The following is a 41,146-nucleotide window of genomic DNA, read 5'->3' as shown; positions in this document are numbered from 1 at the left end:
TCGTCCTTCGCCTCCGAAGTGACGCGCGTCGCGAAGGAAGTGGGGACGGAAGGAAAGCTCGGTGGTCAGGCCATCGTGCGCGGCGTCGGTGGAACGTGGAAGGACCTCACGGACAACGTGAACTCCATGGCCTCCAACCTGACGTCCCAGGTGCGAAACATCGCCGAGGTGACGATGGCGGTGGCGCGCGGTGACCTCTCCAAGAAGATCACCGTGGACGTGCGCGGCGAGATTCTGGAGCTGAAGAACACCATCAACACGATGGTGGACCAGTTGTCGTCCTTCGCCTCGGAAGTGACGCGCGTGGCGCGCGAAGTGGGGACGGAAGGAAAGCTCGGTGGTCAGGCCATCGTGCGCGGTGTCGGCGGAACGTGGAAGGACCTCACCGACAACGTGAACAGCATGGCGTCCAACCTGACGTCGCAGGTGCGAAACATCGCGGAAGTCACCACGGCCGTGGCCAACGGTGACCTCTCCAAGAAGATCACCGTGGACGTGCGCGGCGAAATCCTGGAGCTGAAGAACACCATCAACACGATGGTGGACCAGCTCAACTCGTTCGCGTCGGAAGTGACGCGTGTGGCGCGCGAGGTGGGGACGGAGGGCAAGCTGGGCGGCCAGGCCGTGGTGAAGGGTGTGGCCGGTACGTGGAAGGACCTCACCGACAACGTGAACTCCATGGCGTCGAACCTGACGTCTCAGGTGCGCAACATCGCCGAGGTGACGACGGCCGTCGCCAAGGGCGACCTGTCCAAGAAAATCACCGTCGACGTGCAGGGCGAAATCCTGGAGCTGAAGAACACCATCAACACGATGGTGGACCAGCTCAACTCGTTCGCGTCGGAAGTGACGCGCGTGGCGCGCGAGGTGGGCACGGAGGGCAAGCTGGGCGGACAGGCCGAGGTGAAGGGCGTGGCCGGCACGTGGAAGGACCTCACGGACAACGTGAACTCCATGGCCTCCAACCTCACCACGCAGGTGCGCGGCATCGCCAAGGTCGTGACGTCGGTGGCCAACGGCGACCTGAAGCGCAAGCTGGTGGTGGACGCGAAGGGCGAAATCGCGGAGCTGGCGGACACCATCAACGGCATGATTGACACCCTGGCGGTGTTCGCCGACCAGGTGACGACGGTGGCCCGCGAGGTGGGCATCGAAGGGAAGCTGGGCGGTCAGGCCCGTGTGCCCGGGACGGCGGGCATCTGGCGCGACCTCACGGACAACGTGAACCAGCTGGCCGCCAACCTCACCACGCAGGTGCGCGCCATCGCCGAGGTGGCCACCGCCGTGACGAAGGGTGACCTCACGCGGTTCATCACCGTGTCCGCCCAGGGCGAAGTGGCCGCCCTGAAGGACAACATCAACGAGATGATCCGCAACCTGAAGGACACCACGCGGAAGAACACGGAGCAGGACTGGCTCAAGACGAACCTGGCCAAGTTCACCCGCGTCCTCCAGGGGCAGCGGGATTTGCTCACGGTGTCCAAGGTCATCCTGTCGGAGCTGGCGCCGCTGGTGGATGCCCAGCACGGCGTCTTCTACATCTCCGAGCGCGCGGACGGCGGCGACCAGATGCTCAAGCTGCTGGCGTCCTACGCGTACCGCCAGCGCAAGGGACTGGCGAACACCTTCAAGTACGGCGAGGGACTGGTGGGCCAGTGCGCCCTGGAGAAGGAGCCCATCCTCCTGTCGGACGTGCCGGACAGCTACATCCGCATCGCGTCCGGCCTGGGCGAGGAGGTGCCACGCAACATCGTGGTGCTGCCGGTGCTCTTCGAAGGGGAAGTCAAAGCCGTCATCGAGCTGGCCTCCTTCCACACCTTCAGTGAGGTCCACATGGGCTTCCTGGAGCAGCTCACGGAGTCCATCGGCATCGTGCTCAACACGATTGCCGCCAACATGCGCACCGAGGCGCTGCTGAAGCAGTCGCAGGCGCTGACGGACGAGCTCCGCAAGCAGCAGGAGGAGTTGACGGAGACGAACAAGCGCCTGGAGCAGCAGGCCACCTCGCTCCAGCAGTCGGAGGAGCTGCTCAAGCGTCAGCAGGAGGAGCTGCGCAGCACCAACGAGGAGCTCCAGGAGAAGGCGAAGCTGCTCTCCGAGCAGAAGACGGAGGTGGAGCGCAAGAATGGCGAGGTGGAGCAGGCCAAGCTCGCCCTGGAGGAGAAGGCCGAACAGCTCAGCCTCACGTCCAAGTACAAGTCCGAGTTCCTGGCCAACATGAGCCACGAGCTGCGGACGCCGCTCAACTCGCTGCTCATCCTCAGCCAGACGCTCAGCGACAACGTGGATGGCAACCTCACGTCGCGGCAGGTGGAGTTCGCCAAGACGATTCACGCATCCGGCGCGGACCTGCTGGAGCTCATCAACGACATCCTCGACCTGTCGAAGATTGAATCCGGCACCATGGCCGTGGACGTGGGACCGCTGCGCTTCGGCGACCTGCGCGAGTTCGTGGACCGCACCTTCCGGCAGGTGGCGGACAAGAAGGGGTTGGAGTTCCACATCGGCCTGGGGGATTCGCTGCCCGGCGAGCTGGAGACGGACGCGAAGCGCCTGCAACAGGTGCTCAAGAACCTGCTGTCCAACGCCTTCAAGTTCACCGAGGCCGGCTCGGTGTCGCTGCACATCGGGCTGGCGAAGGGCGGCTGGTCTCCGGACCACGCCATGTTGTCCTCAGCGCCCTCGGTGGTCGCCTTCACCGTGGTGGACACGGGCATCGGCATCCCGAAGGACAAGCATCAAATCATCTTCGAGGCCTTCCAGCAGGCGGATGGCTCCACCGCCCGCAAGTACGGGGGCACCGGCCTGGGCCTGTCCATCAGCCGTGAAATCGCGCGACTGCTCGGCGGCGAAATCCGGCTGGAGAGCGACGTGGGCAGGGGCAGCGCCTTCACCCTCTACCTGCCGCTGGCCTTCATGGCGGAGCGTCCGCAGGAGGAGCATGCGCGCTGGGACTACCACCCGCTGGCCACCACGGTGCTCCCCGTGCCCCTCGCGGAGCCCGTCTCCGAGTCGCGGGTGTCTTCGCTGAGCCGGATGGACATTGATGATGACCGGAGCTCCATCCTGCCTGGAGACAAGGTGCTGCTGGCCGTGACGCACCTGGCGGACCATGCCGCGCGCCTGCGTGCCGCGGCACAGGGCACGGGCTTCAAGGTGCTGGTGTCCACCGAGGTGGAGGACGCGCTGGACGCCGTCCGCAACACGCGGCCAGCGGCCGTGGCGGTGGACCTGGACCTGCCGGAGATGGCGGGCTGGGTGGTGCTGGACCGGCTGAAGCACGACGCGTCCACTCGCGCGCTGCCGGTGTACACGGTGTCGGTGGAGGACCACCGCGAGCGCTCGCTCAACCTGGGCGCCATTGGCCACCTGCGCGCGGCGGCGGACCCGGAGGCGGCGGTGGCCGCGCTGGAGTCCCTCAAGCGCTTCGTGGAGCGCAAGGGCCGCGGGCTGCTCGTGGTGGAGGACGACCCCGTCCACCGCCAGACACTGACGGAGCTTCTGGGCAGTGATGACGTGCAGACGGTGGCGGTGGGGACCGCGGCGGAGGCGCTGGCCGCGCTGGCCGAGCGCCGCTTCGACTGCATGGTGCTGGACCTGGGCCTGCCGGACATGCCCGGCACGGAGCTCATCCGCCGCATCCATGAGGCGCACGGCGCGGGCGGGCCGCCGCTCATCGTCTACACGGGCCGCGAGCTGACGCGCGCCCAGGAGACGGAGCTGCGGCGCGTGGCCGAGGCCATCGTGGTGAAGGACGCGCAGAGCCCGGAGCGGCTCCTGGAGGAGACGAGCCTGTTCCTCCACCGCTCGCCCTCGGAGCTGACCGAGCCCAAGCGCCGCATGCTGGAGAAGGCGCGCGAAAAGGACCCCTTGCTGGTGAACCGCAAGGTGCTGGTCGTGGACGACGACGTGCGCAACATCTTCGCCCTCAACACCGTGCTGGAGCGCTACGGCATGAAGGTGGCCTTCGCGGAGAGCGCGCGCGAGGGCCTGGACCAGCTGGAGAAGGACGCCGACATCGAGCTGGTGCTGATGGACGTGATGATGCCGGAGATGGACGGCTACCAGGCCATGCGCGCCATCCGCCGCATGGAGCGCTTCGTCCATCTGCCCATCCTGGCCCTCACCGCCAAGGCCATGAAGGGTGACCGGGAGAAGTGCCTGGAGGCCGGTGCGTCCGACTACATCACCAAGCCGGTGGACATCGAGAAGCTGCTCAGCCTGCTGCGCGTGTGGCTGCACGCGCCGCGGGGCATGCCGCCGCGCGGTTCGCGCACGGAGGTCTCCGGATGACGGGGCCCGGCGCGCGCGGCGCGGAGCTGGAGGCGCTGGAGGTGGACCTGTTGCTGGAGGGCGTGGCCCGGCAATGGGGCTTCGACCTGCGCAACCGCTCCCGGCCGCAGCTCTTGCGGCGGCTGCGGCACCACCTCCGCGAGGAGCGGCTGGACAGCTTCTCCGCGCTCCAGGCCCGCGTGCTGCACGACGCCGAGGCGCTGGACGCGCTGCTGCGCACGCTGTCCTGCACACCGCCCGCCCTGTTCGCGGAGGCCGTCTTCTTCCGCGACTTCCGCACCCGGGTGGTGCCGGTGCTTCGCACCTGGCCCTCCGTGCGCGTGTGGCACGCGGGCTGTGGCACCGGCGAGGACACGTACGCGCTGGCCATCCTCCTCCACGAGGAAGGGCTGTGGGGCAAGTGCCGGCTGTATGCGTCCGACGCGAGTGAAGGGCTGCTGGCGGACGCGCGCACCGGCGTGCTGCCGCTGCCCACGCAGGAGGACGCGCAGCGCTACCTGGAGGCGGGCGGGAAGGGCGCGCTCTCCGACTACTACACGCGCGACGGCAACTGGGCGCTGCTCCAGCCCCGGCTGCGCGACGGCATCTTCTTCACCCAGCACAACCTGGCCACGGATGGCTCGTTCAACGAGTTCCACGTCATCGTGTGCCGGGACACGCTGCTGACCTTCAACCGCGCATTGCACGACCACATCCACGGCCGCCTCTTCGAGAGCCTCGCCCGCTTCGGCTTCCTGTGCCTGGGGCGCAAGGAGTCGCTGGCGCGCACGCCGCACGCGGGGGCCTACGAGATGCTGGAGGACTGCGGTCGCATCTTCAGGAGGGTGGCATGAATCCCTTGGGCCTGCTGGTGGTGGGGGCGCCGCGCTGCGCGGCGGCGGACGTGGAGTCGGTGCTGGCGCTGTTGCCTCCGCACCTGCCCGTGCCGGTGGTGTTGGCGCTGCACCGGGGCCCTCTGGACGCGCTGGCCGCGCCGCTGGGCCGCCGCTGCGCGCTGCCGGTGGTGGAGCCGGACGACAAGGACCCGCTGCTGCCCGGCGCCGTGTACCTGGCGCCCGCGGGCTACCACTTGCTGGTGGACCGGGGCTGCGTGTCCCTGTCCGTGGAGCCGCCCGAGCATGGGCAGCGGCCCGGCCTGGACGCGCTCTTCGAATCCGCGGCGGACAGCCATGGCCCCAGGGCCGCGGGGCTGCTCTTCGCGGGGCACGAGGATGGGGGGGCCGGCTTGCAGGTGCTCCACGCGAGAGGCGCCCGGGTGGCCGTGGTGAGCACGCTCCAGACGGGCGGAGATGGTGGTGAGGAGGGAGAGATGGCGCAATTGACGTTGGGTTCCGTGGGAGGGTGGCTCGCGCGGCTGGCCTATGTGCCGCGTTCCAAGGTGCTGCCTTGAGCGGCGCGCCCACGCGTGAGCGCCTGCCGGCGATTCCGGCGGAGCCCGTCTGCCTGCTGCTGGTGGATGACCAGCCGGAGAACCTGCTGGCGCTGGAGGCGACGCTTGCGCCCCTGGGGCAGCGGCTGGTCACCGCGAGCAGCGGCCGCGAGGCGCTGCGTCACCTGCTGACGCAGGACTTCGCCGTCATCCTCCTGGACGTCGTCATGCCGGACATGGACGGCTTCGAGACGGCCCAGCTCATCCGCGAACGAGAGCGCAGCCGCGGCACGCCCCTCATCTTCCTCACCGGGCTGTCGCGGGGGCCCCATCCGGAGCTGCGCGGCTATGCCATGGGCGCGGTGGACTTCCTGCTCAAGCCCTTCGAACCGGCCATCCTGCGCTCCAAGGTGAGCGTCTTCGTGGAGCTGCACCGCAAGACGGAGCTGGTGCGGCGGCAGGCGGAGGCGCTGCGCGAGGCCCAGCAGCGCGAGCACGCGCGGGAGTTGCTGGAGGCGCAGCGGCGCGTGGAGGCCGAGCGGCTTCGTTCAGAAACCAACCGAAACCAGCAGCGCTGGCTGGAGGCGGCGCTTGCCGCGCTCCCCATGCCGCTGGCGTTGGTGGAGCCGGGAAGCGGCCACACCCTGCTGGCCAACCGGGCGGCGCAAGGGCTGGCGGGGGGCTGCCTGGCCTACCGCGAGGCGCGCGCGCTGCATGCGGACGCATGCTTCCGCGGCGCGGACGGCCGGCTGCTCGCGGACGAAGACCTGCCGCTGATGCGCGCCGCGCGCGGTGAGGTGTTCCAGGCGTCCCCCGTGGAGTGGAACGTGGGCGGCCAGCGCGGTTCGGTGCTCGCTTCCAGTGAGCGACTGCCTCGCATGCATGGACGCCCGGAGACCATGGTGCTGGGCCTCTTGGACGTGACGGCGCTCCGAGCCGCCGCTCGCCACGACTGGCTCCCCCTGCCGCTCACGGAGCACATCGCTACACTGGAGGCACAGGGTGAAGACACAGGCCCGCTCACTCGGCTCATCGAGGTGCTGCGGAACCTTCCGGGCTTGAGCACCGGGAGCCCCGGACAGGAGCGCGAGGAGGGCTCCTTGCGAGCAGAGGAGAGCAGCCAGGCGGGCAATCCTCCTCGGCCCGCGCGCTGAACATCACCGGTCGAGAAATGGTTGACGCACAAAATAACATGGGCAAGGTGGCCGTGTGAGTGACGCCGGAATCCCACAGCGGGTCCAGCGCTTCATCTCGACGCACATCGACTCCCTGGAGAAGCTGGAGGTGCTCCTCCTGCTTCGTGCGCACGCGGACAGGGAGTGGACGGCATCGGCGGTGAGTCTGGAACTGCGCATTACAGATGCTTCCGCCGCCTCCAGGCTGGAGGACCTGACGAACCGACACATGCTGGTGAGCGATGGTGCCTCACCTCCGTCGTATCGCTACAGTCCTGAGTCGTCGGAGGATGTGCAGGCGGTGACGGAGCTGGCGGCGGTGTACGGCGCGAAGCGCGTCAGCGTCATCTCCTTCATCTTCTCGAGGCCGCTGGACAAGGTGCGGGGCTTTGCCGAGGCATTCATCCTGAAGAAGGACAAGGACGGCCATGGCTGAAGCAGTCTACATCCTGTGTGCGTTGACGAGCGTGGCGTGCGCGGTGCTGCTGCTCCGGGCCTACAAGCGCACGGGCATGCGGCTGCTCCTGTGGAGTGGGCTGTGCTTCGTGGGCCTGGTGGTCAGCAACGTGCTCCTCTTCGTGGACCTGGTGCTGCTGCCCGCCACCATCGACCTGTACATGCCGCGTGCCATCGCCACGTTGTCCAGTGCCTCTGTCCTGCTCTATGGCCTCATCTGGGACGCGTCCTGAGGTGCCGTGATGCTCAAACCCATGCTCAACGGTGCGGTGGCGATGGCGTGGCTGGCGAGCGCGCTGTTCTTCCTGCGCTTCTGGGTCCAGTCGAAGGACCGGCTCTTCGCCTTCTTCGCGCTGGCCTTCACGATGCTGGCGGGCAACTCGGTGGTGGCGGCGCTGCTGGACGCGGATGACGAGCGGCGCTACTACATCTACGTGGTGCGGCTCTTCGCCTTCCTGCTCATCCTCTACGCCATCTGGGACAAGAACCGCGCGAACCGCCACGGCCCCGGGTAGGGCCGCGCCGTTGTCTGGCAGGTCATCTGGCTGACAGTTGCCTCGTACCTGCGGCCAGGCACCGTTGTCGCAGGCGGAGGGGCGTCATTATCTCCGACACCCCATGTCGCGCCGCCCTTCTTCATCCTCGCGGCCCGCGTCCGTGGACGAGCGCGAACCCGAGCGGTCCGTCTCCACGGAATCGGACGGGGTGTGTCCGCCGCGAGGGCTGGAGTCCCAGGTGGGTGGGGCCGGGAAGGCCGTCCGCTTGCGCGGCAGTGACGACGCGGAGGAGCGCCTCGCGTTCCTGGCCAGCGCGGGCGAGCTGCTGTCGTCGTCCCTGGATTCGGGCACGGTGCTCCAGCGGCTCGCGGAGCTGGCCGTGCCGCTGCTGGCGGACTGGTGCGCGGTGGACGTGCTCACGGCGGACGGGCGGGTGGAGCGGGTGGCCGCGGCGCACCGCCTGGCGGAGCAGGTGCCGCTGGTGCACGAGCTGGCACGCCTCCAGCCCCTGGACCTGGCGGCCGAGGGCGGTATCCCGGAGGTCCTGCGCACCGGCAAGGCCGCCCTCCTGCCTGAAGTCCTGGACGCGCTGCTGCCGGGCGTGGTGCTCACGGAGGCGCAGCTGGAGGTGGCGCGGCGCCTGGGCATCCGGGCGGGCCTCATCGTGCCGCTGCTGGCGCGAGGCCGCGTGCTCGGCGCGCTGTCGCTGGTCCGGGGCGACTCGGACGAGGGGCCCGGCGCGTCCGACCTGGAGCTGGCGTTGGAGCTGGCCCGGCGCGCCGGCCTGTCCCTGGACAACGCGCTGCTGTACGCGGAGGCGCGCGGCGCGCAGCAGCGCACCGAGCGCCTCCAGGCCGTCACCGCGGCCCTGTCCCGCGCGGCCACCGCCGAGGATGTGGCCGAAGCGCTGATGCGCGAGGAGCTGCGGCCCGCGGGCCCGGCGCGCGGCGCGGTGCTCGGCATGCTGGAGGATGGCCGGCTGCACGTGCTGGGCTCCTTCGGCTACGCGCCGGCGGTGCTGGATACCCTGCGCGGGCTGTGGGCGGACCAGGTGCCCGGCGTGGACCGGGCGCTGGAGCAGCTGGAGCCCCAGTGGTTCTCCAACCCCGCGGCGGTGCCGCGCGCCGTGCCCGAGTGGACAGGGGACTTCGTCCAGGGCGTGGGGACCGGGGCCTGGGCGGTGCTGCCCTTGAAGGTGGAGCACCGCATCCGGGGCTTCCTGCTGTTCGCGTGGGACGGGCCGCAGGCATTCCTCGCGGAGGAGCGCGGCTTCCTGTCCTCGCTGGCGCAGCAGTGCGCGCAGGCGCTGGAGCGCGCGGCGCTGTACGAGGCGCTGCGTGAGCGCGGCGGCAAGCTGCACCTGGCGCTGGAGGCGGGCAAGGAGGCCGAGGAGCGGCTCTTCTTCCTGCTGGAGGCGAGCCGCGCGCTGGCCGAGCACCTGGACGACGTGGAGTGGACGCTGGAGCACCTGGCGCGAGTGGCCGCGCGCAACGTGGCCACGTACTGCCTGGTGGAGCTGATGGGAGCGGACGGCGTGCCGCGCGGCGTGGCCGCGTCCCACCGGGAGCCGGAGCGGGACGGGGCGGTGCTGGCCTCGCTGTCCCTTCCCTGGGTGGACGGCACGCTGCATCCGGCGCGCGAGTGCTTCCTGTCGGGGGAGACGCGCTTCCTGCCCGAGGTGGGGCCGGAGCTGCGCGAGCGCATGTGCCAGGGGCCCGAGCACCGCGCGCTCCTGGAGGCGCTGAATCCACACTCGCTGCTCGCGGTGGCGGTGCGCACGCGGGGGCGCACGCTGGGCGTCATCACGCTGGGCACCGCGGCCCCCTGCCGCCGGCTGGTCACCGCCGACGTGGCCATGGCGGAGGAGCTGGCGCGGCGCGTGGCGGTGGCGCTGGAGAACGCGTCGCTGTACCGGGACGCGCAGGCCGCGGTGCGTCTGCGCGACGAGTTCCTCTCCGTGGCCAGCCATGAGCTGAAGACGCCGCTCACCAGCCTGAAGCTCCAGCACGGCCTCATCGACCGCGCCGCCCTCGGAGACGTGGGGGACAAGGTGCGGCCCCGGCTGGCCACGGCCGTGCGGCAGGTGCAGCGGCTGAGCGCGCTGGTGGACAGCCTGCTGGACGTCAGCCGGATTTCGCTGGGGCGGCTGAAGCTGGAGCCGTCCGACGTGGACCTGGGCCAGGCGGTGCGCGACGCGGTGGACCGCATGGAGGAGGTGTTCTCCCTGGCGGGGTGTCCGGTGCGGGTGGAGGTGCCGGGTCCGCTGCCGGGGAAGTGGGATTCGCTGCGGCTGGACCAGGTGCTGGTGAACCTGCTCACCAACGCGGCCAAGTACGGCGCGGGCCGGCCTGTCCTGGTGGAGGCGGCCTTCGAGGGCGAGGAGATGGTGCGGGTGTCGGTGCGTGACGAGGGCATCGGCATCGCCGCGGAGGACCTGCCGCGCCTGTTCGGCCGCTTCGAGCGCGCGGTGTCCGACCGGCACTATGGCGGCCTGGGACTGGGGCTCTACATCAGCCGGCAGATCGTGGACGCCATGGGTGGACGCATCGAGGTGGAGAGCCGGCCCGGGCTGGGTTCCATCTTCACCGTGCGCCTGCCCCGGTCCACGGCACAATGCGCGCCATGGTGACCGTGGGAAGGGCGGACGTGCCCAAGGTGTTGTCGGTGGCGAAGCTGCGGAAGGAGTACGGCGGCAAGGCCGCGGTGGAGGGTGTCTCCTTCGAGGTGGGACGCGGAGAGATTGTCGGGCTGCTGGGCCCCAACGGCGCGGGGAAGACGACCACCATCAACATGGTGCTCGGCGTGCTGCAGCCCACGTCCGGCACCATCCACATCCAGGACCTGGACCTGGCGGCGCAGCGCTCCGCCGCGCTGGCGCTGACGAACTTCGCCGCCGTCTACTCGCCGCTGCCGGGCAACCTCTCCGTGTACCAGAACCTGCGCGTCTTCGGCCTCATCTACGGGGTGAAGTCCCTGGGGGCGCGCATCGCGGAGTTGCTGGAGCAGTTCGACCTGGTGAAGTACCGCGACGTGAAGTGCGGCGTGCTGTCCTCCGGAGAGCAGACCCGCGTGGCGCTGGCGAAGGCGATGCTCAACCGTCCGCACCTGCTGCTCCTGGACGAGCCCACCGCGTCGCTGGACCCCGCGACGGCCCGGGACATCCGCGCCCGGATTCGCGAGTTCGCCGCGCGGGACACCGGCGGCGTGCTGTGGACGTCCCACAACATGTACGAGGTGGAGGAGGTCTGCGACCGGGTGCTGTTCCTGGCGCGCGGCCGGGTGCTCCTGGAAGGAAACCCGAGGACGCTGCCCGGCGAGCACGGCCAGGCCTCGCTGGAAGAGCTCTTCATCGCCGTGGCGCGCGAGCCGCTCGCGCTGGAGCGGAGCTGACCATGCACCTGCACCGGGCCGCCGCCGTCGCGCTTCGCCACTACTACCTCCTGCGAGGGAGCCTCGCGCGCTTCCTGCCACTCTTCGCGTGGGTGGCCATCGACATGGTGCTGTGGGGCTTCATGAGCCGCTACCTCAACACCGTCACCTCTCAGGAATACAACTTCGTCCCGGTGCTCCTGGGCGCCGTCCTGCTGTGGGACTTCTTCATCCGCGTCATGCAGGGCGTGACGATGGTGTTCTTCGAGGACGTGTGGTCGCGCAACTTCCTCAACATGTTCGCGTCCCCGCTCACCATCTCCGAATACCTGGGTGGGCTGGTGCTCTCCAGCATCGCCACCAGCACCCTGGGCTTGTTGGTGATGCTGGTGCTGGCCAGCACCGTCTTCGGCCTGTCCTTCGCCGCGTACGGCGTGCTCTTCGTGCCCTTCCTGCTGGTGCTGTTCCTGTTCGGCATCGCGCTGGGCATCTTCGGCTGCGCGCTGGTGCTGCGCCTGGGCCCGGCGTCGGAGTGGTTCGTCTGGCCCATCCCCGCGCTGCTGTCGCCCTTCGCCGGCGTGTTCTACCCGCTGTCCACGCTGCCCGCGTGGATGCAGGCGGTGTCCCATCTGCTACCACCCTCGTATGTGTTCGAGGGTATGCGCACGCTCGCGGCGGGGGGCGCGTTCCAGGTGTCCACGCTGCTGTGGGGGGCTGGTCTCGCCGTGGTGGAAATCCTGCTCGCGTGTGCCTTCTTCACGTGGGTACACCGACAGGCCGTGCGCACGGGACTCATCGCGCGATACAGCGCTGAAAGCGTGAGCTGATTCAGGACGTTTTCAGTCGTGCTGTCAACACGGGGAGGGCGTGCGCAAACGCGTGGCCGATGGGGTCGTGGGCGAGTCTAATCTCCGTGGTTGCTGTATCCGCGGGGGGCCGAGTCCTGGACGAACCGCGCTTGTGACTCCAGAAGCCGCGCCCCTGCCCGCGGACTGGTGTCGACATGTGCAAGGTGGTGGCTGAGGTCGTCGTGGATGAGGCCCGGCGTGGGTGGCAGCAATCGTACACCCGTACCTGGAGCATACCGATGCGAAGCCTCAAACCTGTTTTCTCGTCCGCGGTGGCGATGGCCCTGTGCTCACTGCTCGCGGGCGGTTGTGGCGGTTCACCGTCGGACGGTGAGCCGGACACGCAGACCCCTCAGAGCGGCGGGCTGGGCGGCAAGGCCGGCGAAGGAGGCCCTGGCTTCGGCGGCGAGCCGACGTACCCCGGGGACGATGACGCCACGCCGGGCAAGGTCACCATCTGCCACATTCCCCCGGGCAACCCCGCCAACGCGCACACCATCTCGGTGTCCACGTCGGCCTGGCCGGCACATGAGCGGCATGGAGACACGCTGGGCCCCTGCGAAGGCGGCGGCGAGGAGCCGGATGCCGGCAGTGGCGAGGAGCCGGATGCCGGCAGTGGCGAGGAGCCGGATGCCGGCAATGGCGAGGAGCCGGACGCGGGCACGGGCGGCGAGGAGCCGGACGCGGGTGCTCCGGTGTGCGCCCCCATTGGCGAGGCCTGTGGTGAGGCCGCCGACTGCTGCCTGGGGCTGATGTGCGGCGAGGACAACACCTGCGATCCCGTCATCGGCTGACGTGGATGAACGCACCTCCCCGTCCGCAACAAACGGGCGGGGAGGTCCGCCGCGCTCGGCTCACGGGCGCGGACGCGCGTTGAGCGCAGCACACTTGCCGAGGCTCCAGACGGTGGCGCGACGTCCACCCTGGAGGTCCCGCGAGGCGTGCGTGCTCCGCCCAACAGAGCGGTCGTTGCGCGTTCGACGCACGCTCCGAAGTGCGTCGCGAAACGCGCCGTGACGGCGTTAGGGTTTCAGCTCAAGGAGGGGGACATCGGAGCGCCAGGACGCGCGTTCCGAACGGGCGCTGTCACCTCTTCCGAAACCCATTTCGCGCTGGCTCGTGCGTGGGCCCACTGGCTGCTGGCCGGAGCGGGGCGCCTGTCGCGCGAAGGACGTTGGCATCATGTCCCGGTCGGACGTCACCACCTCCGTTCCCGTGTTCACCCAGACCTTCCGGTCCCCGTGTGGCTGTGTCCCCGCGCACGGGGTGGCCTGCGAGTGTCCGGCCCGGGCGGGCGCGCGTCGTGTGTCCATGGGGTGTCCGCCATCCTTCCTGGTGCCGCCCGCGAGGGAGGCCCCGCTCCCGTCCTCGGCGGCCTCGCTGGTGGGACAGCAGGTGGGTCACTTCCGGCTGCTGCGCGAGCTGGGCCGGGGGAGCCTGGGCGTCGTTCTGCTCGCGGAGCACGCGCTCATCCAGAAGCGCGTGGCCATCCAGGTGCTTCACACGCAGGCGACGCAGGACCCGGCGCAGGTCGCTCGGTTCCTTCAGGCGGCGCGCACGCTGACGCTCATCCAGCACGCGCACATCGTCTCGCTCTACGACCTGGGCATTCGCGACGGGCGTCCCTACCTCGTCCGGGAGTACCTGGAGGGACAGAGCCTGGCCGCCTTCGCGAACAGGCCGCTGGCGTCCGCGCTGGTGGTGGACCTGCTCACCCAGGTGTGTGACGCGCTGGACGCCGCGCATGCGCACGGCATCGCCCACGGCAGCCTCAATCCCACCAGCATCTTCCTCATCCCTGACGCGAATGGCCGCCAGCACGTGAAGCTGCTGGACTTCGGCATCGCCGGGTTGCTCCCTCCCTCCGACGGCGCCGCCGACCTGCCGGTGGCCGCGGACCTCTTCGCCGTGGGCGTGCTGGGCGCGCTGCTTGTCTCGGGCCGGCTGTCCTCGCGCGGGCACGCGGCGGAGGAGACGCTTCATGGCCACGCTCGGGAGCTGCCACCGCTGCCGGCGGGCATCCCGTCGGCGCTGTCACGCGTGCTGCTCAAGGCCATGGCGCGTCGCCCGGGGGACCGTTATGCCAGTGCGGCCGAGCTGCGCGCGGCCTTGCAGGCGTCGGTGGCGCTCGACGGCGGCGTGGCGCATCCAGAGGCCCTGGAGCTGGAGCGGCTTCCCAGTTGGTACACGCTCCGGGGGCCACCGGGGGCCGCGCCCGCCTCCAGGTAGGGCGGCCTGGCTGTCTCGGCGGGGCGTCATGCCTTGCGTCTGGCGGGGCCCTCCTCGTTAATCCACTTCAGTTCCCATGGCCTCCGACCCCGACGACAAGCTTCCTCCCCAGGGCCGCTTCAACCGCCTGCGCAAGCTGGCAGGCCTCTCCGTGCAGGTGGGCACGGATGTGCTCAAGAGCGGCGCGAAGCGCCTGTCCGGGAGCACGCCCGACCTGCTCAGCAAGGAGGCCGCGGAGAAGCTGGTCTCCACCCTGGGCGAGCTCAAGGGGGCCGCCATGAAGATGGGGCAGGCCATCTCCATGGACCCGGACCTGCTCACCCCCGAGGTGCGGCAGGTGCTGGCCCGGCTGCAGAATCAGGCGCCCTCCATGTCCTACGCGCAGGTGTCGCGCGTGGTCGAGGCGGAGCTGGGCGCGCCGCCGGAGTCGCTCTTCCGCGAGTTCAGCGAGGAGCCGTTGGCGGCCGCGTCGCTGGGGCAGGTGCACCGCGCGGTGCTGGAGGACGGCCGGGCGGTGGCGGTGAAGGTGCAATACCCCGGCATCGACGTGTCCCTGGCCAACGACATGGCGAACCTGGGCATCGTGGCGAAGACGGCGTCGACGGTGCTGCGCGTGTCCGATGCAGGCGCCTACTTCCAGGAGTTCCGCGACGAGATGCTCCTGGAGTTGGACTACCGCCGCGAGGCCGAGCTGGCCGAGGGCTTCGCGCGCAGCGTGGCGAAGCTGCCGGAGCTGTGTGTGCCCGCCGTCATCTCCAGCCACAGCGCGAAGCGGGTGCTGACGCTGGAGCTGCTGGAGGGGCTCACCCTCAAGGACTGGCTGCCCACGAATCCCTCCAACGATGAGCGCTTCCGCGTGGCGCGCCAGCTCATCCTCGCCACCTACGGGCCCTTCTTCGGCGCGGGCGAAATCCACGCGGACCCGCACCCGGGCAACTTCATGGTGATGCCGGACGGGCGGCTGGGCTTGCTGGACTTCGGCTCCATCAAGCGCTTCTCCCCGCGCTTCGTGGACGTCAACCAGCGCATGCTCCGGCAGACGATGCGCCTGGAGCCGTTGGACATCCTGAGCCTGAGCCGGGAGGTGGGCTTCACCGTGGAGCTTCCGGACGAGGAGGCCGAGGACCTCATCACCGAGGTGCTGCGCATCGCCGGGCGGCCCATGCGCCTGCCGGACTACGACTACGCGGTCTGCGAAATCAACCGCGACATGCGCCACCACTTCTCGCGCAACGCGCCGCGCTTCCTGAAAATCAGGCCGCCACCGGAGGCGATGATGTTCTTCCGCTCCACCGGCGGGCTGGCGCAGAACCTGAGGCTCATCGGCGCGCGGGGGGACTTCCGCGCGGTCTTCCTGGAAGTGACGGACCTGCCCGCGTGAGGCCGGCGCCGCGCTAACGCGCGGCCTGCACGACTTCCGAAGCCGCGGGCTTGAGGTGGAGCGCTTCCAGCCGCTGGGCCAACTCTTCACCCTGCACGCTCTTGCAGATGTAGCCGTCCGCGCCCGAGGCGCGCGCCAGGGCGCGCAGCTGGGATTCGTCCGACGCGGAGTAGAGGATGAACTTCGTGCCCTTGGGCGCCTGACCGCGCGCGAGCGTGAGCACCTTGTCGCCGCTGAGCGCGGGGATGTTCACGTCCAGCAACACCAGGTCCGGCTGGGTGGTGCGCACCAGGTTGGACACGCCCAGGGAGGAGCGGTGGGTGCGGACGTCGAAGCCGAAGGCGGAGAGGGTGCGCTCCACGAGGGAGAGCTGGTCCTGGTCATCGTCCACGATGAGGACGCGAATCTTCATCTCCGGCATGGCTTCCCCCTTCAGCGTGCGGATGGCACTGCGGGTGTTTCCTGACGGGGGAAGTATCCTCCAGACGTCATTCCCTGTCGCCCCCCACATGAGGGAATCCCCTTAGCGGGGTTGAATCGCAGGGGGCGAACAGGGGAGGGTGGAAGGGCCATGGAATCGGAACGCATCCGGGTGGCCATCCTGGAGGACCAGCAGGTCTTCCGGGAGGCCCTGGTGGCTGTGCTGGAAGGCGCGGGCATGGACGTGGTGGCGGACTTCGGGGAGCCCGCGCCGTTCTTCGCGCGTGTGCGCGAGACGCTGCCCCATGTCGCGCTGGTGGACCTGCGCCTGGAGCTGCCGGGGTGGGAGGCGTCCACCAGCGGGATGTCGGCGCTCCAGTGTCTGCATGACTTCTTCCCGGCGGTGAAGCCGCTGGTGCTATCGGGCCACCGCGAGGCGGAGGTGGTGGAGCAATGCCTCCAGGCGGGCGCGGCTGGCTACCTGTGGAAGCAGAACGTGGGCTGCGCGGAGGTGGTGGAGGCGGTGGAGCGGGTGGTGCGTGGCGAGCGGCTGCTGCCCGCGGGGCTGGCGTGGCCGCGGCCGGAGGCGTCGCCGCGGGGCGAGCTGGGCCGGCTGACGCCGCGTGAGCGCGAGGTGCTGGGCTACATCGCCGCGGGCGCGGACAACCTGCGGATCGCCGCATGCCTGGGCATCACCGAGCGCACGGTGAAGGCGCACATCACCGCCATCTACAAGAAGGTGGGCTCGGAGAACCGCACGCAGCTGGCGGTCCTCGGGTGCCAGCTGGGTGTGCAGCGCCCGGCAAGCCTCTGAGCCCGGAGGGCTTGCGCGTCAGACCGCTGGCCACTGGGAGCGCGCCACGACTGGTGGCACCGTCGAGGTGCCTGGGCGTCAGGCGCGCTCGCGCCTTCCCCCCCACGCCAGGGCGTCCGCTGGGGGCCAGGGCAGCGCTGCTGGCTGCCCTGGCCCACCGTGTGGAAGGCCGGTGCTTCAGCTCCCGGCGGCGCGCGGCGCGGGCAGGGAATCCCAGCGCGGCGCGCCCAGGTGCTGGAGGAACCAGATGCACGCCAGGTCCACCATCTGCGTCAGCGTGCCGGGCTCCTCGAAGCGGTGCGTGGCGCCGGGGATGACCTCCAGACGCTTCTCCGTCGTCAGCGCGGCGTAGGTGCGGCGGTGGGGCTCCTGCGCGGACGCGTCCTCCGCGCCGACGATGAGCAGGGTGGGCGCGCGCACCCGGGCCAGCGCCGCCCCCGGCTGCGCCAGGCGTCCGCCCCGGCACACCACCGCGTCCACCGCCTCTGGCCGCATCGCCGCGGCGGCCAGGGCCGCGGCCGCGCCCGTGTACGCCCCGAAGTAGCCAATGCGCAGGGCGCTGGTGCGAGGCGCGCGCCGCAGCCAGCGCGCCACGCCCGCCAGACGTCCGCCGAAGAGGCCCAGGTTGAAGCGCAGGTCCCGCTCGCGGCAGGCCTCCTCTTCCGCCGCCGTCAGCAGGTCCACCGCCAGGGTGGCCAGCCCCTCGTTCTGCAACAGCCGGGCGACTTCCTGGTCCATGGCGCCGCGGCGGCTGCTGCCGTGGCCCCGGACCATCACCACCACGCCGGTGGCGCCCGGAGGGACCTGGAGCAGGCCCCTCAACTCCACTCCTTCCTCCACGGGGATGCGGACCTCTCCGTCCGCGGCGGGCGGCGTCCAGCCTCCCGTGCCTTGCGGCGGGGTCACCAGCCCGCGGACCGCCTTCTCCGAGCCTTCATCCGACCTGCGTGAACCCTGCTTCTTCATGCGGAGTCCCTCCTCTTCGTCGGACTGCGTCGCTGCCGTGCTGCACGCGCTACGGACGGGAAGATTGCAGCTGCCGTGCCAGGGTTTCACCGGACACGGGTGCGCCCATTCTACCAGCGCTTCCCTGGCGCGGTGCGGTGGGGCCGGTGACACCTGGCGGACAAGCAGGTGACCCCACCTGTGGGGTCCTGTCGTTTTTACCGGTGGGCCAGGATGAGTTCGAAGGGGCCGGGCAGGACTTCGGCGTCCTTGAAACCCGTCTCGTCCAGGACACGCAGGTAGTGCTCCACCTCGCGCAGGCGGCTCACGCAGGTGTCCACGCCCATGAGGAAGTAGGACCAGAAGAACTGGGCCGCCAGCCGCTCCGGGGTGCGGAACTCCTCGCAGATGAGGACGCGGCCACCGGGTGGGAGCGCGTCGCGCGCGGCCACGAGCAGCGCGCGCGCCGTGTCCGCGGGCCAGTCATGCAGCACCCGCACGAAGCAGAGCGTGTCGTAGCCGCCGGGCAGCGGTCCCCGGAGGAAGTCACCGCCCTGGAAGCCCAGGCGCTCGGGGGAGAGCCCAAAGCGCTCGCGGGTGCGCGCCACCAGCGGCTCGGTGGCGGGCAGGTTGAACACGTCCACGTGAAGGCCCGGGTGCTCGCTCGCCAGGTGGGCGGCCAGCGTGCCGTCACCCCCGCCCACGTCGAGCACGCGGCCGCCGCGCTCCCAGAGCCGGTCGCGGTGGGCGCGGAACGTCTCCAGGATGGGGGGCAGGCCCGCGGCCATGCTGGCCTCGAAGCCCGCCACCTGCTCGGCGGTGCGGGGAGGCCAGTCGAAGGCGGCGGGGGGCATGGAGCGCTCACCGCGCAGCACCTGGGGAAGCTGCCCGTGCAGCTCGTGCCAGGCGTAGCGCTCCCGGTCCTTCTCCAGGGACTGCGGGCCCAGCACGGCCTGGGCGGCGGCGCGCAGGCCCGGGACGGCCTGGTAGCGCGCGGACTCCAGGGCGTCGGTGGGCTGCTCGCGCCGCACCAGCCCCAGGCTCTCCAGGCAGTCGAGCAGCTTGTAGAGCCGCACGGGCACCAGCCGGTGCCGCGCCGCCAGCTCTCCCAGGGTGACGGGGCCCGGCTCCAGGGCGTCCAGCAGCCCCAGGTCCAGGGAGGCCTCCAGGACGTCCACGGCGCGGGCGCCGTTGTACAGCAGGTGGAGCAGCGCGCGAGGGGTGGAAGCCAGGGCCGTGGCCTCCCCCTTCATGGCTGTTCCACCTGCATCCTGGCCGCGTGCGCCATGGGGCAGCCGCCGCCGGGAGGGGCCCGGTTGGCACCCGGGGCGATGCCGCCCTCGCGCTGCCACCCGGACGTCAGCTCCAGCCGCACGTCCCAGAGCTGGCGGAACAGCGGCAGCATCATCCGCCCCGCGAGCACCTGCGTGGGCAGGCCGTCCAGCGCCTTCACGGTGCGGTCCACGCCAATGGTGCGGCGCACCAGCTGGAAGTGGGCATGGAGCCAGCCCTGGAAGGCCTCGTCCATGTCCACCAGCTGCTCGCAGATTCGCTTCAAGTCGTCCGGGCCCCCCGCGGTGTACACGGACGCCAGCGCCAGCCCGCGCCGCGCGAGCAGCCGGTCCAGGGCGCCTTCCAGCCCCTGCGCCACCCGCCGCAGCATGTTGTAGCCGGGGGACTCCTGGCCGCTGCCGTTGCCCAGGCTGCGCCGGATGACCTGGTAGGTGTCCGGCGTCATCGTCTCCAGGATGGCCAGCTCCTGCTTCACCGCCTGGAGCACCCGGCAGATGCGCTCCAGCCGCGACGAGGCGGCCCACAGCGCGTCCCGGTCCAGCTCGGCTACGACTTCCACCGCCTCGCGCGAGGCCAGCTTCAGCCAGAGCTCCTGCGCCTGGTGCACCACCTGGAACATCAGCTCGTCATGGGCGACGCGCTCGCCGTCCGGCGCCTGCAACGACAGCAGTGTGGGGGTCTTGAGGTAGACCTCGTAATCGAGCTCGCCCTTGCCCACCCACTTCTTCAAGAGGGGGTTGAAGAGGGGTTCTGCCAGTTCGAGTCGTAGTTTTTCGGCGTGACTGTAATTGATGGACGCGCTCATGCGGCCCTCCTGAGTGGGGGGGAGCTCGGAAGGTGTGGAATCGCGGGCCCCGTCCCAACGGGACCCGCGGGCATGTCATCCGGCGTTCAGGTGGTGGGAGCGGGCGTCGGGGTGGGCGGCCGGGGCTTCAGGTGGAAGGCGCGCAGGCGCTGTGCCAGCTCCTCGCCCTGCACGCTTTTGGAGATATATCCGTCCGCACCGGACGCGAGCGCCAGTGAGCGCAGCTTCGATTCGTCGGATGCTGAATAGAGGATGAACTTCGTCTTCGGCAGCGCGTACTGGCGCGCCAGGTTGACGACCTTGTCGCCCTTGAGCGCGGGGAAGTTCACGTCGATGAGGACGAAGTCCGGCTCCACCGAGCGGACGAGGTTGGAGACACCCAGCGCGGAGGTGTGCGTGAGCACCTCGAAGCCGTAGGCGCTCAGCGAGCGCTGTACGAGGTCGAGCAGGTCCGGGTCGTCGTCCACCACCAGGACGCGCGCTTTTTCTTCAGACATGGGTTCTCCCTAGATGCTTTCGAATCATCTCGAGCAACTGGTCACGATCAAGGGGCTTGGTGAGATACGCGGTGCAACCGGCCGCGTGTGCCTTGTCCTGATACTCCCGCCCCGCGTGTGCCGTCACCGCGATGACGGGAACATTGGCCGCGGCGGGTAGGGCTCGCAACCTGCGGGTGACTTCCCAGCCGTCCAGGCGGGGGAGCGACAGGTCCATCAGGATGAGGTCCGGCGCGTCGCGGATGGCGCGCTCCAAGCCGTGCTCGCCGTCCTCCGCTTCGATGACCTCGAAGTGGCCGTTGAGGTAGCGGCGGACGATGTCGCGGTTCTGCGCGCTGTCCTCCACATAGAGGATGCGGGCCAGCTTGCCGGCGCTGGCGGCGCGCTGGGACAGCAGCAGGCCCTTGGCCTGGGCGATGACATCCTCCAGCGCGTGGCCGCCCTTCTTCACGAAGCCGGCGAAGCCGTCACGCAAGAGGGCCTCTTCCTCCGCGGAGAGCGTCTTGCCGGTGAGCACCACCACGGGCACCTGGAGCTTCTCCGCGCGCAGCCGGCGCAGGACCTCGAAGCCGTCCAGGTTGGGCATCATCAAATCCAGCACCACCAGGGCGGGCGGGGACACGCGCGCCTTGAGCAGGGCGTCCTCGCCGCTGCGGGCCTCGGAGGTGGAGAAGCCTGCGCGGCGCAGGTTGCGGCTGACCAGTTCGCGGGTGGCCGAGTCGTCGTCCACCACCAGCACCTCACCCACGCTGGTGGAGGTGCCGGAGGACTGATGGAGGCTGCGCTGCACCACCTCCACCAACCGGTCTGGCTCCACCGGCTTGACGAGGTACTCGCACGCCCCCAGGGAGAAGCCGCGCGCGCGCTGCTCCTCCACGGAGATGAGGATGACGGGGATGCCGGCCAGCGAGGGCTCGCTCTTGAGCTGGCTGAGCACCGACCAGCCGTCCAGCTTGGGCAGGTGGATGTCCAGGAGGATGGCCTGGGGCCGCAGCTCGCGGGCCCGCTTGAGGGCGGCGATGCCGTCCTCGGCCACCACCACCTTGAAGCCCGCGGGCTCCAGCTGTCCGGCCACCAGCTGCTGGATGAGCGGGTCGTCGTCCACCACCAGCACCGTGCTGCCCGGCTGGGCCATGGTGCCCACGTGCTGGGCCACTTCCGACACGGGCACGCCGCGCTCCAGGTGCGGCCCGCCGCCGTTGTCCGGCGTCTCCAGCGTGGTGGGCAGGCGCACCGTGAAGGTGGTGCCGCGGCCCAGCGTGGACGTCACGGTGACATTGCCGCCCAGCACGCGGGACAGCTCGCGGACGATGGCCAGCCCCAGGCCGGTGCCGCCCACCTTGCGCGTGGTGGAGCCGTCCACCTGGCGGAACTTCTCGAAGATGAAGGGCAACTCGTCGGAGGGGATTCCGACGCCGGTGTCCTCCACCGTCATGATGACTTCGTTGCCCGCGGGCACCAGGCTCAGCGCCACCTCGCCCGCGTCGGTGAACTTGGCGGCGTTGCTGAGCAGGTTGAGCATGATCTGCCGCAGCTTCAGCGCGTCCGAGCGGAGCATGCGGGCGGACGGGTCGATGTTGGTGGTGAGGGCCACGTCCTTGCCCTTGAGGTACTCCTTCACCGTGGCCAGGCACTCCTCGGCCAGCTCCTGCACGTCCACCAGCTCGGTGACGACCTCCACGCGGCCGGACTCAATCTTGGACAGGTCCAGGATGTCGTTGATGAGCGCCAGCAGCGTCTTGGCGTTCGTCTTCACGACGTTGAGGTCGCGGCGGCCGTGCGCCGTCAGCCGTTGGCCCTCCTCGCGCATCAGCAGGTCGCAGTAGCCGATGATGCCGTTGAGCGGGGTGCGGATTTCGTGGCTGAAGTTGGCCAGGAACTCGCTCTTGAGGCGGGCGGCGGCTTCGGCCTCCCGGGCGCGCTCCTCCTCGTTGCGCTTGGCCACCGCCAGCTCCTGGGCCAGCCGGTCCAGGTCCTCGTTCTGCTGACGGATGATTTCCATCTGCAGCGCGCGCTGCTGGTAGGACGCCAGCGAGCGGGCGGACACGGCGCGGGTGCGCTTGATTTCCTCCAGGCTGGCGGCGAGCTGCTTGTTGGCCGCCTCCAGCTCCGCCTTGGACGCGCGCAGCATCTCTTCGTGCTGCTTGCGCTCGGTGATGTCCTCGGTGACGCCCATCACGTAGCGGGCCACGCCGTGCTCGTCGAGCAGGGGCAGCTTGCGCGTGGCGAAGATGCGGTCCACGCCGTCTGCGCGGGCCACCTCCTCGAAGGACTTCATCTGCTTGGTTTCGAGAATCTCCGTGTCGATGGCGATGAACGACTCGGCCTGCTCCTTGGGGAAGTAGTCGTGGTCCAGCTTCCCCAGCAGCCATTCCTTGGTGACGCGGAAGGCGTCCGCGAACGTCTTGTTGGCCACCACCAGCCGGCGCGTGTCCGCGTCCTTCACGAAGAGGACGAACGGAATCGCGTCGATGATGTTCTCCATCAGGTAGTTGGTGCGCTCCAACTGCACCGCGGTGGCGGTGTGGCGGCGGCGGTCCGCCGTCATCCGCAGCTCGCGCTGCACCACGGGCACCAGGCGGCTGAAGCGGTCCTCGGTGATGTAGTCGAGCGCTCCGGCGCGCACGCTGGCCTCCAGCGTGGCCTCGCACCAGTCGCGCGACAGCACCACGAAGGGCAGCTCCTTGCCGTGCTTGCTCCACAGCGCCTGGACCTCGGCGAAGCCCATGTCAGGGACTTCCGAGCCGCACAGCACCAGGCCCCACGTGCGTGACAGCGCGGCCTCCGCCGCGGCCGCCGTGGTGGCGCGCTCCGTCACCACCGTCACGCCCGCGTGCTGGAGGGCTTCCTCCACGCGTTGGCACTCACGCTCGCCGGCCACGAGCAGGAGCGACGCATTGTCCGCCGGAGAGTCAGAGGGAGGCTGCGAGGAGGCCATGGCTCAGTTCGCCCCGAAGACCAGCGCGGTCAGCGTGGTGTTGATGTGGAACCCCGAATAGATTTCGAAGTGCACGTTCATCCCAGCGGCGGTGGGTGCGGCCTTCAGCGTTTCCGCCAGTTGCTGCGCGGTGTTGGTGGCACTGGCGTACCACATGCGTCCACCACAGTGAAAAAGCAGGGCGGCCTGGGGGTTCTGGACCCTGCGGGGTACCTCGTCGGTGAAGAAGCTGCGCGTCATGCCGGCCATGTCGCCCAGCTTCATCAGCTCCAGCTCGGTGCCTTCCTCCAGCAGGTTGGCGAAGAGGATGGAGCCATCCTCCTGCGGGCTCCAGGCGGCGCGGATGAAGTACTCCCGGCCCACGCGCAGCGCGGTGGGGCGCACGGCGAAGCCCCGGGGCGTGCCGAACTCCAGCTCCTCCACGCTCACGCCCAGGATTTCCGCGTAGCGTTTGGCGGCCGGGTGCCCGTCGATTTCGAGCGCGCGGGTGTGGCTCTCATCCACCTTGGTGATGGTGAGCTTCTCACCGGTGGGCACGTACCAGTGGGAGCGGAGCGCGGCCCAGGGCGCGTTCGTCTTGAAGAGGGCCACCAGCACCGCGTCGGTGGCGACCTCGCCATCCACGTGCACCATGGCGGACTGCTTGGCCGGGTCGCGGTTGGCGTCGCTGGCGCCGCCGCCCACCAGCACCAGCGTCTGGCACTTCTCCAGGATGCCGAGCAGCAGCTCTTCCTTCTTGTAGCGGAAGCCGTCGTCAATCACGAGGCCGACGAACCGGCGCGGGTCCAGGTCCTGCTGCCGCACGCCCAGGTCCTCGCACGCGCGCTTGATGGAGGCCGCGCCCGCGCTGATGGCGTCCACGGACAGGCCGGCGCCCAGGCCCAGGCCCACCTCGAAGTCTCCGAAGAGGGCGCTCATCACCACGCTGCCCTCGTGGATGCCGGTGTTGTCCAGCTCGCCCGCGGTGGTGGCGCCAATCAGGCGCGTGCCCGCCGGCAGCCGCTGACGCACGGCGCGGTTGAGCGCGTGCTGGTCACGCTCCCGCGAGGCGAACATCGTCACCAGGCGGGGCGTGTCGCTGCCCAGCTGACTCAGGAGGTCCTCCGCGGCGGCATCTGGCTCCCTCAACGTGGTGCGAGCCGTCTGCATCTTGACCTGAGCCATGGAGGAACTCCGAGGTGCGGGAGCGGGGGTTAGAGGCCGCTTCCGGGATGCCGAGTATGACAGGCGCCGGTGCACTGCTGGAAAGACTCAGCGCCGCCCCCCACATACATGCTCTCGATGGGTCCGAATTGCGCCACGTGACTGTCAGGATAGCTCTTGTGACAGGACAGGCAGGCGGCCTTGCTGGTGCGCTGGATGCTCTCCTTCGTCAGGTGGCATGACGAGCACTGTTGGAGCGGTGCGTCAAAGCGGTTGGATCGCGAGTGGATGAAGTGGGTGCGCACGAAGATGGGGCCCTCCAGCTCGAAGGCGAGCGGGGCGTGGCACCCGGCGCACGCGGCGCGGTTGTCGTTGGCGTGCAGCACCACGCCCAGCTCACCGCCCTTGCTGTGGCAGGAGGTGCAGGGGCCGGTGGTGTGCTTGGGCTGGGTGCGCTGCGGGGTCCCCACCTGGATTTCAAGGGTCGTCGACCCGGGGAGGTCCTCGCCCAGGTACACGCGGCGGCCCTTCACCGTCACCAGGTAGGTGCCGGGGGCCGCGTTGTCCGGCAGCTTGAACTGCCAGGTGTCCGTGTTGGGTTGGTTCCAGAGGTTCGGGTCGATGAAGGCGCCGCCGAAGAGGACGTTGGCGAAGGGCAGGGTGGCGAACTGCGAGAAGACGCCGTCGCGCTCGGGCGTGGCCACCACCTGCTCGTCCACTTCGGGGTCCAGGAACGCCTCCAGCGCGACGATGGAGCGGATGGGCTGGATGTTCTGCGCCGGCCCGATGATTTGCGTCATCAGCATGCGCTCGCGGTGCTTGCGCCGGTAGTAGGTGGTCGTCGCGTCGAAGAAGGCCCGGTAGTACTGCAGCCCGGATTCGGTGCCGTCGGGGGCCACTTCGTTGTAGGGCGGCAGGTAGCCCTTCTCGTGGAGCCGGTTGCCCGCACCGTCCCGCAGGGTGAGCTGGAAGCTGATTTCCGTGCCGGGGGCATAGGTGCCGTCCGGGCGAGGCGGGGTGAGGGCCTCCACGCCAATGCGGAAGCCGTAGGCGTAGCGCGCGTCGCGCACCTGCTCCACCGGGATTTCGTAGGGCGCGGCCGGACGCAGGCTCCAGCGCAGGCGCAGCGTGCGGGTGTCGGAGCGCAGCGTGAGCGTCTGACGCTGGGCGTGCTCGTACGCGTTGCGCAGCTCCAGGATGGCCTCTTCCTCGAACTGGGTGGAGGCCGAGCAGTCGTCGGGCGTGGCGCAGCCGGAGGCCGTCTGGATGCCGCGGAAGCGGCGGATGAAGAAGTCATCCATGCCCGCACGGCGCTGATGCTCGGTGCCCGCGTTGAGCAGGATGGGGACGCCGGTGAGCCGGCCGCGCGAGTCCACCGGCTCCACGATGAAGTGGCTGGGCAGGTCCATCCACGCCGCGTTCCGGAAAAAGCGGCGGCGGGTATAGGGCCCCGGGGCGCCGATGGACTCCTGGTCCACCTGACGCACGCCCCACCAGCCCAGGCCGCCGAAGTCGCTCTGGGCGATGAGGTTGCGCAGGCCCTCGTCCTTGGTGGAGGTGACGAAGGTGCGGATATCAATCTGGTTGATGAAGAAGGTGGAGCCCTCGCGCACGCGCAGCGGCTGTCCCACGCCGTTCTTCACCTCGAGCGCCAGCGCCACCGCGGGCGTCTTGTTGCCAGGCCAGGGCCAGCCACCAAGCAGCGACTGGGGATCCGCGTCCAGCAGCGCCTTCTCCGCGGACCGCGTGTCCAGCGCGCGCGTCTCCAGTGCGCGCGTCTCCAGCGAGACCGTGTCCGGCGCCTGCGTGTCCAGCGAGGCTGCGTCCGGGGTGTCCTGTCCGCCGCAGGCGAGCATCAGCCCTGCGAGCGACGCGAGCAGGGCCCGGGGGGCTCCAAGTCCACCCATGGTGCAACTCCTCGTACGTGTAAAAGCCGACGCCGCCATGGCGTCTGGGGCCAGTGGGCCGTGTCACCCGTCGCCTGTGGGGCGGTGTGGGCCGGGCCTCTCCCGTTTCCGGGTTTCCCCGGTTCGGGTCTTTTTAGCCGTACGAAGATTATCTGCAACGAACAGATTTGTTCAACTTCTGGGAAAACAATCCGCCTGGAGTCAAACCTGCTGTGTTTTCAAGGAGATGAAAGCCTGCCCCGCAGGGCTGCCTCACCCACAGGGTCATACCTGCACTTCATTCACTGAGCAGGATTCCTTGTTTGTCCTGCGGGGAAGCTCAATTGTGAATTCCGAGCCTTCCCCGGTTCGACTCTGGACGTGGATGGTGCCCCCGTGGGCCTCGACGAGCTGGCGGACGATGTAGAGCCCCAAGCCGGTGCCGGGGTGCTGCCCGTCGGCATGGACGCGCTGGAATCGGCGGAACAGGCGCTGCTGTGCTTCCACGCCAATGCCGATGCCGCCGTCCCGGATGGCCAGGCGGACGCAGCGGGTGTCGGCCTGGACGCGCAGCTCCACGGGGTGGCCGCGGCCGAACTTGAGGGCGTTGCTCAGCAGGTTGGTGACGACGCGGTCCAGGCGCTGCCGGTCCCACTGGCCGGTGGCGCCTTCCTCCACGTGGATGCTGAGGGCGCAGCCCGCGGCGCTGGCCTGGTCGCGGTGGCGCTCCACCACCTCGCGCACCAGGTGCGCCAGGTCCAGCGGCTCCGTGTCCAGCACCATGCGGCCCGCTGACAGGCGGGACAGGTCCAGGAGGTTGTGCACCAGCCGGCCCAGGCGCCGCGTTTCGCCCTCGGCTCCGGCCAGACCTTCTCGCAGCCGCGTGTCGGAGGTGCCGGCGCTCTGCATGGACAGGCGCCGCAGCCGCAGCTGGAGCGAGCTGAGTGGGTTGCCCAGGTCATGCGCGGCGATGCCGATGAGCTCCAGCGCGTCCTGCGCCTGTGCCAGCAGCCGGGCGTTGTCGAGCGCGAGCGCGGCGCGCGCGGCCAGCTCCTCCATGAAGGCCCGGTCCACCTCGCCGAAGCGGCGGTGCGTGCCGGTGGACAGCAGGCACAGCGCGCCCAGCACGCGGGAGCCCACCGCCAGCGGCACCGTGAGGGCGGACGTCACGCCCAGCGCGCACAGCAGCTCGCCGTGTGCGCTGCCTTCCAGCGCCGGCGGGAGACGGGCGCCGTCCAGCTCCGGGAGCAGCTCGCTGCGGCCCGTGCGCACCACGCGGGAGGGGCCCACCTCGCCATCCTCCGGACAGCGCAGCAGCGGCTCCCACATGCGGTGGGTGGCGGCGATGTCCTCGCAGGCCACCGCGTGCGGACGCACCCTGCCGTCCTCGGAGGGGAGGAAGAGGATGCAGGCGTCGGCCACCTCGGGCACGCACAGCCGGGTGAGGGCCTCGCCCACTTCGCGCGCGCCTGACAGCGGCTGGAGCACGCGGCCGGCTTCCGCGAAGAGCGCCTGGGCCCGCTCCATCCGGCGGCGCTCGGTGATGTCGCGTGTCACCTTCACGAAGCCGCGCAGCCGCCCGTGCGCGTCGTACAGCGCGGTGAGCAGCGTCTCCGCCCAGAAGCGGCTGCCATCGCGGCGCACCCGCCAGCCCTCCGCCAGCAGGCGCCCCTCGCGCGCGGCCCGCTCACGGTGCGCGCGGGGCACGCCCGCGGCCACCTCGTCCACCGGGTAGATGCGGTCCGCGTCGCGTCCGGCGAGCTCCACCTCGGACCAGCCCGTGAGGCGCTCGGCGCCCGCGTTCCATGCCGTCACCCGGCCGTGCCGGTCCAGGAAGCACAGCGCATAGTCCGTCACTCCGTCCATGAGGAGCTGCAGGTGCTGCTCGCTGCATTGGTGGCGCGCATGCAGCGGCGCCAGCGCGCGGTGGAGCACGAAGCCCAGCGCCGCCACGCAGGCCAGACCCAGCAGCCCCGCCAGGACGGCCTGGGGCAGGGCGCCGTGGCCCGGGGGCATGCTGGCTTGCGCGTAGACGGCGGACAGCAGCGTCGCGAGCAGCAGCAACCCGGCGAACAGGCAGGCGGACAGGCCGGCGCTCACTCGCTGGGCGAACGTCCAACGGCGCATCATGTGGTGACTCCCCCCCAAGGCACCCTTCCGGGCGTGCCGTCGGTGAGGAAAGCATCACCCAGTCTGCCTGCTGGAAGACATCGTCCTGGTGGACGGGGTGGGTCCACCCCAGGGGCGCTCGGGCGGTGCGGTGCGGGCCTCCGGAGGGCGCTTCGTCCAACGAAAGGCCGTCACGGGAAGCCGTCATGGAATGGCCTTCGCCCGGACAGGGGGTTATGAGCGGACGCTCCATGTCTCTCGTCGAAGGTTCGAAGGTCCGTTACCTCCCACAGCCCGAATGGGGTGTGGGGCATCTGTTGTCGCTGCAGGAGGAGGGCGCCAAGGCGCTCGTCGCCTTTCCCGCTCGGGAAGACGCCCCGGTGCTGGTGTCCACCAAGGGCGGAGCCCTGGTGCAGTACCCGCTGCCTCCAGGCGAGCCGGTCATCACCTACAAGGGCCGCCTGGCGCTGGTGGTGCGCGAGGAGCCGGGGGCGCGCGGCCTGCGCCGCTACGTGCTGCGCTACGTGGAGAACGACGAGGAGGACGAGCTCCCCGAGTCCTCGCTGCGCGCGCTGCCGCCCCGCTCCGACCTGCTGTCCACCCTGCGCGAGGGCCGCGTGGGCGAGGCGCGGGCCTTCACGCTGCGCAAGCAGGCGCTGGTGCTGGACGACGAGCGCCGCTGCGACGCGCTGGGCGCGCTGCTGGCCAGCCGCATCATGGTGAAGCCGCACCAAGTGGGCGTGGTGCAGCGCGTGTTGTCCGCCAGCCGGCCTCGCTTCGTGCTGGCGGACGAGGTGGGCCTGGGCAAGACGATTGAGGCGGGCATGGTGTTCAGCGCGCTGCGCCTGTCCGGACTGGCGCGCCGCTGCCTGGTGGTGGCGCCCAGCCACCTCACCGTGCAGTGGCTGGTGGAGCTGTTCCACAAGTTCAACCAGCTCTTCACGCTGATGGATTCGGACCGCTATGCGCAGTCCCTGAGGGAAGCGCCAGAGGTGTCCCCCTGGGCGCGCTTCCCCCTGGTGGTGACCAGCCTGGAGTTGCTTCAGCGCAGCGAGGAGCACCGCCGCGCGCTGGCCGGTGAGGACGCCTTCTGGGATTTGGTCATCATCGACGAGGCGCACCACCTCAAGGGCGAGCGCGCCTTCGAGGCCGCGCAGGTGCTGGCGAAGAACACGTGGGGCCTGTTGCTGCTCACCGCCACGCCCATGCAGTTGGACCCGGCGGAGTACCACGGCCTGCTCACCCTCATCGACGCGGCCACGGCGCCCTCCGTCGCGGGCTTCGAGGAGCGCCTCAAGCGTCAGGAGGAGCTGTCCGCCGCGGTGCGCGCGCTGATGGAGGGCGGCAAGCCGTCCGCCGCGGTGCAGGCGCTGGCGAAGCGCTTCCCCGAGGACGCGAAGCTGTCCTCGCTGAAGGACCGGGACGCGCTGCTGCAACACCTGTCGGAGACGTACAGCCTCAGCGACCGGCTGGTGCGCAACCGCCGCGCGGTGGTGGGCGGCTTCTCCACGCGCCGGCTGCACCGCCACCCGGTGACGCTGCCCGCCGAGGAGCTGAAGGTCCGCGACGCCGCGCTGGCGGTGCTCGCCGGGGCCAGCCTGCGCGGCGCGCCGCTGGGCAACGTGCTGCGCCGGCTGGAGTCCAGCCCCGCCGCCTTCGCGGGCGCGGTGCGGGCCAACCCCGTGTTCAAGGGGCATGCGGACGCGCTGCGGCTGCCGTCGCGCGACGCGAAGTTCGGCGCCTTCCTGGGCGTGCTGCGCGGCGTCTGGAAGTCGGAGCCTGGGGCGAAGGTGCTCGTCTTCACGGAGAGCCGCGACACGCTGGACGCGCTCCAGGCCGAGCTGGGCCGCGAGGGCGTGGAGGCGCTGGGCTACCACGGTGACTTGCCCCTGGTGGAGCGCGACCGGCAGGTGGCGCGCTTCCGCGACCCGGAAGGGCCCAAGGTGCTGCTGTGCACGGAGGTGGGCGGCGAGGGCCGCAACTTCCAGTTCGCGCACCACCTGGTGCACTACGACCTGCCCTGGAGCCCGGCCACGGTGGAGCAGCGCATTGGCCGCCTGGACCGCATCGGTCAGACGCACCCGGTGGAGATTCACGTCTTCGACCCGGCGGGCACGCTGGCCTCCGACGTGCTGATGCTGCTGGCGGACGCGGTGGGCGTCTTCGGCGAGACGGTGGGCGGCCTGGACGCGGTGCTGGAAGAGGTGGAGGCGCGGCTGGCCGAGCTGGCGCTGATGCCGCGCGAGGCCCGCATGGCCTACGCGCAGGAGCTGAAGGCCCGAGTGGAGGCGGCGCGCGCGCAGGTGAAGCGCGCGTATGACCCGCTGCTGGACGTGCGCAGCTTCGACCGGCCCGCGGTGGAGCGCCTGGTGAAGCGTGCCCAGGAGCGCATGGGCATCGAGGCCGACGAGGAGGACGAGGACGGCGAGGCGGAGGCGTCCGGCGTGGAGGATGGCCTGTGGGGCATCGCGCGCGACCTGGACGAGCGGCTGGAGGAGACGGTGACGGAGCTGGCGCGCCGGGTGGGCATCGGCGTGGACACCGACGAGCAGGTGGAGGCCTTCCAGGTGGCCTTCCAGTTCGGCCACGCGCTGAAGGTGGACGGACTGCCGGGCATCGACGTGATGGAGGACCGCACGCAGCTGGGCACCTTCTGGCGCGACACCGCGGTGGAGGCGGAGGAGCTGGAGTACTTCGCCACCGGCCACCCGCTGGTGGAGGCGCTCTTCGGCTTCCTGCGTGACGGCCCCTACGGGCGCAGCGCCTTCCGCTTCATCGAGCGGCGTGGACCCCAGAAGGGACGCGGCGTGGAGCTGCTCTTCCACGTCCAGTTGCCGGAGCCGGAGGACACGTCCCCGGGAGCCCGCGTGCCCAGCCGCCAGCTGGCGCGCTTCCTGGAGCGCACGTTGGTGCACGTCGCGGTGGTGGAGGCGGGCGGCAAGCCCAAGTCCGACCCCACGCTGCTGCCCGCGCTGGAGAAGGAAGGGAAGTCACTCAAGGGCGACGAGGTGTCGCTTGCCTTCCCCGGCTTCGCGGACTTCGTGGACGCGGCGGTGCCCGTGGGCCAGAAGGCCGCCGAGGCGGAGCTGGCGAAGCTGGCCACCCGGGCGCGCAAGGCCATTGAAGCCGAGCGCGACGCCGCCGTGGCCCGCCTGCGCCTGTCCCTGGGGCACCAGGGCCTCTCCACCGAGGCCGTGGAGGCGCAACTGGACGCGGAGCGCACCCACTACGCCCGGCTGCTGGACGCGCTGGCGGGTGCCAAGGTGGTGCTCGACTCCGCCTGCGGCTTCGTCCTCAACCGCTGAAGGCGCCCCGCCCAATGTCCGCTTGTTGACGCGCCATGTCGTATTTGCTGGGACTTCAAGAATTGCTGATTTTGTTCTCCTAGTGAAATCGCGCGTCTTCAGGACGCCGGGCCATTTGACCGATTCCTCAATCAACGAGAAATAGGATGGTGGAGGCTCGTATGATCCACCGAGGCACCCCACGCACACGACGTCAGTCGGGACAGGCCGCGGTGGAAGCGGCGCTGACCCTTCCGCTGGTGGTGTTCCTTGTCCTGGGGACACTGCAGCTCTTCATGATGCTCCAGGCCCGCATCCTGGCGCAGGTGGCGGCATACCGGGCGGTGCGCGCGGGCAGCATCAACCACGGCAACTGCCTGCCGATGATGCACGCGGCGCTGGTGACCATGCTGCCCACGGTGGCGCGCACGGACAGCTCGGCAACCCTGGCGGCGGCCTTTTCCCCCCGCCGTCACAACCAATTCCGGGTGCGCAACTCCTACGGGCGCGACTTCAACGAGCCGTTGATTGAAATCGTCCGGGAGTCACCGGATGCCGGCTGGGCGCAGGAGCTGACGGGGGGCGAGGACCTGCTCTTTGATCAGCCCACGGACAACGCGGCGGCGCTGCGGGCCCGCACGTTGGAGATACGCATGGTGGCCTGGTACTACATGCGCGTCCCCTTCGCGAACTGGGTGATGAGCCGCATGCTGCTGGCCCACTTCCGGCTCCGGCGCTACACGGCGGCCAACCCGCTGATGCCAGTGCAGCGCCGCTCCGCGTGGTGGGGCGAGACGAGCGCCACGCTGGGGCGCGACGGCTGGCCCGGCGGTGATTTGGGCACGCGCATGGTGCGCTGGAGCGACCAGGGACACTTCGTGTTCCCCATCCAGGTCAACGCGGCCATGCGAATGATGACGCCCGTCATGTCCGAGTACTTCATGGGAGGTCCCGCGTGCAATCTCCACGGCTCGTGAGGCACTCGCGGCGAGGCCAGGCGCTGGTGCTGTTCGCGCTGACGCTGCTGCTGCTGACGTTGATGGTGCTGATGACACTGGGTTTCGGCATGCGCGCCAAGGAGCGCGTCGAAATCCAGATGGCCGCCGACGCGGCCGCCTACAGCCAGGCGGTGGCCACGGCGCGCGCCTTCAACGCCATCTCGGTGATGAACCGCGCCCAGGTGGCGCACATGGTGGCCATGGCCGGCACCCAGTCGCTCATCAGCCACAGCAGCCAGGAATACGCGGCGCACGACGTGGCCTGCCCCGGCTCCATCCCGCCGCCGGTGTGGTTCGCCGCGGACGCGGCCGCCGCCGTGCAGGTGCAGCAGCTCCAGGGGCGGGCCGGCAACCTGTTCCAGGCCGGGCTCAACATCTACGGCAAGCTCCTGAGCGAGCACATCGCGGAGCAGGAGCTCACCCGGCGTGTCGCGCAGGCGGTCAACTCGGAGCTCCGCGCGCCGTCCGCTGGCGCGGCCAAGAGCTTCTCCGAGCTCAATGGTGGCAACGACGTCCCGGAGCGCGACGCCGTCATCCAGTCCATCAAGGCGGGCACCTATGGCTGCGGCGTGGGGGACGGCGCGCTCTGCCCTTCGGGCGGCGGCACCCCCGCGCTCAACGCCACCATGGGGAGCATGGGGTGGACGTGGGTCCACAACCGTCCGGGAGGCACCGCCGGCTTCGGCACCGGCGGCGCCGCCATCTCCACCAGCTTTCGCCGCTACGGCTCGGTGTCGCAGATGGACCCCGCGACGTACCACACCGTCTCGGGCCGCAACTCGACGGCGCATGACCACGGGCGCGTCGTCATCCCCACGCGCTGCACCCGAGCGCCGACGCTTCCGCCCATCGCGACGGATGCGTGGGTGATGTCCGATGAGGAGCAGACGCACGAGGACCAGCACGTCTACGGCGCGCGCATGCCCCCGGGCCAGGCGCCGGAGGACGGCAAGCCAACCTACGAGACGCACACGCTGGGCGCGTGCTCGGTGTGCCCCGGCATCTGGCCCTACTCCGTTGGCTACAACGTGGACGAACTGCACGCGGGCGCGTCCAACCACTACGGCCAGCCCAAGCTGTACAGCATGCTGTACCGGGACTACGCGAGCGCGGAGCGCCGGGCCCGCCCGGACCCATGGAACCTCTTCTTCCGCTTCCGCTTCGCGGGGACTGAAACAGAGTTCGACAACAGCAGCCCGCTGGGCCGCATCCGCCCCACGGGCCGCGAGGACGTGCACCGCAACCAGGTGGCCCTCTCCGCCGGCATGGTCTACTACCACCGGCCCCGGCCCGCGGCGCAGGGCGGCGGCTGGCGCGAGCCTCCCAACTTCCTCAACCCCTTCTGGCGCGCCACGCTGGTGAGCGCGGAGGGCGCCCGGGATGACCGGCCCGCGGACAGCCTGTCCGCCGCCGGCTTCTCCGGTCATGCGCGGGCGCTGCGAGAGCTGCACTCCGTGGGCTACCGGGGCGGTGGCCCCGGCGACAGGGGCTACTGACATGCGGGTTCGCCATGCACGAGGCCAGTCGCTGGTGGAGACGGCGCTGGGGGTGATGGTGTTCGTCACCATCCTGCTGTTCGGCATCTACTTCGCCGAGGTGGGCGCGCTGACGCTCAAGGTGCAGGAGGCCGCCAACTTCGCGATGTGGAACGCCACCGGCCGGGTGATGCACGACCCGCAGGACAACGAGTGGGGCCGACGGGGCACGGTGCTCGCCGCCGAGGCGGAGGCCAATGGCCGCTACGCGGACTTCGACGGACGTCAGCGCATGGGCCGCACGGGCGTGGCCGTCCAGCAGGCCATTGCCCGCGCGCAGCCCATCCAGGTGGATTGCCGCCCGGAGCTGCCGGGCACCGTGCGCGGCCTCGCCATGGCGGATGCCGACCCGGACCTGGCCGGCACCATCGCCATGGGGACGCAGGGCATGGGGTGCACCGCGTCCTCGAGCATTCGCGGCGTCCGGATTGGCCGCTATCTGGAGAATGGCCGGGAGGGGTTCTTCAAGGTGTCCCAGCGCCGGGCCGCCGATGCCTTCACGGTGTGCGCCGCCGGGCGCGCCTCGGGCGGCCGCTGCACGGCGCGCTTCGGCATGCTGCTGGATGACTGGGGGCTGGGCGGCGTGGAGGAGGGCCGGGCCTGCGCGCTCAACGTCAACGGCGCGCGCCGGTGCGCCAACCTGGACTACTACGAGTGGGCGCAGCGCGTGTACCGGGCCAACGGTGCGGCGGGTAACGCCGGCTCCGCGCTCGCGGCGATTACCGGCGCGACCGGCGTCAATGAAGACCAGTTCTTCATGAGCTTCCGCGGCGAGGAGGACAACTACGAGGAGAACCTCGGCTCCACGCACGCCGGCGGCCAGACGCGCTGGGAGGTGACGCCCTTCGACGCGCCCAACATCCGCTCGTACAAGGTGGGCCGCGCGAACCACTGGCTCGGGGTGCCGCGGTGACGTGGCGCCGGGGGCTGCTCGTCACGGCGTCCCTGCTCGGCGCGGCGCCGGTGGTGGCCCAGGGCACGGCGGCGAAGGCACCCGTGGCCGCACAGGGCTCGGCGGGCAAGGCACCCGCCGCGCCCCCGGCACAGCCCGAGCCTCCCGCGCGGCCGCGCTTCGCCTGGCCCCGCGTGCAGGTCATCGACACCGTCGAGTCGAACGAAATCGTCGAGGCAGGGGGCATCCCCGTCGCGCTGCGCGCCGTGCACGCGAAGGAGCGGATGGATGACCTGGTGCAGCGCTTCGCGGACGCCTTCATCCAGGCGGGCCTGCACCTGCCACCGGGCCACGAGCAGCCGCAGCTCGCCAGCGGCGCGGTGATGCTCACCGCCATCGACGGCCACCGGGGCATCACCTACACCGTCATCTTCCAGCCGCGGCCGGACCGCACCACGATGATGTACCTCGGTGAGGCCAATCACGCCCTGCGCAGGGACCCGGCGGCGGCGGGGGACTTCGCGCCCATGCCGCCCCAGGCCAGCCAGGTGTTGCGCGTCAACAGCGAGAGCTCACGCACGCTCGCCTTCCACGTCCCATTGTCCGGCGAGGCCGTGGACGCCTTCTACGCCCAGGCGCTCACGCGCGCGGGCTGGAGGCTGGAGGAGGGGGAGACGTCCTTCTACGTGCGCGCGGGCGAGGAGCTGCGCGTGGTGCACGAGCCGGGCGAGGGGAACCAGCGGGCCGTGGTGCTGGTGTACCGCGGCGGACGGAGCGTGCCACCGCCGCCGCCTGGGCCCGCCGCCGTCGTGCGCTGAAGCTCAGGCGCGCAGCTTCTCGCGCAGCGCCTTGGCGCGGCCCTGCATGTCGGGATCCATGCTCGTCAGCTCGACGGACTTCAGGCGCTGGTCCAGGCTCTGCGGCACCTTGGTCTTCAGCTTGCCTTCCTCCCCGAGCACCTCCAGCTTCGCCAGCGCCTTGTCGACGATGCGCTCGCGCGGGTGGTCCAGCAGGCTGTCGAGGAAGTACGCGTCCTCGGGCAGCTCCGGGTACTTCTCCAGGTAGTCCACCACGGCCTTCACCCAGTCGGCGCGCGTCTCGGACTCGGTGACCTTCTGCATGGCCTGCTTCTGGGCCTTGCGCTTGCCCTCGGGGTCGAACGTCTTCGCCAGCCCCTCCGGCAGCTCGCCGCCGGTGAAGAGCGCGTCCGCGGCGGCCTTGTACTTCTGGTAGCTCGCGCTGCGCTCCAGCTTCTGCTGCGCGGGGTCATCCTGGCGGGAGGCGTACTTGCTGCCCTTGCCGCGCCCCGCGTCGATTTCGCGCCAGCTCTTGTTGCGCTTGCCGGAGAAGCCGCCGCCGCCGTTGTCGTCCCTGTCCTTGGCCATCCTTCATCTCTCCTTGCGAGCGCCCCACAGCGCCGCCAGTCCGCGATGGACGAGGCGCCGCACCACCTCCAGTTCCTGGGAGGACAGGGGCTGCTCCTCGTCCTGCTCCGCCTCGAAGAGCGCCTCGTCCGCGTAGTCCTTCAGCGGCTGAGGCACTGGCGGGGCATCCGTGTCCGCCTCCAGCACCGCCGGCTTGATGGACGTGAGTCCCGGCGGCCAGCCCAGCTCCAACATGGCGTACAGCTCGAGGAGCAGGTGGCGGGCGACGCCATATCCTTCGTCCGTGAGCGCCGCCGCGTCAAGCGCGCCCAGCAGCGCGTCCTGCCGGTTTTCGAAGGCATGGGTGAAGCGCGTGCGCGTCTTCTCGTCGTCCTCCAAATAACGCCAGGCGGCCTCCACGAATTCGCCCGTGGGCGTCCCCGGGTGGAAGGGCGCGGGCGCGGGGGCCTTCACCTTCTTCGGGCGGGGCGGGCGGGCCTCGTCTTCCAGCCGCACGTGTTTTCCCTCCGCCACCAAATCCCAGAGGCCCAGCAGGTTCTGGTACAGGCGCCGGGCGATTTCGGGGGAGGGGAAGCGCGGCTCCTCGTCGAACAGCGCGGGGATGACGTCGCTGGGGGGCGTGCCATCGGCGCGGGCGTCCCGCATGCGTTCGAGGACCTGGGCGCTGTCCAGCCCGCTGCCGGCCAGGTCCAGCAGGCCGTCGAGCGTCTGGGCGCCCTCGAAGTGGCGGTGGAAGTCATCACCTCTGTCGCGGGAGCGGCTCATGTGGGCAGGCACGCTAAGCACAGCGGACGGGCGGGCGCACGCGGCTTCATGACCCGGCGGGCCATTCGCCCATCAGCTCGTCCTGGCGCTCCTTGGGATTGGAGGTCCACGCGTAGTCTTCCGGGACGTGGCCGCCTCCGTGCGCGGCCCAGCCATCCCAGCTCACCTGCGCCTTCATGAAGGCGTCGGTGGGCTCGTCCGTGACTTCGGGGCGGTTGGCGGGGACCTCGAAGGGCGTCTCGATGGGCTCATCCGGAAGGGTGATGGCCATGGCTCAATCCTCCTGGTGTGAACAGTAGGGAGGCTCCAGGTGCGAGAGGAGCGGGGCCGACAGGCAGACGGGCGGTGGGTCGTCTTTCGTTTTGGGACCTTCGCACCTAGTCTTCGTTCAGACATGGCAGAAACCTCCGTGGAAACGTTGAAGACCGCGGTGCAGGCGCTCTATCGCGTCCACGCGGTGGAAGGCCCGCCCGGCGAGAATGGGCTGCGCACCGTCTGGCACCTGTGCCCGGACGGCGCGGAGCTGATGTCCCTGGTGGATTCAGAGGGGCGCGTGCGCCGGCAGGAGCTCACGCTGCTGGAGGACCACTACGTGTGGGCCAGCGGTGAGGGCGTGCGCACCGGCTACCTGGAGCGCGGCGGCGGCAAGCCCACGGCCGCGGCGGTGGTCCAGACGGACCCGGAGCTCGTGCCGCAGCGGCTGATGCGCGCCGCGCTCGCCATGGGCACGTACACGGGACAGGACCGCTACCTGCTCCACATGCAGCGGGTGCTGGCGCTGGCGCGCGAGGGCCTGGAGATGAAGGGCGGCCTTGTCCGTCCCTCGGAGCCCACGCTGCCCGCCGTGGAGGCGCCCGTCGTGACGACGGCTCAGGCCGCCGTCTTCGACGTGCCGCCCGCTGCGGTGGCGGTGGTGGAGGATGTCACGCCTCCGGTGGTGCGGCCCGGTGAGGGCATGACGATGCTGCTGGTGCTCGCCCTGGGGTTGCTGGTGGGGTTCGGGATGCTGGCGTTCATCTTGATGGGCTGAGCGGGGCTCACGTCTCCGGAGGGCGGCTGCGGCATGCTCCCCGAGGGGCCCTCGCCGTGTTCGGCGGGAATGGCCACCGGCGGGTGTTCCGTGGCGGAGTTCACCGGCTGCGCATCCAGCACCAGCAGCACGGCCACCGCGGTGGCGGGCACCAGCCGGGCGGACCAGCCCAGCGGCGTGTGGGCGTCTTCCCCGACGCGCCGGGCCATCAGCAGCGTCAGTCCCAGCACCGCCAGCACCCCGGTGCACGTCCACCGCAGCGCGCGCAGGTTCGCCGTCGCGGCAAGCCCCGTGGCGATCAACTCCGAGCGCTCCGCGTCCGGCATCCGCGCCAGGCTGGTGAGGAAGCTCAGCAGGTGGCGGGCCTCGAGCGCGCCCACCATGGCCACCGAGGCCAGGGCCGCGGAGACGCCGCTGGCCAGCAACAGTCCGCGGTTGCGGGGGCCCGCGGCCTCCCGGAAGCCCGTGGGGCCGAAGTGCGCCAGCGCCAGTCCCAGCGCCAGCCCCAGCAGCAGCGCGGTGCTCGTCCAGGCGCCCAGCAGCCGCGGCGCCATGGCCTCTCCCGTGCTGGTCGCCAGCACCAAGCCCGCCTCCACCGTGTCCAGCCGGGGCAGGGAGACCAGCACCCGGTCCATCAGGACCTCGGTGCCCATCAACCCCAGCATCCACGGCAACGTGGCCAGTCCCAGCATCGCGGACAAGGGCACCCGCCGCTCCATGCCGGAGCCGACCAGCGCCAGGGACAGCAGCGGCACCTCCAGCGCCAGCGCCAGCGCCACCAGCGCGGCGAATGGCCCGGCCGCCTGGAATGCGTGCGACACCCCGGCCATCCCCTCCAGCAGGGGACCCAGTGTGAAGCACCACACGAACACTGTGATGGGCACGGCCAGCGCCACGGCCAGGCCGGGCGCGAGACGAAGCCGGAGCGGAACGAGCATTTCAGGAGAGAGTAGTCTCTCCGGTTAAGCCTGTGAAATTAGACCGGGGGACGACCCACGAGCCAGTAGATGACGCTCGCCAGCACCCCTGCGACGGGAGAGACGAGCACACCCAGCAGGTAGAGCTTGGGACACCCGCCGCCGCTGCAACCGATGCGGCCATAGGCGAGGACGCCGGCCAGCAGCAGGGGCACGTGCATGCCCATCAGGAAGACGCCCACACCGCGCAGCACGAGCCCGCGGTACCAGGTGCGTGTCCACAACCGGAAGACGATGGGGAGCAGCAGCAGCGTCAGGGTGGCTGCGGTGGCCAGGGGGCCCTGCCGAGCTGACACCGCCACACACGCCAGGGCCGCGAGCGCCAGGGCGGGGACGAGCAGCAGGGCGTTGAGGGACAGGGGCTCCCGGGGACGCATCGAAGTCAGCCAGGGACGCTGGCAGAGCGACGGTGGAGGTGCAAGGCCGGAAGCGGGAGGGGTGTCCGGCATCAGCCAGGGCCGCGCGCCGCCTTCACGCCGCGACGGCGCCTTCGCCCAGGAGCTGCGTGTACCGGCCCCGCAGGGCGAGCAGTTCCGCGTGGGTGCCGGCCTCCACCACGCGGCCGGCCTCCACCACGGCAATCAGGTCCGCGTCACGCACCGTGGACAGCCGGTGCGCGATGACGAGCACCGTGCGCCCCTTCATCAGGGCGACCAGGCCTTCCCCCACCGCGGCCTCGCTCGCCGCGTCGAGCGCGCTGGTGGGCTCGTCCAGCAGCAGCACCGACGGCCGGCACAGGAAGGCCCGCGCCAGCACCAGCCGCTGCCGCTGTCCGCCGGACAACCGGCCGCCGCGCTCGCCCACCAACTCATCCAGGCCACCGGGAAGCGAGCGGACGAAGTCGTCCGCGTGCGCCAGCCGCAGCGCTTCCCACAGCTCCTCGTCCGTCGCCTCGGGCCGGCCCAGGCGGAGGTTGTGCCGCACGGTGCCGGAGAAGAGCACTGGCTCCTGGGGCACCCACGCCACCTGGCCGCGCACGCTGGACGGCTGGAGCGCCGTCAGCGGCGCCCCGTCCCACAGCACCTGTCCGCCCGACGTGGGCAAGAAGCCCAGCAGCACGGAGAACAGCGTCGTCTTGCCCGCGCCGGAGGGCCCCACCAGCGCCACGCGCGCGCCAGCGGGCACTACCAGGTCCACCCCGCGCAGCGCCTCGCGTCCGTCCGCGTAGGTGGCCCGCACGCCTTCCAGCCTCAGCTCGCGCGACAGCGGCCCGGCGGCGTCGCCCACGTCCGGCGCGGCCGGCTCGTCCGCCAAGGCGAAGAGGCGCTCCGCGGCGGCCATGCCCGTCAGCACCTGTGACAGCGTGCCGCTGAGCGACTTCACGGGCTGGTACAGCAGCAACGCGGCGGCCATGAAGGAGAGCAGCCGCCCCGCCAACGCGGGGTCCGCCGCCACCGCGCGCGCGCCCCAGGCCACCGCCATGGCCACGCCGGCGATGCCCAGGAGCTCCACCGTGGGGCTCACCGCGCCACGCAGGAAGAGCGAGCGGCGCATCTCCCCCAGGTACTTGTCCGCCTCCACCTCGAAGGCCTCCAGCGCCCGCGGCTGTCCGCGGAAGGCCTGCACCACGGGCAGGTTCTGGAGCTGCTCGGCGGTGAGCGCCGTCAGCGAGCCCAGCCGCTCCTGCGAGCGCGTGGCCACCTTCTTCAGTGAGCGCGCGAAGCGGTTGATGGGCAGCACCGTCACCGGCACGACGACGAAGGTGAAGAGGAACAGCGTCTTGTCGATGAAGAAGCAGGTGGCGAGCAGCGCGATGATCTGCAGCCCGTCCTTCACGTAGGACGTGAGCGCCTGCGTCACGGAGAACTCGACC

34 protein-coding genes (1 of these 34 only partly in view) are annotated in these 41,146 nt (G+C 70.5%); 20 read left to right on the top strand and 14 right to left on the bottom strand.

Annotated features, from left to right (window positions below):
• From BLU09_RS04570 to BLU09_RS04510, 13 genes are all read left to right on the top strand, one after another.
• A partial coding sequence (locus BLU09_RS04570) for a response regulator (protein WP_167371022.1) occupies positions 1–4,293 on the top strand: 4,293 nt, incomplete at its 5' end.
• Positions 4,290–5,126 carry a CheR family methyltransferase gene (locus BLU09_RS04565; protein WP_090485927.1) on the top strand — a complete coding sequence of 279 codons (837 nt, stop codon included), beginning with the start codon at positions 4,290–4,292 and terminating at the stop codon, positions 5,124–5,126. The genes BLU09_RS04570 and BLU09_RS04565, both read left to right, overlap by 4 nt.
• Positions 5,123–5,683, top strand: a complete 561-nt coding sequence (locus BLU09_RS04560) for a chemotaxis protein CheB (protein ID WP_090485924.1) — start codon at positions 5,123–5,125, stop codon at positions 5,681–5,683. The genes BLU09_RS04565 and BLU09_RS04560 overlap by 4 nt, the downstream gene beginning before the upstream one ends.
• Positions 5,680–6,816 carry a response regulator gene (locus BLU09_RS04555; RefSeq protein WP_090485921.1) on the top strand — a complete coding sequence of 379 codons (1,137 nt, stop codon included), beginning with the start codon at positions 5,680–5,682 and terminating at the stop codon, positions 6,814–6,816. Before BLU09_RS04560 ends, BLU09_RS04555 begins: the two co-directional genes overlap by 4 nt.
• 55 nt (positions 6,817–6,871) lie before the next feature.
• On the top strand, positions 6,872–7,273 hold the full coding sequence (locus BLU09_RS04550) for a hypothetical protein (protein WP_090485918.1): 402 nt from the start codon (positions 6,872–6,874) through the stop codon (positions 7,271–7,273).
• Positions 7,266–7,526 (top strand): DUF5985 family protein, encoded by a 261-nt coding sequence (locus BLU09_RS04545; protein WP_011550845.1) that lies wholly within the window; start codon positions 7,266–7,268, stop codon positions 7,524–7,526. The genes BLU09_RS04550 and BLU09_RS04545 overlap by 8 nt, the downstream gene beginning before the upstream one ends.
• Positions 7,527–7,535: 9 nt before the next feature.
• Complete coding sequence (locus BLU09_RS04540; RefSeq protein WP_186817910.1) at positions 7,536–7,808, top strand: DUF5985 family protein; 273 nt, start codon at positions 7,536–7,538, stop codon at positions 7,806–7,808.
• Between the two features lie 103 nt (positions 7,809–7,911).
• Complete coding sequence (locus BLU09_RS04535) at positions 7,912–10,419, top strand: sensor histidine kinase (RefSeq protein ID WP_244171404.1); 2,508 nt, start codon at positions 7,912–7,914, stop codon at positions 10,417–10,419.
• On the top strand, positions 10,404–11,180 hold the full coding sequence (locus BLU09_RS04530) for an ABC transporter ATP-binding protein (RefSeq protein ID WP_090485909.1): 777 nt from the start codon (positions 10,404–10,406) through the stop codon (positions 11,178–11,180). Before BLU09_RS04535 ends, BLU09_RS04530 begins: the two co-directional genes overlap by 16 nt.
• Before the next feature lie 2 nt (positions 11,181–11,182).
• Positions 11,183–11,986 carry an ABC transporter permease gene (locus BLU09_RS04525; protein WP_090485906.1) on the top strand — a complete coding sequence of 268 codons (804 nt, stop codon included), beginning with the start codon at positions 11,183–11,185 and terminating at the stop codon, positions 11,984–11,986.
• A 260-nt stretch (positions 11,987–12,246) separates the two neighbouring features.
• Positions 12,247–12,801 (top strand): hypothetical protein, encoded by a 555-nt coding sequence (locus BLU09_RS04520; RefSeq protein ID WP_090485904.1) that lies wholly within the window; start codon positions 12,247–12,249, stop codon positions 12,799–12,801.
• Positions 12,802–13,189: 388 nt separating this feature from the next.
• Positions 13,190–14,236 (top strand): serine/threonine-protein kinase, encoded by a 1,047-nt coding sequence (locus tag BLU09_RS04515; RefSeq protein ID WP_090485901.1) that lies wholly within the window; start codon positions 13,190–13,192, stop codon positions 14,234–14,236.
• A gap of 76 nt (positions 14,237–14,312) precedes the next feature.
• Positions 14,313–15,617, top strand: coding sequence for an ABC1 kinase family protein (locus BLU09_RS04510; protein WP_090485898.1), 1,305 nt, complete (start codon positions 14,313–14,315; stop codon positions 15,615–15,617).
• Positions 15,618–15,630: 13 nt separating this feature from the next.
• Here the strand turns inward: BLU09_RS04510 and BLU09_RS04505 are convergent, their stop codons facing one another.
• The gene (locus BLU09_RS04505) at positions 15,631–16,038 is read right to left on the bottom strand and encodes a response regulator (protein ID WP_090485895.1); all 408 of its coding nucleotides are present in this window, start codon (positions 16,036–16,038) and stop codon (positions 15,631–15,633) included.
• 150 nt (positions 16,039–16,188) lie between these two features.
• On the opposite strand from BLU09_RS04505, the gene BLU09_RS04500 reads away from it, so the two are divergent.
• Positions 16,189–16,851 carry a response regulator transcription factor gene (locus tag BLU09_RS04500; RefSeq protein WP_020478997.1) on the top strand — a complete coding sequence of 221 codons (663 nt, stop codon included), beginning with the start codon at positions 16,189–16,191 and terminating at the stop codon, positions 16,849–16,851.
• A gap of 177 nt (positions 16,852–17,028) precedes the next feature.
• Here BLU09_RS04500 and BLU09_RS04495 read toward each other — a convergent pair whose 3' ends face one another.
• The 8 genes from BLU09_RS04495 to BLU09_RS04460 all read right to left on the bottom strand — a co-directional run bounded on the left by BLU09_RS04495 (position 17,029) and on the right by BLU09_RS04460 (position 28,488).
• Positions 17,029–17,817 carry a dienelactone hydrolase family protein gene (locus BLU09_RS04495; protein ID WP_244171403.1) on the bottom strand — a complete coding sequence of 263 codons (789 nt, stop codon included), beginning with the start codon at positions 17,815–17,817 and terminating at the stop codon, positions 17,029–17,031.
• 197 nt (positions 17,818–18,014) lie between these two features.
• Positions 18,015–19,049 carry a methyltransferase gene (locus tag BLU09_RS04490; RefSeq protein WP_090485890.1) on the bottom strand — a complete coding sequence of 345 codons (1,035 nt, stop codon included), beginning with the start codon at positions 19,047–19,049 and terminating at the stop codon, positions 18,015–18,017.
• Positions 19,046–19,894 carry a tryptophan 2,3-dioxygenase family protein gene (locus BLU09_RS04485; RefSeq protein ID WP_090485886.1) on the bottom strand — a complete coding sequence of 283 codons (849 nt, stop codon included), beginning with the start codon at positions 19,892–19,894 and terminating at the stop codon, positions 19,046–19,048. Before BLU09_RS04485 ends, BLU09_RS04490 begins: the two co-directional genes overlap by 4 nt.
• A gap of 86 nt (positions 19,895–19,980) precedes the next feature.
• A complete protein-coding gene (locus BLU09_RS04480; RefSeq protein ID WP_090485883.1) occupies positions 19,981–20,391 on the bottom strand; it encodes a response regulator in 411 nt (136 codons plus the stop codon).
• On the bottom strand, positions 20,384–23,329 hold the full coding sequence (locus BLU09_RS04475) for a response regulator (RefSeq protein ID WP_090485881.1): 2,946 nt from the start codon (positions 23,327–23,329) through the stop codon (positions 20,384–20,386). Before BLU09_RS04475 ends, BLU09_RS04480 begins: the two co-directional genes overlap by 8 nt.
• 3 nt (positions 23,330–23,332) lie before the next feature.
• Entirely contained in the window at positions 23,333–24,493 is a 1,161-nt protein-coding gene (locus tag BLU09_RS04470; protein WP_090485876.1) for an FIST signal transduction protein, read from the bottom strand.
• A gap of 29 nt (positions 24,494–24,522) precedes the next feature.
• Positions 24,523–26,379: a cytochrome c3 family protein gene (locus BLU09_RS04465; protein WP_373284039.1), complete on the bottom strand. Its 1,857-nt coding sequence runs from the start codon at positions 26,377–26,379 to the stop codon at positions 24,523–24,525.
• Between the two features lie 264 nt (positions 26,380–26,643).
• Complete coding sequence (locus tag BLU09_RS04460; RefSeq protein WP_090485870.1) at positions 26,644–28,488, bottom strand: sensor histidine kinase; 1,845 nt, start codon at positions 28,486–28,488, stop codon at positions 26,644–26,646.
• A 230-nt stretch (positions 28,489–28,718) separates the two neighbouring features.
• On the opposite strand from BLU09_RS04460, the gene BLU09_RS04455 reads away from it, so the two are divergent.
• The 5 genes from BLU09_RS04455 (at position 28,719) to BLU09_RS04435 (ending at position 35,994) form a co-directional block, all read left to right on the top strand.
• On the top strand, positions 28,719–31,772 hold the full coding sequence (locus BLU09_RS04455) for a helicase-related protein (protein ID WP_186817908.1): 3,054 nt from the start codon (positions 28,719–28,721) through the stop codon (positions 31,770–31,772).
• Between the two features lie 146 nt (positions 31,773–31,918).
• Positions 31,919–32,728, top strand: a complete 810-nt coding sequence (locus BLU09_RS04450) for a TadE/TadG family type IV pilus assembly protein (RefSeq protein ID WP_090485864.1) — start codon at positions 31,919–31,921, stop codon at positions 32,726–32,728.
• Complete coding sequence (locus tag BLU09_RS04445; protein WP_090485861.1) at positions 32,707–34,245, top strand: pilus assembly protein; 1,539 nt, start codon at positions 32,707–32,709, stop codon at positions 34,243–34,245. The genes BLU09_RS04450 and BLU09_RS04445 overlap by 22 nt, the downstream gene beginning before the upstream one ends.
• Position 34,246: 1 nt before the next feature.
• Positions 34,247–35,197, top strand: coding sequence for a hypothetical protein (locus BLU09_RS04440; RefSeq protein WP_186817907.1), 951 nt, complete (start codon positions 34,247–34,249; stop codon positions 35,195–35,197).
• Complete coding sequence (locus tag BLU09_RS04435) at positions 35,194–35,994, top strand: hypothetical protein (RefSeq protein WP_090485855.1); 801 nt, start codon at positions 35,194–35,196, stop codon at positions 35,992–35,994. The genes BLU09_RS04440 and BLU09_RS04435 overlap by 4 nt, the downstream gene beginning before the upstream one ends.
• A gap of 3 nt (positions 35,995–35,997) precedes the next feature.
• Here BLU09_RS04435 and BLU09_RS04430 read toward each other — a convergent pair whose 3' ends face one another.
• The 3 genes from BLU09_RS04430 to BLU09_RS04420 are packed head-to-tail and all read right to left on the bottom strand — an operon-like array spanning position 35,998 to position 37,597.
• Positions 35,998–36,561, bottom strand: coding sequence for a hypothetical protein (locus BLU09_RS04430; RefSeq protein ID WP_090485852.1), 564 nt, complete (start codon positions 36,559–36,561; stop codon positions 35,998–36,000).
• Positions 36,562–36,564: 3 nt separating this feature from the next.
• Entirely contained in the window at positions 36,565–37,326 is a 762-nt protein-coding gene (locus BLU09_RS04425; protein WP_090487020.1) for a hypothetical protein, read from the bottom strand.
• Positions 37,327–37,372: 46 nt separating this feature from the next.
• Positions 37,373–37,597, bottom strand: a complete 225-nt coding sequence (locus BLU09_RS04420) for a hypothetical protein (protein ID WP_090485849.1) — start codon at positions 37,595–37,597, stop codon at positions 37,373–37,375.
• Positions 37,598–37,735: 138 nt separating this feature from the next.
• On the opposite strand from BLU09_RS04420, the gene BLU09_RS39990 reads away from it, so the two are divergent.
• Complete coding sequence (locus tag BLU09_RS39990; RefSeq protein ID WP_306440802.1) at positions 37,736–38,356, top strand: hypothetical protein; 621 nt, start codon at positions 37,736–37,738, stop codon at positions 38,354–38,356.
• Positions 38,357–39,332: 976 nt separating this feature from the next.
• On the opposite strand, the gene BLU09_RS04410 is transcribed toward BLU09_RS39990, so the two are convergent.
• Together BLU09_RS04410 and BLU09_RS04405 are read right to left on the bottom strand one after the other, a co-directional pair.
• The gene (locus BLU09_RS04410) at positions 39,333–39,710 is read right to left on the bottom strand and encodes a hypothetical protein (protein WP_090485843.1); all 378 of its coding nucleotides are present in this window, start codon (positions 39,708–39,710) and stop codon (positions 39,333–39,335) included.
• A gap of 94 nt (positions 39,711–39,804) precedes the next feature.
• Positions 39,805–41,146: the 3' portion of an ABC transporter ATP-binding protein gene (locus tag BLU09_RS04405; RefSeq protein ID WP_090485840.1), read on the bottom strand. 422 nt of this gene lie beyond the right edge of the window; 1,342 of the gene's 1,764 nt are visible here — the last part of the coding sequence; its start codon lies beyond the right edge, outside the window; the stop codon is at positions 39,805–39,807.

Source organism: Myxococcus virescens, from assembly GCF_900101905.1.
Classification (GTDB): Bacteria; Myxococcota; Myxococcia; order Myxococcales; family Myxococcaceae; genus Myxococcus; species Myxococcus virescens.
This window is presented reverse-complemented; position numbering and strand designations above follow the sequence as displayed.

Excerpts from the sequence above, each read along its gene's own strand:
- BLU09_RS04460 (WP_090485870.1), bottom strand. The coding sequence starts at position 28,488 with ATGATGCGCCGTTGGACGTTCGCCCAGCGAGTGAGCGCCGGCCTGTCC.
- BLU09_RS04540 (WP_186817910.1), top strand. The coding sequence starts at position 7,536 with ATGCTCAAACCCATGCTCAACGGTGCGGTGGCGATGGCGTGGCTGGCG.
- BLU09_RS04470 (WP_090485876.1), bottom strand. The coding sequence starts at position 24,493 with ATGGCTCAGGTCAAGATGCAGACGGCTCGCACCACGTTGAGGGAGCCA.
- BLU09_RS04545 (WP_011550845.1), top strand. The coding sequence starts at position 7,266 with ATGGCTGAAGCAGTCTACATCCTGTGTGCGTTGACGAGCGTGGCGTGC.
- BLU09_RS04485 (WP_090485886.1), bottom strand. The coding sequence starts at position 19,894 with ATGAGCGCGTCCATCAATTACAGTCACGCCGAAAAACTACGACTCGAA.
- BLU09_RS04565 (WP_090485927.1), top strand. The coding sequence starts at position 4,290 with ATGACGGGGCCCGGCGCGCGCGGCGCGGAGCTGGAGGCGCTGGAGGTG.
- BLU09_RS04410 (WP_090485843.1), bottom strand. The coding sequence starts at position 39,710 with ATGCGTCCCCGGGAGCCCCTGTCCCTCAACGCCCTGCTGCTCGTCCCC.
- BLU09_RS04440 (WP_186817907.1), top strand. The coding sequence starts at position 34,247 with ATGCGGGTTCGCCATGCACGAGGCCAGTCGCTGGTGGAGACGGCGCTG.
- BLU09_RS04515 (WP_090485901.1), top strand. The coding sequence starts at position 13,190 with ATGTCCCGGTCGGACGTCACCACCTCCGTTCCCGTGTTCACCCAGACC.
- BLU09_RS04475 (WP_090485881.1), bottom strand. The coding sequence starts at position 23,329 with ATGGCCTCCTCGCAGCCTCCCTCTGACTCTCCGGCGGACAATGCGTCG.
- BLU09_RS04505 (WP_090485895.1), bottom strand. The coding sequence starts at position 16,038 with ATGCCGGAGATGAAGATTCGCGTCCTCATCGTGGACGATGACCAGGAC.
- BLU09_RS04535 (WP_244171404.1), top strand. The coding sequence starts at position 7,912 with ATGTCGCGCCGCCCTTCTTCATCCTCGCGGCCCGCGTCCGTGGACGAG.
- BLU09_RS04525 (WP_090485906.1), top strand. The coding sequence starts at position 11,183 with ATGCACCTGCACCGGGCCGCCGCCGTCGCGCTTCGCCACTACTACCTC.
- BLU09_RS04480 (WP_090485883.1), bottom strand. The coding sequence starts at position 20,391 with ATGTCTGAAGAAAAAGCGCGCGTCCTGGTGGTGGACGACGACCCGGAC.
- BLU09_RS04500 (WP_020478997.1), top strand. The coding sequence starts at position 16,189 with ATGGAATCGGAACGCATCCGGGTGGCCATCCTGGAGGACCAGCAGGTC.
- BLU09_RS04425 (WP_090487020.1), bottom strand. The coding sequence starts at position 37,326 with ATGAGCCGCTCCCGCGACAGAGGTGATGACTTCCACCGCCACTTCGAG.
- BLU09_RS04430 (WP_090485852.1), bottom strand. The coding sequence starts at position 36,561 with ATGGCCAAGGACAGGGACGACAACGGCGGCGGCGGCTTCTCCGGCAAG.
- BLU09_RS04520 (WP_090485904.1), top strand. The coding sequence starts at position 12,247 with ATGCGAAGCCTCAAACCTGTTTTCTCGTCCGCGGTGGCGATGGCCCTG.
- BLU09_RS04465 (WP_373284039.1), bottom strand. The coding sequence starts at position 26,379 with ATGGGTGGACTTGGAGCCCCCCGGGCCCTGCTCGCGTCGCTCGCAGGG.
- BLU09_RS04455 (WP_186817908.1), top strand. The coding sequence starts at position 28,719 with ATGTCTCTCGTCGAAGGTTCGAAGGTCCGTTACCTCCCACAGCCCGAA.
- BLU09_RS04450 (WP_090485864.1), top strand. The coding sequence starts at position 31,919 with ATGGTGGAGGCTCGTATGATCCACCGAGGCACCCCACGCACACGACGT.
- BLU09_RS04495 (WP_244171403.1), bottom strand. The coding sequence starts at position 17,817 with ATGAAGAAGCAGGGTTCACGCAGGTCGGATGAAGGCTCGGAGAAGGCG.
- BLU09_RS04560 (WP_090485924.1), top strand. The coding sequence starts at position 5,123 with ATGAATCCCTTGGGCCTGCTGGTGGTGGGGGCGCCGCGCTGCGCGGCG.
- BLU09_RS04490 (WP_090485890.1), bottom strand. The coding sequence starts at position 19,049 with ATGAAGGGGGAGGCCACGGCCCTGGCTTCCACCCCTCGCGCGCTGCTC.
- BLU09_RS04510 (WP_090485898.1), top strand. The coding sequence starts at position 14,313 with ATGGCCTCCGACCCCGACGACAAGCTTCCTCCCCAGGGCCGCTTCAAC.
- BLU09_RS04420 (WP_090485849.1), bottom strand. The coding sequence starts at position 37,597 with ATGGCCATCACCCTTCCGGATGAGCCCATCGAGACGCCCTTCGAGGTC.
- BLU09_RS04530 (WP_090485909.1), top strand. The coding sequence starts at position 10,404 with ATGCGCGCCATGGTGACCGTGGGAAGGGCGGACGTGCCCAAGGTGTTG.